Origin of the sequence: uncultured Barnesiella sp., from assembly GCF_946496565.1 — a bacterium.
Classification (GTDB): domain Bacteria; phylum Bacteroidota; class Bacteroidia; order Bacteroidales; family Barnesiellaceae; genus Barnesiella; species Barnesiella merdigallinarum.
In genome coordinates, this window is record NZ_CAMMHD010000021.1 from 1 (window position 1) to 42880 (window position 42880).

Here is a 42880-nt window from a genome sequence, read left to right on the forward strand (position 1 = left end):
AGGTGAGCGCAAAAAGACCAAACTTGTTTGAGTTTTTTTGCCGAACCGCATCCTGGCTTATCCAAAGATAGCGAAAGGTGAGCGCAAAAAAGCCAAACTTGTTTGAGTTTTTTTGCCAAACCGCATCCTGACTTATTCAAAGTCCAAGAGAGAAACGGGACTCCAGGACCTTCGGGCAACCCGCTATAAACCAAGCGACGGCCTCGCAAAGAGGCCGCCGCTTACCAATTACACTATCACGTTTCCACCGTCGGTCGGGGCTCTCAAGCGCCCGACACCCGGTCAGTTGTTCTTCAACAGATAGACTACCGACGAATAGGCCCCAAGCCTGAGGGTAGTCGTCTCGCCCTCTACCTTCGAGGCCACCGTACCCGATGTGGCCACAGCCTTCTCTATCGGGTCGAGAAGCGGCAGACTGATAATGGCACTCCCGAAATTGTGCACGACCAGTACCCGCTGGTCGCCCTCCGTCATATACCAGGCGGCAACCGTGGGATATTGCGTATTCTCCTCGTTATAGACCTCGTGCCGCGACATCGTACCCGAGGCCAAAGCCGGATAGGTCTGCCGCACGTGAGCAAAAGTGAGATAGGTGTTCAGGAGCGAAGTCGCATCGGTTTGCTGCTCGCTCACCGGCTTCACCTGCGAGGCTACCGAGGGGTCTACCTTGGAGGTGTAGCTCGTGGTGTAGCTGTCGCCCCAGAGCATGGGACTGCGCACATACTCGTCGCCATTCGCCTTGGTGCCATAGATACCCAGCTCTTCGCCATAATAGATATAGGGCGAACCCGGTGCCGTGAGCAATACGGCCGCCGCCAGGCGACACTTGTTGGCCGAGCGGTTCAGCTTCGAGGCCGCCCGGTCCTCGTCGTGGTTGCTCAGTTTGGTCGCCCGGATATAGTCGGGTCGATAAGCGGCATACTCCTCCTGATACGAAAGCAGGTCTTTGACCAGATAGCAGCCCTGGTTGTTGTTGATGGCCCACTCTACCCGATACCAGAACGAGAACTCGAACAAGGCGGGCAACCCCTGATAATAGGGTGCCACCTCGTTGTGCTCCGAGAGCACCTCGCCCACCATGTAGAAGTCGTCGGTGTGGCCCTGCTGCTTGTAATAGCTGTTCATGTCGTCGTAGAAGAGGCGTAGGAAACGGGGGTTCTCGTCGGAGGTGGCATTGTGGTAGATGTGCTTCACGGCATCGAGGCGGAAGCCCCCTACCCCACGGTCTATCCAACCCTTGGCCGCACGGCTGATGGCCTGATAGGCGGGCGACTCGGCCGCCTGGTCTACGGGACCGTAGTTCAAATCGGCAAACCAGTCGGTACCGAAAGCCGAGTGGAAATACCACATCTCCATCCCCTCGAGCAAAATATTCTGGGCATTCTCGCCCTGCTTCAGGGCAAAGGGCTCTCCCAACCGGGCCTGGTCGCCCTGCCGGGCCGCACCATATTTGTAGTTGCCCCACTGGGTGTTGCTGGTGCGAATGAGGAATCCCCACGACGAGGCAAAGTCGACCGTCAGCTCGTAAATGCCGTTTCCCTTGTCGTAGAACTTTTTGCAGACGGCATCGCCGTAGTACAGATACTTGTCGCTACTGGTCGAAGGGCTCGTGTTGTCGGCGTCGACATCGGCCCGGGTGGCCTGGGTCACCGTGACCGTGGGTTGCGACGGCGAGCTCCAGTCGAGGGTAAAGGTGTAGTAGCCGCCGGCCTCGGTAGGCACGGCAAACCATTCGCCCGACTTATAGCCGGCTGCCCCCTCGCTGGCAATCATGGGCACCCGACCGGCCTGAATATCGGCTGCCGGGTCTTGCGAAAAGGTGTAATAATCGCGATAGGGATTGTCGAGCGACGAGGTGGCCTGGGTAAACCAGGGGTGATTGCAACCCGTGTGGTTCATCACGTAATCGAGATAGATGGTGATGCCCCGCGCCCGGGCCTCGCTCACCAGCCGGTCGAAGTCGTCGAGGGTGCCGTATTGCGGATTCACCGCTGTATAGTCGGTCACGTCGTAACCGTGGTACGACATGGCGGGGTGTATGGGCGACAACCAGATGGCCGTGATGCCCAACTGTTGCAAGTAATCGAGTTTGGCGGTGATGCCGTTGAAGTCGCCCGTACCGTCGCCATCGCTGTCGGCAAACGAGTAGACGAGCAACTGATAGGTGATGTCGGCCCGCGGAGTACCGTCCCACTCGTCGGGCGAGGGAACCACATCGGTCCATTGGCCCGAACCGCCGGCCCCGTTATCGTCGCCGACAAAGTGCTCTTCGGTGCACGCCGTACCGGCGAACAACAGGCTACACCCTACCAGAAATGAGAATAGAAACTTTTTCATACTGTCTTGTCCATAATCGTAAATTGCGATGCACATCTCCCGCAAGAGAGCTGCGGTCATCGGGAATAAAAAGAGAGAGACCGGTCTCTACCCGGATACCCGGGGTCCGGCCGGTCTCTCTGTGCTATCGGATTTCTGCTATTGAGCGGTAAGTGTGCAGTACATCTGTGCGCTGCTGGTGCGTTGCAGATACATCTCTACGAGATAGTTACCAGCCTCGGCCACAGCTATGTTACTCCCTTTGAATACGAGATCGTCCAAAGAGCCGCCCAGGTCGATGCCCGAGTCCCAGGTGCCGTTGGCCCGGAACTTCATCTCACCGGCCGTGAGGGCAACCGTACAGCTCCAGCAACCTTTCTCGGCGTCGTAGGTCATGGCCGTTTCGCTATCCCATCCGCCGGGAGTAGCGGCACCGATGAGGCCCCAGCTCTCGATGAGGGTAGCCTTGAGACTCTGCGTCATCACGTCGGCCTCGATGTAGTAGAAGCCCGGATTGGCCATGTTGATGTTGGTGCTGCCGCTGGCAGGAGCGAGACCCTCGCTATAATCGGTGAAGTGGGTGCTGTTGTACTCACCATCCTCCCAGTTGCGGGCCAGGGTGAACTTGAACTCACCGTCCAGACGGCTGAAACCGGTATAGATGCCGTTCATCTCGAGCGAACGCAGGGCCGGAGCCGTAGCGGGATCCCAAGCCGTGGGGGTCTGGTGGTTACCGAGCACGTAGATATACTCTTCGGTGGGGAAGGTCGTGCTCACAATCTTGGCCACATAGGGGTGCTTGCTCACGTCGAGAGTCACGTTGTACTCGCCGGTAGCCTTGTCGAATACGATATTGGGAGTTCCGTCGGAGAAGCTGCCCTCGCCGTCGATGGCATAGCCCCAGTTGTTGTTGGCGCGGTATTTATACTCGCCGCTCTCGGTCAAGGTGGTCTTCAGGGTGAAGGTGTTGGAGGCGGCATCGTAGGTCATGGGCGTCTCGGCATCCCACCCGCCGGGGGTAGCGTTGCCAATCATACCCATGCTCTCGATCTTCACCAGAATGAAGTTCTTGAACTTGATGTTGGCACATACGCGATACAAACCGGCCTCTACGCCGATGGCGCTTCCGCCCTCGGTCAGGGCACCGCTGGCCACCAGGTTACCGTTGGCATCGTTGGCAAACTGGGCATCAGCGCCATACTCTACCTGAGCATCACCATCTTCGAAGGTGAAGCTGGCTGCCTCGGTGAAGTTGACGAAGCACTCGAACAACCCCTTCTGAGCCGAGCTCTGAGGTATCTGCTTGTCGGTACCTTTCAACGTGACGAAGGCGGGGAAGTTGGCTTTGTAGGTAGTCACCGTCATGGTGGCAGGAGCCGAGGGCAACCCCTCTTCACACGAAGGCGAATAGGCCTTTACGGTGAAGGACACTTCGCTGGCAGCCCCCTCGACAGCCCCGGCACTCACAAAGAGTTCGTTCCACGCGTCGACCGTAAGGGTGCAGGAGGTTTCGGTCAGACCGGTAGCGGCGGTAACGGGCTCGCCTCCCCCGCAGCTAACCAGCACGTCGTAGGTGATGGCCTCGTTGTAGTTCAGCCGCGCCGGCTCCCAGGTGAGCAACGTGAGCTCCTCGGTGAGGTTGTTGATGTCGAGCGTGAACTCGCTCTCGGCCGGTGTGGCTACGGCCGAAATAAAGTTGCCGTAGGAATAGACGGTCATCATCAGCTCGGCCGACTTGTAGACCGCCTCGGCATCGGCAGCCTCGACATAGAAGTTGAGGTCGAAGGTCGAGTTTTCGGGAATGGAGGTAATGCCCTCCAGCAAGGTGCGGAATGCGGTCTTGCTCATCGTGAGGGTCAGAGCCGTGGTGCTCCCGCCAACCTGCACGGGCTCTTCCTGCCCGTAGCGAACGAAGAGCGAATAGGTGACATCACCCTTCAGAAAACGGGCGGCGGTCCAGGCCCACCGGATAGGTTCGTCCATGGTGTTCTGGGTCATCAGGATGCTCCCGTTGTTTTGCAACGAGGGAGCCACAGGCGCGGTCGAGAAGGTATCTTCCGGGTCGTCCTGACACCCCGTGGCGGCCATCAGGGTGATGGCTGCTATGGCTATGTATTTGAGATATTTTATCATGATTGTATCGATTAAAGGTTATCGGTTTTATTGTTTTTGAAATTCCAGTACATAGGGGGTGCGGTTGGCATGGAGCACGACCACGAAGGTTCCGCTCTCGGGTACCTTGAGGTTGTCGCCACCGGCTGCCAGCACGAAACCGCCGGGCACATCGGTACTGGTCGAGCCGTCGCCGCCCCAGTTGGTAGTCCAGGCACCATCGGCACGCACCTTCAACTCCTTGCCGCCCTCCAGTTCGAGGGGTGCGGTCTTCCAGGTATTGTCGGTCCAGTCATAAACCAGAGGTGCATCGGCACCGTCGGCCCAACCTGAGAAGTCGCCGGCCAGACCCAGGGTCTTACCTATGGGTGTCTGCGTGATAGACATGGCCACGGTATTGACCGACAAGGCATAGATGTTGGTCTCGGTAATGGGCAGGTTGAGGTTGTTGTCGTTGTTCTCCACGTTGGTCCAGTTCGACTGCAACGCACTGTAACCCCAGTTGGCATCGGACCACGACCGGGCCACCGTCACCTTGAAGTAGGAGTTTTCGCCATCGGTAGGCGTGCAATCCGAGGGGATGGAGAGGTCGACCATACACTCGTAGGTATTGGTTCCGCCACCGGTCTCCCAGAACTGGGATGCCTGGTCGATGGTCCACTTGTTGAACTCGCCGCACAGGAACAGCCACTTAAGCGGGGCGGCATAGGTCTGTACCGAGAAGGGATTGGAGAGGGGCGATTTCACCACCTCGGCATAGGCGGCACTGGCAATCTGGGCCGATACATAGGCGGTCACGCCCTCGGCCTTGTCGTTTTTGGTCACACCCAGGCTATTGATCACCACGCCATTCAGGTCGCCCTTCTTCACGGCCAGCGAGGTGCCGTTGGTCGTTCCCAACAAGCCCTCTTTCTCGCCCAGGGTGAGATAGACCGAATAGAGTATCTGCACCGGCTGCCCGAAGTCGGCCGGAGTCCACGAGAAGATGACATTCTCGTCGTCGGAGTTGTCGGCATTGACAACCACGTTGCCGCAATCGCTCATGACGGGAGCCACAAAGTCGGCAGGCGCATTGAGTTGCGGAGTATCTATCTCCGTTTCGCAGCCGGCCAGCAGGGCTACCGCTGCGAATAATGCTATATTTTTGAATAGTTTCATAATCGTTTCTTATTGAGGATTGATGATATTGTGGTGATGATTAGTAACCCGGATTCTGCGTGAGGTTGGAGTTCTCGGCCACGTCGTTGTCGAGCAGCGGGAATATGGTGCGATAGGCCGGAATCTCTACGGCTCCGGTGGGCACACCGCCCTTGTAGGGCCAGGGGAAGCTCATGGAGGTGAAGTAGCCGTAGCGAATGAGGTCGGTACGACGGTGACCCTCCATCATCAACTCGCAGGCACGCTCTTTCAGGATGAAATCGAGGTCGATCGATGCGGGAGTATCGAGCCCGGCACGGTCGCGCAACTGCTTGATATAACCGAGGGCCTTGGCGTCGGTGGTAATGCCGTTGTCCAGGCGGGCTTGTGCCTCGGCGTAGATGAGGTACATCTCGGCCAGACGAATCACGGGGAAGTCGGCCGACGAGAAGTTGTTGTCGAGGTGGAGCTGATTTTGAGAATCCATGCTGTTGAACTTCCAGCAGCGCCAGCCGGTCTCGGCCACCTTCAGGTCGAACTCTTTCTCGCAACCCGTGTTGCAGAAGAAGGCGCGCTTGTCGCTGCCCTCGCGGTCGTAACCGATGCCGGTACCGCCCCACGAGACATTCTTCATCTCGAAGTTGGCCTCTACGTATTCGTTGGGGATGTGGTATCCGTTCCAACGCTCGGGCGACATGAAGGTGTTGTCGCCGAAGCCCAGCTCCTTGGCAATGGCCTGACTGGCTGCATCGTGCACGTTACCGCTCACCAGGTGGGTGGTTCCACCCCAGCTCTGCATCAGGTTGCTGTCGTAACCGATGGCAAAAATCATCTCTTTTTGAGCGTCGGGATTCTCGCCGTTATCCTGCAGGAAGAGGTGGGCATAGTTCGAGCACAAGCCGTAACCCATGCCAATCACCTTCTCGGCTGCCGTGCGGGCATCTTCCCAACGGGGAGTGCCGGTATAGACCTCGGCATTGAGATAGAGGCGGGCCAGCAAAGCCTGTGCACTGCCTTTCGTGGCACGCGGATAGGGAACCTCGCCTACGTTGGGCATGGCGCTGTTGGGGTCGGCCAGTGCTTTCAACTCACTCTCGATCCAGGCAAACAGCGCCGGACGTCCTATCTGCGTCGGCAGCGAACCGCCACCGATGTTCTCTTCGGTAGCAAACGGCGGGTTGCCATACAGATCCATCAACACGAAATAGGCATAGGCGCGCAGGAAACGGGCCTCGGCAATCAGTCCGGGCAGACCGTCCATCTCGCGGCCTGTGGCACGGGTGAGGAACTCGTTGGCACGGGTAACCGTGATGAGACCACGGGTGTAGGTGGCCACCAGGGCGGCATTACCGCCGGCTGTCCACGAAGCCGTTTGGGTCTCGGTAATGTAGCTGTCGCCCCAGATACATTTCATGGCGTCGGTACTCATCTCGTTCAGCACCACAATCTGGCGGATAAACTCGCTCTGTCCGGCATCGTCGACATTGATGTCGGCCTTTCCCGGGTCATTCTGGCTCGACAGCGAGAAGGAGCCGTAGATGTAGGCCAGTCCCCGTTGAAAGTCCTGTATGTTCTGGTAGGCCGTTTCGCCGGTCTTGTCTGTCTCGTTCAGAGGTACGGTATCCAGGTCGCCGAGACAGGAGGTCATCGAGAGCGCCGTCGCTGCGATGGCCAGTGTATAATATATCAGTTTTTTCATAATGCTGTGTCTTAGGGTAGTTAGAAGTTAATGTTGAGTCGCAAGGTGTAGAGACGGGGACGGGGAATGAGGTTCTGGTCCACACCGTCGAGTTCGCCGCTGCTGTTGACCGTGAGTTCGGGGTCGAGGCCGCTGTACTTGGTGATGACAAATACATTCTGTACCGAAGCACCGATGCGGATTTTGCCCTTCCAGTTCTTGATTTTGTCGAAGGTGTAGCCTACGTTGATGTCGTCCATGCGGAAGAACGAGGCATCCTCGAGGAACATGTCGGAGAAGTGCTGGAACTCGGTGAGGCTCTCGGTCCAACCGGTCTTCTGGCAAATGGGCATGAGGTTGTCGATGTAGCCCTTGGTGTAGTCGTCCTTGTAACCGCTGGAGTTATCCTTGGCCACCTTGTTGAGGGCATAGCCGCCCAGTGAACCGTGGGCATTGAAACCGAAGTCCCAGTTCTTGTACACGATTTGCGTGCTGATACCGAAATAGAAATAGGGCATGATGCTCTTGCCGGTTACATAGCGGTCGTCCTGCGCGATTTGGCCGTCGCCGTTGCGGTCGACCAGCGCATTCTCTATGGGGTTGCCGTTGGAGTCGTATACCTGTTGGAAGAGGTGATAGGTGTAGGGAGCATAGCCTACCCGGTAGAGCGACGAGTATCCGCTGGTACCGCTCAGGTTGGAACCGACGCGTACGCCCAGATAGTCCTCGGTAGGCACATTGCTCAGCTTGGTGATTTTGGTGTCTTGCCAGGTACCGTTCAGGTTGATGTCCCAGTGCAGGTCTTTGGTCTCGATGGGTACGAAGCTCAAGTTCACCTCCACGCCCTTGTTTTCCATGTCGCCCACGTTGGTAATCACCGTGTTGGAGAAGTTGGAGCCGAGCGGCGTGGTGATGTCGTTGAGCAGGTCGTAGGTGTGACGCAGATAAGCATCCACGCTACCGCTGATGCGGCCGTTCAGGAAGCCGAAGTCGACACCCACGTTGTAGGTTTCGGTGGTCTCCCACTTGATATTCTTGTTGTAGGCCATGGGCGAGATGGTATAGGCATAGCCGTCAACGCCGTCGCCCAAACCGGGGAATCCGGGAATCATCATGTTGGGGCTGGTCGAGATGACATACCGCGGCTGATAGGCGTAGCAGTTGTCCATACCGATGTCCTGCTGACCGGTGCGACCCCAACCCAACCGAATTTTCAAGTTGGAGAGCGGTGTCTGGTGGTCCTTGATAAAGTCTTCTTCCACGATATTCCAGGCAAAGGCGGCCGAGGGGAAGAGACCCCAGCGGTTCTCCTTGGAGAAACGCGAAGAGGCATCGTCGCGCAACGAGAAGGTGAACAGGTATTTCGAGTCGATCGAGTAGTTTACACGGCCGAAGAACGAGAGCAGGTAATACTCACGACGGTCCGAGGGGCTGTCGAGGTAAACCTCGTCGCGGTTGGCGTTATAGAACGAGATGTTGTCGTACTTCACATAGTTGTGTTGCCAGGAGTAACCGGCCATCACATCGAGGTGGTGGATACCGAACTGCTTGTTGTAGTTGGCATACAGCTCGAGCAGCGTGTTGGAGTTGATGTTGGCATACTCTTCGTAGAGGTCGCGACCCGACATGTTGTTGCGAGCCGAGGTTACCGACCCGAGAGCGGCATATTTGTAGCCGTCGGTACGAGCCACGTCGTAACCCAGGTTCAGGTTCAGGCGCAGGTCTTCGAGGCCGTGAATCTTATAGTCCAACTGCACGTTACCCAACGAACGCCACGAGTCGTTGCGGTTGGTATAGTCGTAGAGTTGCGACAGGGGGTTGATGCCGTAGTTGGTACTTACCTGACCGCCCACGTTCCAGTTCCAGTAGCCGTTGAAGAGCTCTTTGTTGATGCTGCCGTCGGCATTGCGGAAGTAGGGTTCCTGCGTCGGGGTGAAGGAGATGGCGCTGCCCACGGCTCCCGAGTTGGGATAGTTGGCCTTGTTGTAGATACCCTTGGCGTTGATGTTCACGCTCAGGTGGTCATCGAAGAATTTGGGAGTCATGCTTATCGAGAGGTTGGCACGCTGGTTGTCGCCCACCTTCAACGTAGCCTCGTCGTAGGTGTAGCCCATGCTCACCCGGTAGGGGAACTTGCCTTTCACATTGCCATAGACACTCAGGTTCTGGTCGGTCGTGAAGGCCGTGCGGTAGATGAGGTCCTGCCAGTTGGTATTGGCCGTACCCATGAGCGACTCTACGGTCTCCAGACGGCTGGTGCCGGCATAAGTGCTGCGCATGTAGTCGCGATATTGGTCGCCCGTCATCACGTCGAGTGTCGAGCTGTTCTGTTTCAAACTGTAGCTGGAGTTGTAGCTCACCTGCACATTCTTGCCGGTGCCCTTCTTGGTGGTGATGATAATCACACCGTTCGAAGCACGCGAACCGTAGATGGCGGTGGCCGAAGCATCCTTCAATACCGTATAGGTGTCGATGTCGTTGGGGTTGACCGATGCCAGCGGGTTGGCCATGCCGGCACCACCCTCGGCCGTAACAGGTACCCCGTCGATTACGATCAAGGGGTCGTTCTTGGCCTTCAACGAAGCGGCGCCACGAATACGAATCGTTGCACTACCGGTGGGGTCGCCCGCTGCGGGAGTAACCAACAGGCCCGGTACCTTGCCCTGCAGCATCTGGTCGGGCGAGGTGACGGCACCACGGTTGATGTCCTCGGCCTTGATGGCGGTAATCGAACCGGTGAGGTCGGTCTTTTTCACCGTACCGTAACCAATCACAACCACCTCGTCAAGCAGCTCTTCGTTTTCGTGCAAAACAAATTTCATCAACTCGCTGGCAGGTTGTTCCTGAGGTTGATAGCCAATGTACGAAACGGCGATGATGTCGCCCTTGTTGGCCTTGATGGTAAAGTTTCCGTCGATATTGGTACTCGTTCCGTTGCCAGTTCCCTTCACCAGGACGTTGGCTCCGATAATAGCCATACCCGTGTTGTCCAATACAACACCCTTCACTGTCATGCTCTGTGCGAAAGCATGTGCAGGTAGCAAGAAACCTACTATACACCATAATAGGATTTTGCTCGCAATTTTCAGAATTTTTCTTTTCATGTTATTAGCTTAAAGTAAAAAGGTTTCTTAATATTATTGGAATCATCGAATGCAGGCCTCTCCAGACATAACGCCTTTGCGGCTACGAATCAATGACTTCTGTGAAAATACCGTGTGCCTCCGCGATAGAGAAAGAGGCCGGGCTCCCCGACGGGAGCCTCGACTTCTTTCACGAGGAGAGAAATTTACTTAATCTCTTTAATCGAGATGGCGTATCCGCCACCCACGGCTGCGGTAAGTTTGAGTTTGCTCTTGTTGGTTACTTTCTTGTGAGTAATGGTATAGGCCTGCGGATTGGTCTCCCAGTGGGCATCCTTGGCGTCGGCATAGATGGTGGCCTCGTACTTCTTGCCCGGGGTGAGGAAGTCGAGCACGAGCTCCGACTTATGTCCGTTATAACCGGCCGTACAGCCTATGTACCAGTCGTCGGTCCCCTTGGCCCGGCGGGCAATGGTGATGTATTCGCCCGGCTCGGCCTCCAGGTATTTGCTCTCGTCCCAGTCGATGGCCACATCCTTGATGAACTGGAAGGCATCGGGGAAGCGCTGGTAGTTCTCGGGAATGTCGGCAGCCATCTGCAGCGGGCTGTACATAGTCACATAGAGGGCCAGCTGACGGGCCAGCGTGGTGCGGGCACGCGAGGTGTTCGAGGGGGTCATCTTGCTGCAATCGGTCTCGAAGATACCCGGGGTGTAGTCCATCGGGCCGCCAATGAGGCGGGTAAAGGGCAGAATGGTGGTGTGGTTCACGTGGTTGCCGCCGAATGCCTCGTACTCGGTACCCCGGGCCGACTCGTTGGCAATGAGGTTGGGATAGGTGCGGCACAATCCGGTGGGGCGCACGGCCTCGTGGGCATTGACCATGATCTTATAGTCGGCAGCCTTGTCTACGGCATAGAGGTAGTGGTTGACCATCCATTGCCCGTAGTGGTGTTCGCCACGGGGAATGATGTCGCCCACATATCCGCTCTTGACGGCATGGTAACCGTTGTCGACCATGAAGCGGTAGGCATTGTCCATGTGACGCTCGTAGTTGCGTACCGACGAGGAGGTCTCGTGGTGCATGATCATCTCCACCCCTTTCTCGGCGGCATAGCGGTGAATCTCCTGCACGTCGAAGTCGGGATAGGGTGTTACGAAATCGAATACATAATCCTTGCTGTTCCCGAACCAGTCTTCCCAACCGATGTTCCAGCCTTCGACCAGCACGGCGTCGAAACCGTTGGCGGCCGCAAAGTCGATGTAGCGCTTCACGTTCTCGGTGTTGGCCGAGTGGGTGCCGTTGGGCTTGGTCTTGGAGTAGTCGGTCTCGCCCAGGTGCACGCTATACAGGTCGTTGGTGTAGGCCCAGGTGCCTTTGCCGGTAATCATATCCCACCAGATACCGATGTATTTCGTCGGTTTTATCCAGGAGGTATCGGTGAGTTTGCAAGGTTCGTTCAGGTTGAGGGTGATGCGCGAGGCGAGGATGTCGCGGGCATCGTCGCTCACGATAATCGTGCGCCAGGGCGAACGGCAGGGGGTCTGCATGTAGCCCTTGTCGCCTTTGGCATCGGGGGTGAGCCACGACTCGAACACCAGGTTCTTGTCGTCGAGGTTCAGGTGCATGCACGAGTAATCGACCAGAGCGGCTTCGTGCAGGTTGATGTAGAGGCCGTCGTCGGTCTTCATCATCAGGGCCGTCTGCACGCCGGTGGGCGAGAAGGGAGTTTGCGACGAGTTGGGCGTAATGGCTTGCTTCATCAGCCCCCGAATCTCGGAGAGGCGCGAAGTGGTGTAGTCGTACTCCTGGGTATCGTAGTCGCCCGGAATCCAGAAGGCGGTATGGTCGCCGGCCATGGCAAACTGAGAGTGTTCCTCCTTGATAACGAAATAGTTGAGCTCTTTCTGCTGCGGGAACTCGTAGCGGAAGCCCAGACCATCGTTGAACAGCCGGAAGCGAATGACAATCTGACGTTTGTTCTGAGGCTGGTCGAGGGTCACGGCCAACTCGTTGTAGTGGTTGCGTATCTGGCTCTCTTCGCCCCAAACCGGAGTCCAGGTCTCGTCGAAACTCGACGTCTGAGTCTGGGCCACCGTGAATCCGTTCATCAGATTGGCCTTGGCTTCCAGCCCTTCGATTTTTTTCGGACCGGAGAGTTGAAAGTCGGTTTGTGCGTTGGGGTCCTCCTGCTTGAGTTCCAGACCCAGGGTGCTGGTCTTGATGACCGGCTTTCCTTTATAAGATAAATCGTAGGCAGGTGCCCCGTTGGCAGTGAGGCTGAAGTTCATCACCAGATTGCCGTCTGGCGAAACCAACTGCTGGCCATTCGACAGGATGGGTATACATACCATGGCCCCGGCCAGGATGAGATGTTTGATGCTATTCATGGTGCGTTTTTTTGGTTAACTTGTTACGTGTTTGAGTTTGGTTTCAAAATTAGAGGATAAAGAGCCCTTTCTATTCGGATAGAATAAATTTATAAACGCTTTATCTTCTCAAACTTCTTATTTACAAACAATTGAATCTTTCGCTCCACCGAAATATTATAAACGGTTTAGAAGCAGAGCAGCAGCGATTCGCGAGGCTCGAGCGAGAGTTTCTCCCCCAGTTCGACCGTGCGGCCGCTCAAGAAGTCGGTAGCCGAAGCTGCGGGCAACACCTCGCGATAGGGAGTGAGGTTGATCTCTTGCGGCTCGTCCGACCCGTTCATAATCACAACGGCCGAATGCTCGCCATACTTCCGCTCATACACATATACGTTACTCATTATCGAGAAGTGGGTCAGACTTCCTTTCCCGATTACGTCGTTGCCCTTACGCCAGTTCAACAGCTTGCGGGTGTAGTCGAAGGCTTCGTTTTGCAGGTCGGAGCGCCCCTCGGCCGTGAAGCAGTCGCTCTTGTCGCCCGACCAGCCGCCGGGGAAGTCGCGACGCAGCATACCGTCGCCTTCGCTCTTGTCGGCCGCCATCACAATCTCGGTGCCGTAGTAGAGTTGCGGGATGCCGCGTGTGGTGAGCAGGAAGAGCAGCGCCTGTTTGTAGCGGGTGAGGTTGGCGGTATCCTCCGCTTTCTTGTAGAAACGCGAGGTGTCGTGGTTGTCGAGGAAGATGAGCAGACTCATGGGATTGGGATAGACCAGGTCTTGCGTGAGGTAGTCGTACAACCGGTAGAGGCCGCCGCCCCAGTCGGTCGTCTCCTCGTCAAAGGCTTTGTTCATCAGGTCGGTGAGGGGGAAGTCCATGACGGTGGGCAGGTTGGAGTTGCGGGGTGCAGCCAGCCGGCTGTCCTTCTGCCAGAACGACACCAGCACATTGCTGTTGAGCCACGTCTCGCCCACGATGTTGAAGCGGGGATACTCGTCGAGTACCTCGCGACACCACTGCGACATGAAGTCGAAATCGGCATAGGGGTGCGTATCCTGGCGGATGCCGTTGATGCCGGCATACTCGATCCACCAGATGCTGCTCTGAATCAGGTAGCGGGCCACATGACGGTTGCGGTGGTTCAAGTCGGGCATCACCTGGGTAAACCAGCCGTCGGTAGCCAGCCGACGCTCATACTCGCTGGCATGGATGTCCTGCACGCTGGCCGTCTTGAATGAGGTCTGGGTATAGTGCGACTTGAAGTTGAACCAGTCGGTCGAGGGCTTATCCTTGAACAGGTAGTTCTCGCTGCCGCAGTGGTTAAAAATCATATCCATCACCACCTTCAGCCCCTTCTGGTGAGCCTGCTCGGCCAACGCCTTGAACTCCTCGTTGCTGCCCAGGCGGCGGTCTACCTGATAGTAGTCGGTGATGGCATAGCCGTGATACGAACCGTCGGGCATGTCGTTTTCCTGGATGGGATTGAGCCAGATGGTAGTCACGCCCAAATCGGCCAGATAGTCGAGGTGGTCGGCCACCCCCTTCAGGTCGCCGCCGTGGCGGGCATACTGTCCGTTGCGGTCGACCTTATTCTCCAACATGCCGGGCACCACGTCGTTGTCGGGGTTACCGTTGGCAAATCGGTCGGGCATAATCAGATAGAGTACATCCGAGGCGGTAAAGCCCTCGATGTCGTTGCCGTTCCGGCTACGGGCTTTCAACTCATAGGGGACCGTAAAGCTCTTTTTCCCCTTCTTCAGCACGATGTCGAAGGTCTGCGGAGCCGCCTCGGAGAGGTCGACATACAGCAGCAGGTAGTTGGGATTGGTCTGTTTCACGACCTCTTTCAACTCTACGTCGCGACTCGAGAGGGTCACGTCGCAGGCGGCAATGCGGTCGCCATACAATAAAATCTGTAACTCCGTATTCTTCATGCCCGCCCACCAGAAGGTAGGGGCAACTTTCTTTACAATCGGTGCAGAGGCAAAGAGATGAGCCGGCCAAATCAAGAAGCTAAACATGATGATAAACAATGTGCAGGTCCTTTTCATACTATTAGAATATTGGTGTAATACAAATATATAAAAAATGTGAACGCAGCCGGAGAGCCAACATGTTTTTATAAATCGTGCAACGGTCTATTATATTGTAAAACAATCGATTGAATTTTTATACAGAAAAGAAAATATAAACCGTTTCAACGCCTGTTCCCGCTTTTTCAAACCATTTCGTCTCCCCATAAAGGGGGTGTATGGCCACAAAGCCCCCGGGGTACTCCCCCACTCGATTTCTACCCGCTCCCAGAACTTCGAGCAAGGCGAGAATAATCCCTCTCGTTTTCATTTTTTAATGGAAAATTTATTATATATTTGTATTAAGGATTAAAAACTGTTTATGCGTAAGGTTGTATTTGCTCTATGGATGCTGATTCTTTGCCCCGTGGCCGGTGCAGAGAATACAGAGACACAACAGGTACTGGAACGATTGGATGCCGTGATTGCACAGAAGGAGAGCTACCGGTCCCGCAAGGAGGCCAAAATCGGCGAACTGAAGCAAAAGTTGCGCCAAGCCTCATCTCCCTCGGAGAAATACAGGTTCTGCAACTCGCTTTTCTATGAATACCTTCACTATCAAGCCGATTCGGCTACCCGCTACCTCAATCTGAAGGAGGAGATAAACCCAGACCCCATATTCCCCGACAGCAAGGCCGAACACACGATATGCCGGGCCGAGGTGATGAGCGTCATGGGCATGTACAACGATGCCTTGCTCGAATTGGAGACCATAAATCCCGGTCGCCTGGGCGAGGAGACCCGCCTCAAATACTACTATGCCTGCCGCTCGTGCTATGGCTGGCTGGCCGACAACATCGTAGACCCGCAGGTGAAGCAGAAGTATCTGGAGAAGACCGACCTCTATCGCGACTCCATCGCCCAATTTCCCCTGAACGAGACCGACCGCACCATCCTGATGGCCGAGCGGCTGACTCTGAACGGCAACCCCGACGAGGCTATCCCGATGCTCGACAAGCAACTGGCCACCGTCCGCGACATGCAGTACCTGTCGTATCTCAACTACACCATGTACGAAGCCTATCGGGCCAAGGGCGACGTGGAGAAACAGATCTACTACCTGGCACATACGGCCATTTGCGACCTGGAGCGGGTGGTACGCGAGTATGCCTCGCTGCAGAAACTGGCCTGGCTGATGTATGAGCAGGGCGACATAGACCGGGCCTACTGCTACCTGAACTGCTCGATGGAGGATGCCGTGAGCTGCAACGCCCGCCTGCGGTTCCTGGAGGTGACCGAGTTCTACCCCATCATCGACCGGGCCTATCGCGAGAAAGACGAACACGAGCAGTCGGTCGTGCGCGGCATGTTGATGGGCATAAGCGTATTGTCGCTGCTGCTGATTGTGGCGGTCTTCTACTTGTACCACTGGATGAAGAAGCTCTCGGCCATGCGGAAGAGCCTGTACGAGGCCAACTGCGAACTGAAAAACTCGAACGCCACGCTGGCACAAATCGGCAAAATCAAAGAGGTGTACATAGCCCGCTATCTGGACCGCTGCGTGGGCTACCTCGAGAAGCTGGAGCAATACCGCCGTTCGCTGGAGAAGCTGGCCATGACCTCCAAAATCGACGAACTCTTCAAGACCATACGCTCCGACCAGTTCCTGCGCAGCGAGCGCGAGGCCTTCTACCGCGAGTTCGACAAGTCGTTTCTCGACCTCTTCCCCAACTTCATCGAAGACTTCAACAAGCTGCTGGTCGAGGAGGGGCGCATCTATCCCAAACCGGGCGAACTGCTCAACACCGAGTTGCGCATCTTTGCCCTCATCCGTCTGGGGGTAACCGATGCCAACCGCATCGCCCACTTCCTGAGCTACTCGCTGGCCACGGTATACAACTACCGCAGCAAGATACGCAACAAGGCAGCCGGCGACAAGGAGCGATTCGAACAGGAGGTGATGAATCTGTAACCGCATGGAGCGGTCGGGAGCGGTGTGGCCGGTGCCTGTTCCATAAGCTGTATATTACTATTCACGGCCGGTCAATCGGGCTGCGGCAAAACGCACGGCAAACCACAGATGACGCACGAAGGTGGGCAGCGTGCCGTAGTAACGGCACATAATCGCATATCGCTCACGCAGCGAGGCCTTGCGGTTGGCGGTGGTAACCCCCTCGTTGAGGTAGTCGACGAGGGTCTCGTGCGTGTTGGTAATCGTGCGGGCCGCCAGCATGCAGCGGATACACCAGTCGTAATCGGCCGAATAGCGATATTGCAAATCATACTCGGGAGCTATCGCCCGCCGCACCACGAAAGCCTGGTGGCACACCAGCATACCCATGCGGAAACTCTTCACCGTCAACACCTCGGGGGCCTGCAACCGACGCATGGCCACGAAACGGCGCCGGGCATCGACGAGAGCCGTCTCGCCATAGACGATGTCGGGGTCGGTTTTTTCGATGGAACGGGCTATTTTCTGCAACGTATCGGGGGCATGCAGGGCATCGCCGGCATTCAGAAAGATGAGGTATCGGCCCTTAGCCCGGCGCAGTCCCTTGTTCATGGCGTCGTAAAGTCCCCGGTCGGGTTCGCTCGTCACCGAGGTGACGGCCCACGAGGCCCGGGCCAGGGCTACCGTGCCGTCGGTCGAGGCACCGTCGACCACCAGATATTCATAATCGGTAAAGGTTTGGCACTCGACACTCTGCAACGTGGCAGGCAATGTAGCCTCCGCCTGGAAGGTAATCGTGATAATCGAGAAAAGCGGACTCTCCATCATAACTTGTTTTTCATAAATAACTCTATATCAGTAAAGCTGTCGGCCTGTTGGCGGAGCTGGTCGAAGGGGCGCTCCCACCAGCGCGAGGCGAGCAGATAGGCAATCTGCCGGTCGTCAAACCGCTTGCGTATCTCGCGGGCCGGTACCCCGCCTACAATCGTATAGGGCGGCACATCGTTCACCACCACGGCTCCCGTGGCAATGACAGCCCCCGTACCGATGCGTATGCCCGACATAAGCGTCACGTTGTTGCCCATCCACACATCGGCCCCCACCTCGATGCTGATGCCCCGCTCGGGGTCGCAGTAGCGGCTCTCCTCGAACCGTTGCTCCCGCACAAACGAGAATCCCGGCTGACCGTGGGGCGAGAAGAAGGCGGGGTGAGTAGAGACAAAGGTGTGGGTGGGGTGCTGTCCGTTGACAATGCGCACGTTGCGCCCGATGGAGCAGAAGGGCCCCACCTCGGCATCGGTGAAGTTGCTGCCGCGGCAAATGTAGGTACCCCGGCCTATGCGGGCCCCGGCCAGCAGCACGTTGTCCTGTATGGTGTTGTAGCCCTCGAGGCGGGTACGGCCGTTGATATAGGCCTTGTACGATACACGCGAATGGTGGGCCAAGCGGTAGTAAAACTGCATGAAAAACATGACGATGCGGCTGGCCAGGCGGGTTAAGTCTCTCATCGGTTCATCTCCTCTTTTTAAATAATCGAATCCACAGGTTGCCGATAAATACCAGCAGTTTGTGCCGGTAGGAATAGTTGTAACGATAGGTACGCGAATAGACCTTGCGGGCAAGCTGGCACTCCTTGATTGGTGAAATGGGCACCACCTCGATGGGATTGGGGTCGAGGGTCTGCGTGCAGAGCTGCATGGTGTTGCAGTGGGTGCCGCTGCCGTCGAAACCCACGTTGTCGACCAACGACCGCTCGGTGCCCAGCATGAGTTTGTCACGCAGGAAGAGCGAGGCATACCACCGCACGAACCACGAGTTGTTGCGCCCGGCAATCTGGTCGCGCAACATCTGGGTGAAGTGAAAGCCGCCGTCGAGGTCGAACTGCCAACAGAGCCCGCGCGACTCGATTTCGTGCAACAGCTTGGCCCCGTCGGGCTCGAAGTATTGCCAGGCCCGACGCCAGGTACCCCACCCCCAACTGTTGCACCACTTGATGAGGAAGGTCTCGGGCAAGCGGCCCTTGTGGTCGAGCATGTGGCAAGTCACATGGCACACCTGCTCCTCCTCTTTATAGGTCTCAAGGGCGTCGTTCATAAAGCGCAGGAACCAAGGCGATACCACCAGGTCGTCTTCCAGCACAATCACCCGGTCGTACTGCTTCAGCACAGTCGTGACTCCGTCGATGACATTGGCGGCCAACCCCCTATTTTCGGGACGCTCCACCACCGTCACCCGGCGGAATTTCCAGGGCCGGGACACCACCCGGCGCACGGCTGCCACGGCCTCCTCGCTGCCCGGTTTGGCCCCGTCGGCAAAGATATAGAGCTCGCTCTCGGCAGCCAGCTTGTTCTGCTCCAGATGCTCCAGGCAGATACGGGTGTGCTCGGGCCGGTTGTAGACAAACAATATGACAGGAGCTAATTCCATATCGGTCGTATTTTCGAATGAATAGATTCCAGGAATACCGGGAGACCTCGCTTGCAGCTCTCCCTCACGGCGGTAATGTAGCTGTACTGCCACAATAGTCGACCGCTTGCCGCAACATAGAAAAGGACCTCGCTCCAGCGCCCTCGCAAGAGAGCCCGCAAGGCCGGTTTCCACGGAGCCAGGATACCTCCCCACAGACGGCTGAAAAGAGAGCCGTTTACATCGGCAACCACTGTGAGGTAATAGATGCGGTCAAGGCGCATCTGCATGGCACGAGGTGTAGGCCGATCCTGCCGGTCGTGATACCCTTTTGTCTGCGGAGCATACCCCACCCGATAGCCGTAGTAACGGACTCGGTGGATATAGTCGACATCCTCGCCATAATGGAAGAAGAGGGGCGAGAAGCCACCCACTTTCCGCAATACCGTTACGGGCATAAACCAGAATGCCGCATTGATGAACGTCACCTCGACGAGAGCCGATTTTTTCGATGAAATGGACAATTTACCTCCTATATATCGGGCAAATGAACTGTCGAGACGACTGCCCTGTCCGTTGAAATGAACCGGCGAAATCACGCCATACTCGGGATTCTGCTGCGACAACTCCACCCATGGACCTATGGTGTCGGGCTCAATCCAGGCATCCTGATTGAGCAGAAATACATAGTCGTAATTTTCGTCAATAGCTATCTTCATGCCCAAGTTGTTGGCCTGTCCGAAGCCCAAGTTTCTTTGACTCCTCAACAGACGAACCCATCGATATTTCTCAGCGAGAATCTCTACCGTGCGGTCGGTCGAAGCATTGTCGACCACCACTACATCGGTCGGATAGTGCGACTGCTCGAGGCTACCCAGACAACGCTCTATCCACGGCTCGAAGTTGTACGAGACGATAATCGTGAGCACCCGGGGGCACTGAGCTCCATTCTGTAACGTCATGCCTCACCTCCTTTCTGCAAGCGGGCTTTCAACATCGACATGCTCTCTTGCCACATCTCCAGCTTCAGCAGATAGGCTCCGCCCAGGTAGGCGACAGCGTAGACCAACGGCACAATGCACAACCTCCACACGTCGCCCGGCAACAACAGGTAGACTCCAGCCGAAACGATGGCCGAACCTAATGCCAGCAGGAAATAAGGAGATATATCCTTGAGGTATCCGCCAAAGCCATAGCCGATGAACCTGCGGGCAAAAAATATGCCCGTGACCAGCGACAGCAACGAATACGAGACCCACCACACGATAAGGCTCATAATACCCGACGAATAGAACAGGGCGATACCCAGAAAGAGATAAGACTTCTTGCCAATCTCGATAAAGAGATTGAGTCGCGAATAGCCCAAGCTATTGAACAAATCGTAAAAGAGAATGATAAAGGGCGAGCAGATACCCGAGAGGCACAACAATCGGAAGTAGGGCACCGAAGGGAGCCACTGAGCCTTGAGCACCAGGAGGATAAACGGGTAGGATACCACAATCATGAGCAGCATGATGGGGAAAATGAAGAAGGCGATGGCCTTCACATTCTTCCGGCAGATGCGGTTGAGCCGCGGCAGGTCGTCCTGCACGGTCGAGAATACCGGAAAGGCTACCGAGCGGAATATGTTGCTGATGAGCGACGAGGCTATATCCTGATATTTGTCGGCCTGGGTATAATAGCCCGTCTGTGTCATGCCGTAGAACTTACCGATGATGATGGGATAGATTTTGTTGAACACGTTGTTGATGATGCCCGAGACCACCAGGTTGGAACTGTAGCCGAAAAACTCGCGCAACGACTCCATGCGGAAGACCCACTGCGGCCGCCAGTCGTTAAAGAGCCAGAAAAAGAGGGCCCGCAGTGCAGCCAACCCCAGCGTCTGGGTAACCAGTGCCCATACTCCCATGCCGCAGTAGGCCATCACTACCGCCGCAATCGAGGCCAGCCCCAGTGCCCACAGGTTGACCCGCGCATTCACCGAGAGCTTGAAGTGCTTGAAAAGCAGCGTCTGCTGAATGAGCGAGAGCGCATTCATGGGGATAACCAGAAAGAGCACCCGGCAGATGGCTGTAAGGTCGGGCTCGTTGAAGAAGTCGGCAATCCATGGAGCTGCCGCGTAGAGCAACCCGTAGAGCAGGCAACTGATGGCGATATTGAGATAGAACACCGTGCTGTAATCGGCCTGCGTCGCCTCCTTCTTGCGGATAAGTGCCGAAGAGAAACCGCTATCGATCAAGATGCCCGAGAGCGCGATAAAGATGGTAAGCACCCCCACCTTTCCGTAGTCGGTAGGCGAAAGCTGCCGCGCCAAGATGATACCGGCCACCAGATAGAACAGCTGTTGCCCCAACTTGTCGGCCGAACTCCACACGAGCGCCTTTGTCGTCTTTTTCTTCAAATTCTCTTCCATATACCCAATGGCAGTCGATAACCTTCTGCCCTACAAAGATAATGAAAGTCGAAAGTAGAAAAACAAGCTCGCTTGATTTTTATACTGAGACGCATCTTATCTTCGTGTAACAAAGATAATGAAAGGTGAGAGCAGAGGCAAAAAGAAAGCCAAGTTTTCATTTTTGGCTATGCCGAACCGCATCTTGTCTTCTGCAAAGATGAGAAAGTCGAAAGTAGAAAAACAAGCCGGCTCCAGATTTTTATCAGCCAAGTCCGTCACGAGCTCCACAGACAACCGACGACAACGCCCCGAGAGCGGCTGTAAGCACATTTTTCGAGACGAAAAAGCACGCATATACTTTCACTTTTCGTAATTTCGCGCCCGAAATCGGTTGTGTCAAACAATTTTAAAGGCTGTTTTCAGTTATTATAAATACCGGGATTTTGACGAACGCCACCGAAAAGCGTCCGGGAAAGAGAGTATGAAGATTGCGAAAATCGTTGTCGTTGCCTTGTGCTGTCTGGTCTTTGCCCCTGCAAAGGCCCAGATCGACACGCAGTTCAGCCAATACTGGGCGCTCCCCGGCTATTACAACCCGGCAGCCGCCGGCAGCACCGACAAACTGAACATACTCACTTCGACCCGGCAACAGTGGATAGGCATGCCGGGAGCACCGCAGACCTACTTCGTCACCGGCGACATGCCCTTCAAGTTTCTGAAACAGAACCACGGCGTGGGTCTGGTCGTCACCTCCGAGACCGAGGGTCTCTACTCCCACCTGATTGTAGGGGCACAATACGCCTTCAAACTGAAGTTGTGGACGGGCGTCCTCAGCCTGGGCGTGCAGTTGGGCATGCTCGACGAACGGTTCGACGGAACCCAGGTGAGCATCCCCACGAGCGACTATCACCAGGCGACCGACGACGGAATACCCACCACCGAGCTGCAAGGCATGACCTTCGACATGTCGTTCGGCGTGTGGTACTCGCACCCCTGGTTCTATGCCGGCTTGTCGGTGTCGCACCTCAACGAGCCCCATCTCACTTTTGAGGACAAATACGAAACCTATATCGGCCGATCCTATTATTTTATCGCCGGAAGCAATATTCCCATTAAAAACACGTTATATGAAGTGCAGCCTTCCATGATGGTGAAAAGCAACCTCAACGTGACACAATACGAATTATCGTGCCGCTTGAAATACAACAAGTTGTTTTGGGGTGGCCTCTCCTACCGATGGAAAGATGCCTACATATTCATGATAGGTGCCGAATATAAGAACTTCATCGCGGGATATGCCTACGACTACCCGGCATCGGCTATCGTCAAAGCCAGCAGCGGGAGCCACGAGGTCTTTCTCGGATACCGTTTGAAACTCGACCTGTCGGACAAGAACAAGAACAAACATAAAAGCATACGCATAATGTAGCTGTAGCCTATGAAAAAGATAATCGTGTATATCACACTCGCCATTCTCCTCGCATCGTGCTCCCCCTCGTCGCGCCACAGCGGTGAAGTGACAGGAGTCGGAGGTACGGCATGGAATGAGCCCACCCCCTACGGCATGGTACTCATCTCCCGCGGTTCGTATAAGATGGGACCCGCCGAGAAGGACACGGTTTGGGGCACCCAGCAGGAACCCCGATCGGTCTCGATCGACGCCTTCTGGATGGACGAGACCGAAATCACCAACTCGAAATACAAACAGTTTGTATTCTGGGTGCGCGACTCCATCATCCGCGAGCGTCTGGCCGACCCTGCCTACGGCGGTAACGAGGTCTTCAAAATCGAAGAGGACCGCGAAGGAAACCCCATCAAGCCCCGCCTCAACTGGGACAAGGCTATCCCCTGGCGCAACCCCACCGAAGACGAGGCCCGCGCCATCGAGAGCGTCTACCGCATCAACCCCATTACGGGTCAGAAACAGCTCGACGCCTCGCAAATGAACTATCGGTACGAGGTGTATGACTATACCGAGGCTTCGAAGCGGAAAAACCGCCTCGACCCCGCCTTGCGCGACCTCAACACCGACCACACCCCCAACTACGACGAAGTGGTGATGATTTCGAAAGACACCGCCTATATCGACGACGACGGCCGCATCATCCGCGAGACCATCACCCGTCCCCTGGGCAGCGAGTTCGATTTCCTCAACACCTATATCATCAACATCTACCCCGACACCACGGTATGGGTCAACGATTTCGAGAATGCCTACAACGAACCCTACGTGCGGCTCTACTTCTCGCACGCCGGCTACAACGACTATCCCGTGGTGGGTGTGTCGTGGGAACAGGCCAACGCCTTCTGCGCCTGGCGCACCGCCCTGCTCAAGGGCTCGCTCGGCCGCAACTCCGTCGTGATAGAGCCCTACCGCCTCCCCACCGAGGCCGAGTGGGAATATGCCGCCCGTGCCGGAAAGAACGAGAACAAATACCCCTGGGCCGGCAACCTGCCGATGGCCGAAAAGGGGTGCTTCTATGCCAACTTCAAACCCGACGACGGTAACTACGTGAAGGACGGCAACCTCATCACCTCGCCCGTAGGCTCCTACTCGCCCAACGAGTTCGGCCTCTACGACATGGCCGGTAACGTATCGGAATGGACCTCGACGGCCTACACCGAGGCCATCTCGCAAAACACCAGCGACCTCAACCCCGAATACAAGTACAACGCCGCCAAAGAGGACCCCTACCGCATGAAGCGCAAGGTGGTACGGGGCGGTTCGTGGAAAGATGTGTCGAACTTTATCCGTTCCGACATACGCATGTGGGAATACCAGAACGAGCAACGCTCCTACATCGGCTTCCGCTGCGTACGCTCCCAAATCGGGTTCGCCAAAGTACGTAGATAATTCAACCCCACCTATATAAAACAGTTCAGGAATCATGGGAAAATACAAAAGATATAAAAACCGCATTGAAAAGTTCCTTTCGAGCGACAAGGGACAACGCTTTTTCAATTTTGCATACAGTTTAGGCGCCGCCGTCGTTATCTGGGGTGCCCTGTTCAAGATTCTGCACCTCCCCGGCGGCAGCTTGCTGCTGTCGATCGGTATGGGTACCGAGGTGCTCATGTTCATCCTCTCGGCCTTCGATACCCCGCCCAAGACCTATCACTGGGAAGAGGTATTCCCCGTGCTGAACAGCAAGAACCCCGAAGACCGTCCCGATTTCTCGGGCGGTGGTGGCGGAACCGTCATCATCGGCGGTAACGGCAAAGGCGGCAATGGTGGTAACGGCGGTAACGGCGGTGGATATGCCGGAGGCGGCCAACTCGAAGTATCGGCCGCAGACGCCCGTCGGGCCGTAGGTATCCCCGAAGGTCTCAACCTGAGCGAAGCCGATACCCAAAGCCTCACCGACAGCATCCAGAAGATGTCGGCCGCAGCCGACCAGCTCTCGCGCATGGCCGAACTCACCGACGCTACCCAGCAATACCTTACCCAACTCTCGGGTATCGCCGAGCAGATGGACCGGTTGCGCCAGACCACCGAAAGCCTCACGGCCGTATCGAACACGCTGTTGCAGTCGTACCGCAACATCACCGAGAACTCCGAGGGCATCTCGGACACCTCGCAAGGCTACGTCACCGGCATGGAGACCCTCAACCGCAACATCAACGGCTTGAACACCATCTACGAGATACAGCTGAAGAGCATCAGTTCACAAATCGACAACATCGACCGCGTGAACACCGGCCTGCGCAACATACGCGACATGTACGAACGCTCGGCATCGGACAGTACCCGCTACTGCCAGGAGGCCGAAAAGATGACCCAATACATACAACAACTCAACTCGGTCTACGAGAAGATGATCACCGCCATGACCATCAACATGTACCGGCCCATGGGAGGCGCACCTGCACCCGCACCCACCCCCGACCCGACCGAGAAACCCAAAGACGACCCCGAACAAAAGTAACGACATGGCATCGAATAACAACAGACTTTCACCCCGGCAGAAGATGATAAACCTCATGTATATCGTCCTCACTGCCATGCTGGCCCTCAACGTGTCGTCCGATGTGCTCAACGGATTCAAGCAAGTTGAAGACGGATTGGAAAGATCTACCTCGAATGCTTCGCTCCAAAACGACGCCCTCTACCAGAAACTGGCGGCCTTCAACAGCCAGAACCCCGAAAAGGGCGGCCAGTGGTACAAGAAATCGCTGGATGTCAAACGACAAACCTCAGAGCTGTACAACTACATCGACTCGCTCAAGACCCTCATCGTCAAGAAAGCCGACGGTAAAGACGGCGACGTGAACAATATCGAACGCCAGGACGACCTCGAGGCCGCCTCATACATCATGCTCTCGCCCGCCCAACGACATGGTTCGAAACTGAGAAAAAAGATCGACGACTACCGCACCCTCATCAGCGGCTTCATGACCGACTCGGTGAAACGGGCCACCATCGAAAACTACCTCTCGACCTCGATTCACTCGGGCAACAGACGGGTGGTACACAACCCCTCCCTGTGGGAGACGACCATGTTTGAAAACATGCCCGTCATCGCCGCCGTCACCATCCTCACCAAGATACAGAGCGACGTGCGCTACGCCGAGAGCGAGGCCCTGCACACCCTCATCAACAACATCGACGAGGGCGATGTGCGCGTGAACCAGCTCAACGCCTTTGTCATCCCCAACTCCAAAAACATCATGCGGGGCGGCAAATACAGCGCCAACATCGTGCTGGCCGCCATCGATACCACCCAGCGGCCGGCCATCTACATCAACGGCAAGCGTCTGCCCGACGAGAACCGCGGCCTCTACGAGACCTATTGCGGCAGCACCGGCATATTCGACTTCAAGGGATACCTCGAGGTTCCGCGGGGCGACGGCTCCATGACGCGCCACGAGTTCTCCTCGTCCTACACCGTAGTAGAACCCAGCGCCACCATCTCGGCCACCTTGATGAACGTACTCTACGCCGGTATCGGAAACCCCATCAGCATATCGGTTCCCGGCATCCCCAACCACGCCATCCAGGCCACCATGACCAACGGAACCCTCACCCGGCAAGGTGACAACTGGATTGCCAAACCCTCCAAGGTAGGACAAAACGCTGTCATCACCGTAACGGCCACCATGGACGGCCGTTCGCAGACGGTAGCCAACACCCAGTTCCGCGTGCGGCAACTGCCCGACCCCATGCCCTACATCGCCTACAAGGACGAAAACGGCTATGAACAGAAATACAAAGGCGGGAAACCCTTCCCCAAGACCCGGCTGCTCGCAGCCCCCGGCATACAGGCGGCCATCGACGACGACCTGCTGAACGTGTCGTACCGCGTATTGCGATTCGAAACGGTCTTCTTCGACTCCATGGGTAATGCTATTCCCGAAGTCTCCGACGGAGCCAACTTCTCGCAACGGCAGAAAGACTCCTTCCGCCGGCTCTCGCGGGGCAAGCGGTTCTACATCTCGAGAGTTCGGGCCGTGGGTCCCGACGGCATAGAGCGCGACCTCTCGCCTATCGAAGTAATTGTAAACTAAGGCTAATAACATGACATACAATTCGATAAACATGAATATCCTGATAAAAAGCTGCCTCACCCTCGGCCTGCTGCTCTCGGTGGTGGGAGGTCAAGCGCAAGTAATCAAGAAAAGCGACTCCAACGACAGCAAAAAGCCCGACACCCAGTTGAGCGTGCGGGCCCAGTCGCTCTACGACACCCAGGATGCCTCGGACGCCGACATCCCCTGGATGCGGGTCATCTATCGGCAAATCGACCTCACCAAAGAGAAGAATCTGCCGCTCTACTACCCCGAAGAGTCGACCGCCGATCAGGAGAACCTCTTCCGAATCATCATGAAGCTGCTGGCCAACAACCAGATAGCCGCATACGAATACCTCGACGGACGCGAAATCTTCACCGACGAATACCGCATCAAGGTGCGCGAGATGTTCGACCGCTTCCACATACTCTATGCCGAAGCCAAAGGCTACTCCGAGAAGAACCCCCGGTTCACCCTCGAAGAGAGCGACATCCCCGCCAACGAGGTACTCTCGTACTACATTCTGGAGAAGTGGAAATTCGACCGCCGCACCTCGCAGCTGAAACCCTCAATCGAGGCCCTCTGCCCCGTACTGCACCGCACCGGCGACTTCGGCGGCGAGCCGGTGAAATACCCCATGTTTTGGGTCAAGTACAACGATATCCGCCCCTACATCGCCCGCCAGTATATCCTGGCCAGCAACGAGAACAACATCGCGCAGTATAACTACGACGACTACTTCCAGATGCGCATGTACGACGGCGAAATCTACAAGACCCAGAACCTCCGCAACCAGTCGCTCATGCAAATGTACCCCAACGACTCGACGCTCAAACAGGCTCAAGACAGCATCGAGACCCAGCTGAAGAACTTCAACAAAAACCTGTGGGTACCTACCCCCGAGGAGCTGGCCAAAGCCCGCGAGGCTCAGGAGGCCAAAGAGGCCAAAGCCAACGGCGAAGAGGTAACCGCCAAGGAGGAGAAAGAAGAGAAAAGTACCTCGCGCTCCTCCCGAGCCAAGAAACAGAAAGAGGCCAAAGCCAAAAAGCAAAAGCAACCCAAGCAGCAAAAGACCTCATCGGCTCCTGTCCGCTCGGTACGACGAACCCGATAAAAACAGACCTTCATACACCGCAAAAGTCGCCTCTCACCCGGGGCGACTTTTTTTTGTATATATCAGAGAATAGATATATTAACCATAAAAATTGGAATATAATTTTGGTAAACTTAAATATATTTGTAAATTTCCGCCGTATTTCGACAGGATTCATTCACACTGAGCTCTTTTGACCAAAATCTAATTTGCCATAATGTTAACCAAAGAAAAACATATTCAACAACTCTATCTACAATTCTTATGTGGAGATGACGACGCATTTTCTCCCTTATACAATGCTCTGTTTGATGATTTAATGCACTATGGTTGGCGCTTGAGTCGAAACCAAGAAGTCGTTGAAGATGCTATTCAAGACCTGTTTCTGAAACTTTACCAGAAGAGTTTTACCCTCAACGACACCTCCCGACTTAAACCTTTTCTATTTAGGGCTCTGAAAAACACAATTTACAATCAACTGAAACGTAACGCTAGAAGTACCGAACTCAATATCGAAAATCTGGAGTTTACACTTTCTTATACCATAGAAGAAAAACTATTTTCTCAAGATAAATATGCTCTAACCGATGAAGTAAAGAACATAATGGACTCTTTGACCGAAAGGCAAAAAGAGATTATTTACCTGCGATTCATCCATGATATGACAATCGATGAAATAGCTCAAATCATGGACATAAATACTCAATCGGCTCGGAATCTTATTTCTCGCAGTCTGCAAAAATTACGGGAAAGCTCTACTAAAGTATCCATTATTATCCTAATATAACTTGAATCCTCCACAAAAAATTAGCATCCCTGTGAGTATAAAATAGCCCCTTGCTTTGTCTTCTATATGAAAGGACCTCTCTAAAGCGAGAAAACATAAAAAGATGAACAAGGACCATACATTTACAGATATAGAGAAATTCATTCTCGACGATGAACTTTTTCTGTGGGCAAAGTATGGTCCTCAAAAATCCGATTTTGATTTAGAAGCTTACAAGAAAAAATATCCGGGAGAAGAGAGAAAAATAGATTTGGCTATTTCCATGATACGTAGTATCTCAATAACTCCCGATAAGAACATTTTCATAAATTCTTACAAAAACGATCTACTCAACAATATCTACAAACGAGCCGGGAAAAAGCGCAAAAGATCTCGTAGTTTCAAGAAATGGAGAATTGCAGCCAGTATAGCAATAGGGCTCATACTCTCTACAAGTGTTTGGTTCTTATCAAAAGAGTACTTTGTACAAACTCCCGATGCTTGCCTAGCCCTTCTCTCCGATTCGGTAGAAATGGGAAATAACATTCAAATTATCATTGACGACAATCAATCTATCAATGTCGACAAAACAATGGCAAGTATATCAATTGAAAAAGGTGGAGTAATCATGGTCGATGATGTACAAGTTGCCAACATAAATGCAAAATCCAAAACGACTAACAGCCAAATAATAGTACCCTACGGAAAACGCTCACACATGACGCTACCCGATGGCTCGGCCTTATGGATCAATTCGGGTTCTAGAGTTATATATAAATCCGATTTCGAAGAGAATCGGCACTTATATGTCGATGGTGAAATCTACCTCGATGTGCGAAGAGACGTAAATCACCCGTTCATCGTAAAAACCAATCGCATCGAAGTAAAAGTTTTAGGTACGAAGTTTAATGTTTCGGACTATCATATCGATACACAATCGTCAGTTACCCTTGTAAAAGGGAGTGTAGAAGTTACAACCGGCGAAAGCCGTACCAAACTCTCACCCAATCAGAGACTAGCTTATGAATGCGGACAAACAAATGTAAGGAATGTCGATGTAACACCTTACATCTGTTGGAAAGACGATATCATCAACTTCAATGATATGAAGTTACACGACATACTCAAATCACTCTCGCGCTATTACAATATACCTATCGAAGGTATTACCTCGCTAAATAACGATACCTGCTATGGAAATATGGATTTGAACCTTTCGATTGACGACGTATTGGAAGCAATTGCTTATACAGTGCCTCTCGCCTATCGACGAGAAGGAGAAAAAATAATAGTATATCCCAAGCCCTAATATCCGACACTAATATAAACACAACAATCTACTAATGCCTATGAACAACGAATAATACAGCAAAAACACATAAAAAGCCGGATAATATGGGCTAGATACTATCCGGTTAACAATTAGTAAAAAAACCGTTTTGTTATTCACTAATTTTAATTATCCAAAGATATGAAATTAAATTTGCGGTTAAAAACGACCGGCAATCAGTTAACACTTATTTTAAAGAAAACATTATTATTTTGCTTTTTTATAAGTTTACCTTTCCTCTCCGTTGCCAATGAATCTAAAAAGGGGGTAACATTAAACCTATCGAATGTCTCGTTAGTTACATTTTTTCATGCCCTTGAAAAAGAAAGTGGATATATCTTCTTTTTCAACAAAAGTATCATCGACCCCAATGTCCGCATCAATGTCAAAGTCACGAATGAACCTGTCGTAAAAGTTCTGGATAAGATATTACCCCAACAAAATCTCACCTATACTATAAAAGGGAGACAAATCATTGTAGCTAAAAAGAGCCGAACGACAGCTCAAAGTACCCCTATAGAAACAGAGCCGAACAGATACATTGTTTCAGGTCGTATTGTCGATGAAAACAGCGACCCTCTACCTGGGGTCAATATCTTTATAGCCAATGGGAAAGAGCGTACCATCTCCGATATCGATGGAAATTTCCATCTTGAAATAGATTCGGACAAAGAAGCCGAATTAACCATCTCTTATGTAGGGTTTGAAACTCAATCACAAAAGGTCTCCCCGTCAAACAACTCTATACACATTACTTTAAAAGAAATATCTTCGTCTCTAAATGAGGTTGTAGTAGTAGGATATGGCACACAAAAAAAGCTGAATCTAACAGGAGCTGTCGCTTCTGTATCTGGTGATATTCTAAATGATCGCCCTATTGCAAATGTAGCCCAAGGTCTGCAAGGTGTAATTCCTAATCTCAATATTACATTCAATAGTGGACAACCCAACCAAGCTGCCAGTTACAACATCCGAGGAAATACCTCTCTGAATGGTGGTAGTGCTCTCATTTTAGTCGATGGGGTCGAAATATCCGATTTGTCCCTTATCAATCCTCAGGACATCGATAACATTTCGGTACTCAAAGATGCCTCTACGGCCGCCGTATATGGGCCAAGAGGTGCTTTTGGTGTAATACTTATTACAACCAAAAGAGGTGACAACAATAAGAAAATACGAATCAACTACAACAACAATTTCTCTTGGAATACCCCGGCCCGACTACCCGATATGCCTCGCGCCGATATTTGGTGCCGAGCCGTCAATCAAATGATGGACTATGAGACTCCGGGAGACTATTACTTCAGCGACCGTTTCTTAGAATTACTCGATGCCCATATCGCCGATCCTGCTAACAATCCCGGCGTAATGGTTGATACCGAAGGGATTCAAGACCCTCGTAATACACCCTCCAACCCAGGTTGGCTATATGTGTCGAATACCGACTGGATGAAAGAATTTTACCGTCAAGCCGCCTTTATGCAACAACACAATGTAAGTTTGTCGGGTGGGAACGAACGGAACAACTACTACGCATCTCTCGGATATAAAGATCAAACCGGAATCTTCCGCTATGGAAACGACTCGTACTCTCGTTTAAATGCGACATTCAACTACAATACAGCCATAACCAAATGGCTCGATTTTGGCGTAAATTTCAAATACAACGACATGAGAAGTGACGAACCCTATAAAGAAGGGAGTTCATCCGAAACTTGGTATTACGAAGTTTATCGCATGTTTCCTACTGTTCCTATATTCCTCCCGAATGGTGATTATGCCGGCATAACTATTAGAAAAGGTGTCAACAGTGTTATTGGCACTATGGCCGAATCGGGAAGGAAAACCAATAAGACTCAAGACTTTTGGTATGGCGCCCAATTTACTTTAAAGCCTATTAAAGGACTCTCTATAAAGGGAGATTTCACTCAAAACCAATACTACAATACTCAAAAGGCTCACAAAAAAACCATTTACCAAACCATGCCCGACCGTGAAGGAGGTGCCATACAAGAAGAAAATATCACCCCTAATGGCGTTACCAATAACCAAGAACACGAAATATATTCCGTATTCAATATCTGGGCTGAGTATCAAAAATCGTTTGCCCAAAATCATAACTTTCAAATAATGGTAGGATACAATCAAGAGAAAAAAAGCTATGAGACCAATCAAGTTATAGTCTCCGATCTCTTCGACAACGAACTACCTATTGCCGGTATGGCCGAAACATTCAAATCGACAACCGAAACCAAAAAAAGTTGGGCTGTACAAGGTCTCTTTTTTCGGGCAAACTACGATTATCAATCGCGTTATCTGCTCGAACTGAATGGCCGCTATGATGGCTCTTCCAAATATGCTGTTGGTCATAAATGGGGATTCTTTCCTTCGGCCTCAATTGGATGGAGAATCTCTGAAGAAAAATTCATGGAAGCAGCAGATTGGTTGGACAACCTTAAAATAAGGGCTTCAATCGGGTCTTTAGGCAACCAGGTAACCGATGGCTACTACCAACACTACAGCTACTTAAGTTCCTCATTACAAAATTACGTAATAAACGGATCTATCATTACAGGGCTCAATCAACCCACACTAGCAAGCACCAACATCACATGGGAAAAAGTAATTTCTAAAAATATAGGTCTCGATTGGAATTTGCTGAATAATCGATTGAGTGGTTCTTTCGACTTCTATATACGCGATGTCAACGGTATGGTACGATCCAAAACATACCCTGCCGTATTAGGCGCCAGTGGTGGAAAAGAGAATATCGCCGATATGCGTACAACGGGTTGGGAACTAGAGATAAGTTGGAGAGACCATATCAATGACCTGCTTGGAAGCCCATTCGGATATTATGTATCGGTAGGCCTTTCCGACTATCAAGCAGAGATTACCAAATATGATAATCCTACGGGATCTATCGCAGGCGGCATGTACTACAAAGGTCAAAAGTTAGGCGAAATATGGGGCTATGTCACCGAAGGATTCATCACAAACGAAGTAGAAGCATCTGAAATGGACTATGTCCAGAAATTCATCTACTCAAATTGGAAGCCTGGAGATATTCGCTACAAAGACCTTAACGGCGACGGGGTAATAGACAGAGGGAGTGTAACTCTCTCTGACCCCGGCGACGTAAAAATTATCGGGAATACCACCCCTCGATACCACTTCAATCTACAGGGAGGATTCAGTTGGTACAATTTCGACGTAAGAGTCATGTTCGAGGGAATAGGGAAACGAGACTTATGGACCAACAGTGACCTGTTTTGGGGATTTTCACGGGGTATATACAATTCAAACATCACCCAATACCATATCGATAATACGTGGAGTTACGAAAATACCAGTGCCTACTATCCACGTCCGTCCTCTCTCAATCATAGCAAACAGGTACAGACCAAATATCTTCAGAATGCTGCATACATCCGGTTAAAAGATGTAACAATAAGCTATACTCTTCCAAAGAAATGGTTCTCCAAATTACGCTTAGAGCAGGTCAAGATATATGCCAGCGGACTCAATTTATGGGAAAAAACGAGTCTTCCTCCATTCATGACGCCCGATATTGTAGATAATATGGTCAACAATACCGGTGTCAACTCTGGAAAAGAATATGCTTTTATGAGAAGCTATTCCTGTGGTATTAACATCACTTTCTAATGTATCAAGTCTTATGAAAAAAATATTTTTTTATTGTTCTGTTTTATTGAGTCCCCTGTTTTCAGGATGTAACGACTACCTTGATCTCAAGCCCGAGGATGTAATCGAAAGTAATCACTATTGGGAGACTGCAAATGCCTCTGCCTTGGAGCAATATTGTAATACATTCTATCCAAAACTTATTATCGGACAAGGAAATCCCAATACCGACGGAGCCATGGAATTCATCTCAATCGACTGCCAATCGGATAATATCTATTCGACCGGCGCCAATAACATCGCTTGGGGACAAAATCTCGTCACCACCTCCGATAGTCAATGGTCATGGTCTATTATCAGAGGGTGCAACGAATTCTTGAACAACTATCAGCGATCTCCAGCAGGGGAATCGGCTAAAAACCAATATGCCGGAGAAATATACTTCTTTAAAGCTTTGGATTATTTCAACAAGGTTGTTCGTTTCGGCGATGTACCTTGGTATACAAAACCTCTGACGACTAATAGTCCCGAACTGTATCAAGGTCGAAACTCTCGATACGAAGTCATGGACTCTATTCTCATGTGCCTAGATAGAGCCGTAGAACTAATGGCCAAAAAGACCAATGTAGCCCGTGTTAGCAAAGATGCCGCACTTGCTCTTAAAGCAAGAGTCTGCCTATTTGAAGGAACATGGCGGCTGTATCGGAATCTTGAGGGATCTGAAAAATTCCTCCGAGAGGCTTACAATGCCGCCGGAGAACTTATGAAACCCGAATATGGATATAGCCTATACAACACTGGGAATAAACCCTATTACAATCTTTTCATTCAAGACAATTACACCGGGAACAGTGAAATTATTCTTTCCAAAGAATATGACGCATCTATCAATATGGGCCATGACATAAGCCGTACTTTACCCTTATCCAATTATGGCATGAGCCGCGACTGCTTCGAAGAATACCTCTGTGCAAAAACAGGATTGCCCATCTCGCAATGTAGCTGTCACAAAAACAAGAGTTCTTCGATAGAGATGAGACTTCGTGACCCTCGCTTATTGCAAACAATCTGCAACCCAGCCGATGGCGAAGACTGCTACTACCTTTGGAAAACTGTCAATGGGAAAAGAGTAGGCGGTGCGCCCAATATCTTCTCTTACATGGAAGGAACCGATGACAGACCCTATTACGGAACCTCCACGACGGGATACTGCATTGCCAAATACTATAATCCCGCCGAATATGTAGATTTACGCTTCAAAGGTAGTGTCGACTCCCCCATCTTCCGCTACGCCGAAATTTTATTGATCCGAGCTGAAGCTGGAGCCGAACTGGGTGAAGATCCCGAACTGGATAAAACAATAAACCTACTCCGAAAGCGAGCCGGGCTGACATTCATGCTATCACCTACTCCCCCGGCAGAGGGTGAAGATCCCGACATGATTGAAAAATATCCCGACATCAAGGGCCCTAACGCCTACCTCATTCGTGAAATCAGACGCGAACGACGTGTCGAACTTTTTGCCGAAGGACTTCGATACATGGATATCTTGCGTTGGCACTGTGGACACTTGTTAAATCGTCCAAGGAGAGGAGCAAAATCCAACATGTATACAGCTAAAGAATTGGCTTATCTCACCGACAAAGTTCCTATCAAAGATGGGTTTATCATGCCTTATGATCTTCGAATAGACTATCAGCCAAATTTCACCGAGAAGAATTATCTATTCAACATTCCTCTAAACGAAATTTCATTGAACCCCAATCTTTTACCTCAAAACCCAGGTTGGGAATAATATATTTCAACCCGAAAATATTCGATTATGAAACAACTAGCAAAACATAGTACCCGTATACTAACAACGCTCCTGATAATTACAACGATAACCGGTTGTGGAGAAAACGACAACGCTCTCGACACCAAAGGAGCCCAATCACCTATGGTGCAAAATATTGCAACTCATGTAGAATATATCCAAAGTATCCAATCGGAAACCTCCTATAATTTATGTGATGGAATAGAAATCACCGACCTCTCTTTTACGTACATGAAAAAACCTACTCGCATGATCATTGCGGTCATCGATTTAAGTAAAAATGTCATAGTAGCAGCATCGTCTCCTAACAATAAAACGACCGGAATCAACGAATTACAAACAATACCCGAACAGGCCATGAGTGCCGAACAGGCCGGATTGAAAGTTTGGTTAGCCATTAACGGGGGAGAATTTAATTCAACCGAAGCCAAAGGTCTCTTCTATAAAGACGGCGTTGCTATCAAAGAGACCGCAGAGAAAAAGTATGACAACTGTGTCGTAGTCACTCGCGACGGTAAAGTACGGGTTTGTTCCGTTTCAGAATTTCTGGTTCTACGTCAGCAGGCAGTACATACCATAGGAGGCAAACAACGTCTTATGGAAGATGGAAATCTTGGTGCATTTCTGGCTGATGACAACACCATGTCCCTCCAAGCTCGCACTTTCGTAGGTACCAATATAGATGCATCCAAGTTCTATATTTTCGTAGTCGAAGGTAGCACTCCCGAATATTCTACCGGAATCAGACTCCGAGACGCCATGCTCATCTGCCAAGGGGCGGGTTGCTATCAAGCGACCAATCTCAGCGATGGTGTATACTCAACTTTTTCAGTACGGGAAGAAAACCCTTCGGGTGTTGTATTCAAGACGATTAACAGGCTTTCTCAAAATACACCTCAAAAGGTTTTGAATGGGTTAATAATTACTCAAGAACAGTAACATATTAAAGCGACAAACGATGAAAAACAAAATATTCTCTTATCTCCTTTTAGGGCTATTCCTCTCCTTTTTTATGAGAGCTATGATTTCGTGCGACGATGACGGAATCGTTCGCCGAGTAACGCCTGAACTCACTATTCAAGACGAAATTTCGGTCGGCCCCATGGCCGAACGGCTAGTGATCAACCTGAAATCGTCGTACCCCTGGTTTGCCGAGACCGAAGCCGACTGGATAAACATTCGTCGAGTGAGAGGCCATGCCCTTAAACCCGACTCCATCATTCTCGAAATTGCCGAGAATACCGAAATGGCCAACCGTACAGGATATATCGAAATACGACTGATGGACCAACTCTCCAAGAGAATACCTGTCACCCAACTGAGCCGGGGCAGCCTCATCACACTCCCCAAGAAGGTTATCTATTTTAACCGTCAGGGCGGCGACGAAATCGTCGACATCATCACCGAACAAGATTGGCAGTTCGAAACCATCTCTGGTGAGGGTTTCTCTATCTCGAAATCGGAAAACGGGAAGATGGTTATCCATGCCGGCATGAATACAACCGGTAATATCCGCCAACAATCCATCAGACTCTTTGACGAAAACCGTACGGTCGAAAATCAGTTAACAATTATCCAAAGTACCCGAGACGAACTGGTGGCATGGGCTCTTCTCCCCGAAGAAAAAGACTGCATCGTACAACGAGCCGGCGAAAGTCACGAATTTCTGGTTACACTCAATCGGGAAGCCGAGACCCGAAGCTCGGCCAACTGGATTAAGGTGAGTGCAATCCCGGCAACAAACAGTACCGAGAAGACAGATGTAAAAGTAACGGTATCAATCGACGAGAACCTCGACTATGATGAGCGTTACGGCTATATCCTTGTCGGAGAGAAAGGGAATATCGACAACTCTTGCGATACTATTTATATTGCTCAACGTGCAGCCAATGAGATAGTATATGTAAGAGCCGATGCCCCGGCAGGTGGTGACGGAAGTTCCTGGGAAAGAGCATTTAATACCATTTCTGCAGGTATGACAGCTGCCGACTATGCCAAATTGAAAGAACTGTGGGTGGCCAAAGGAGATTATCAAATCACCACTACCCTCAACTGGAAAGAGGTTAATGTTTTCGGTGGCTTCGAAGGGAATGAAGTAAAACGCAAAGACCGGGATTTTTCCCAAAAATCACGAATCATCGGAGGTCCGTTCCAGACGATGAATGCCTGGAACAATGAGAATGGAATTCGAGTATTCATCGATGGATTCATTTTTGAAGGAGCCAATAGCCAATCAGATTACATGGGTCCGCTTGAGATATACAAAGGGCGTGGACTTAGAAACTGTATTATCAGGAACAATACATACGGGAAAAACTCCGGTGGATATTATGATAATTGCGAACTTATAAACTGCCTCTTCTATGGAAACACCTCATTAGGCTCTACCGGAGCCGTGGTTCATGTTGCCAACGGCACAAAACTCTATAATGTAACTATCGTCAACAACCAAGGTGGAGGTGGAGCCGGAGGTGGTATCCGAATGGATAAAGGAACCGAAGCTTACAACACCATTCTGTGGGGCAACAAAGACACTCGACCCAAAGGAGGATACCACCAATTATACTCCGACTCAAATGTAAAACTATATAATTGTGCTATACAGACTGGAGATGCCATTTACCAAGAGCCAACCAAGAGTAATGTGATTTCTTTATCTTCCGACAACGATGCATCCGACGGGCCTCAATTTACTAACATCAATTCAGGAACCGAAGATTTTAGTCTTCGGAGTTCTTCAAGCTGCATAGACAAAGGGCTGAGCAGTGCCATTGAAACATTAAATATCTTCTACGACATCACAGGGAATCATCGTATTGCAGGATCATCAGTCGATATAGGAGCCTATGAATACCCTCAATGATAAATTTCTAAATACTAAAAAACATCGATTATGAAATTATATAAACTGACTTCCATATTGTTGTTCTTATCTCTCATCACCATATCTATGTCTTGTACTTCATCTGATGAAGAGGAAAAAAACTTTTCCAATTTACTCAATACCCTAAAAACAGAAACCGGGATTATTGGTGATATATATAATGAGTCTATCAATTCTTTGCGCAATGGGGTTACCGTACATGACATCGACTTTGAAAGCGAAGGAGAACGAACTCATATGTTCATTGCCCAAATAGACTTGAATCAAGTAACTATTATAGCTTCTACGCCCAACGACAAACCCGAATTGGCTAATCCCGATGCCATACTGCCTGTACATGCCGGATCGGCTGAAGGCAACGGAAAAACCGTATGGGTAGGAGTCAATGGAGATTATTGGGCCGAAAACTCTTCGGTTCCCGGAGGATTGGTTCCTATGGGTATATTTTACAAAGATGGCGTCGCTATTCGAACGACTTATTACAATCAGCATACCGAAGTTATCTACAAGACAAAAAGTGGAGATATAGGTATCGGCACCGTCAACGATATTTTCCCCCAATTAGATAACATGCAAGAGGTAATAGGCGGACGAGGCCTACTCATAAAAGACGACGTTCAACAAACCGTATTCGATGATATTTCACAATCGACCATACGCTATCCCCGGACGGCTGTAGGCATTAACAAAAAAAACAATACTCTCTACTTTCTTGTTGTCGATGGTCGTCAACAAGGATATTCTTCAGGTCTCGACCTAAATGCTATTGCTTCGTTACTTCATTCACTAAACTGTACCAATGCCATCGCATTAGACGGAGGTGGATCATCTACGATGATTGTACGAAAGGTAAAACCCGACGGATTAGTTACATTTCCCATCATAAACAGGCCTTCAGACAATGATGGAGCTCGTACTATATCCAATGGAATTCTGGTTATCGAAAAACAACAATAATACCATGTGTGTACATTACAAAATAGTTCTCTTATCGGGACTTCTTATTTCGTTTATCCTCCCGTCTTTTGCAATTGCTTGTAGTTGCACACCGCAAAACTCCAAGACAATCGCCATTGCCGAACAATCAAATCGGGCTTTTGTCATCGCACAAGAAAATGGTACAATTCTGTGGAAATGGGAGGCCGCCTCATCGTCAATTCCCGCCTCCAAACAAATATGGTTTCATAACCCCAGTGAGGTAAAACCGGTCTACAACGGCAAATATCTGCTTGTAACTGCTTCGGGAGGTGCGGTGGCTCTAATCAGAATTGCCGACAAGAAGGTCATGTTCTATGCTTACGCTGGCGAAAACCCGCACTCGGCCGAGCTGCTCCCCGACGGAAACATTGTCACGGCGTCGTCGACCGACCAACAAATAAGCATATTCCGCACCGACACGGTACTCGGAACCGGCCAAGCTATCAATAGCTACAAGGTCTCGGCAGCCCACAATGTCGTGTGGGACCGTATGAAAAACCTGTTGTATACAACCGACAATAACTGCCTGGTATCCTATGAATACAATTTCAATCAAGATACCCCGGCCCTCTTCAACCGGAAAGAAATATACCGCCTCACCGGAAACGGGTCGGAAGGCTCGCACGATCTGTTCCCAGTCTATGGCGAGAGCGCTCTCTTCTGGACAACCAACAGCAAGGTATACAAATACGACCTCATTACCGGGCAATGTAACGTCTGCTACTGCCTGAAAGAAATTAAAAGCATCTCGTCGGGACCGGACAACACGTCCACAATGATGCTTCAACCCACGGAGTCGTGGTGGTCCGACCGCCTGATCGATTCCTCTGGAAAGGTAATTTTTCAAAAACCGAATTATAAGATGTATAAAGCTCGCTGGATGGTCGATAATACCTTCAGTTATCCCCCTGTACATCAAATATCGAATAAATCGAAGCGTTCTTACTCCAACTTATCAAATACGCTAAACAAAAAAAGTGGTATTATTGAAAAGATAAATGGCGAATCTGTCCATTTACTACGAGATGGAGTAACAATATTTGACATCGACTGCCAAAGTAACGGTGATAGGACCCATATGTTTGTCGCACAAGTCGATCTCAACCAGGTTACCTGGGTTGCCTCTACCCCCAACGACAAACCCGAATTGGCTAATCCCGATGCCATACTCTCTGTTCACGCTCAAGCTGCCGAAAACAATGGTAAGACCGTGTGGTTGGGTGTCAACGGCGACTATTGGGCCAGAACCACTTCGGTTCCCGGCGGCTTAGTTCCCATGAGTATTTTTTACAAAGAAGGTTTCGCTATTCAAACATCTTATTACAACCAACACACCGAATTGATTTACAAGACGAAAGACGGGAATGTAGGTATCGGCATCGTCGACGATATACTTCCTCGTCTCTTCGAAATGCAAGATGTAATTGGCGGACGAGGCCTTTTAATCAGAGATGGGATAAAACAAATAGTAAACGATCAGGTTAGTCTGGCAGAAGAACGTCATCCCCGTACGGGTGTTGGAATCGCCAACCATGGTAAAACGCTTTACCTAATAGTTGTCGATGGCCGTCAACCGGGCTACTCTGCCGGTGCCAGTCTAAACGATCTCGCTACAATATTCCAGGCTCTAAACTGCTCAGATGCCATTGCATTAGATGGAGGTGGTTCTTCTACAATGATCATAAGAGAAGATACACCCGATGAATCGGCCTCCTTTCCTCTACTAAACAAACCGTCGGATAGTACAGGAGCCCGGAAAATTTCTAATGGGATTCTCATCATCGAAAACAAACCATAATACTTCTACGATTAAACCATATATAATTGACTTCGATCTATCATAAAAATCATTCACTAAAATTTAACAGCTATGAAAGCAAAACGATTACTTTCTTCTCTTTTAACGGCAGCCATCGCAGCATGGGGTCTCCAAGCTGCTGCCGAAGTGATTTACATCGTTCCTAATGGAACAGGTAGTGGAACCTCCTGGGAAGATGGAGCCAACATCAGTTCATTAGCCAAAAAAGTAGATGTAGAGGCCTGGATTAAAGAAGGCAACTACACTATCGATGCCGGATTCTACTTGGGACAAGGAGCCCAATTATACGGCGGATTCAAAGGTAACGAAACCTCCTTCGACCAACGCGACAAAACCATCAGACCTGTTTTAACGTCAAATTGCACCATGATGTCAGTCGGAGGCAACAGCACCTCCCGCACAGTCTATTTCGACGGATTGGAGATTGCTAACTGCGATTTGCTTAGTGCCGGGAACCGCATAATCATCGAAGTCTACGGTTCGGCTCAATTCAACAACTGTATCTTCCGCAACAACAAAGCCACCGAAACGGCCGGTATCCTGGCCTATGCGGGTTGCGACCTTACCATCTCGAACTGTCTGTTTGCCAACAATACCGTCTCGTCCAAGTTTGGTATCATGCGCAGCCAAGGTGACGTAACATTCTGTAATACCACCATCGTCAATAATGTGGGCTCTGGCAACTTCGACTGGAACCGAGTTGGCGGTATCTTCATCGAAAAAGGCAACGTGCGATTCTACAACACGATACTCTGGGGAAATACACCGGGCAACATCCGTTGCGACGCCACCTCGGGCGCCTCGGTAGAATTTTCAAATACAGCAATCGGACTTACCGAAAATGCCGACGGACGCAATACTTGGGGTTACGACTATCTCATCACCGAATCTCAAAAAGAAGGTTCACAAATTGTCATCAATGATAACTGCATCAAATTGGCAATGGACAATAATCAAGATAATGGCGATGCTAAAGCTCCGCTCTTTGTCGATCCCGAAAATGGAGATTTCCACCTTTCTTCCACTTCTCCGTTAATAGCCGCAGGCGATGACCCTGCTGGCCTTTTAGGCACAGCTTACGATTTGGACGGTAATCCCTGCATCGACGATGACCTCAACATCGACTTGGGAGCCTACCAATATTCCGGCACATCTAGTGCAATCAGCCATATCAATGCCGAAAAATCAGCAGTTGTATGCTACCCCAATCCGGTCAGCGATGTACTCTACATCAGAGCAATCAATGCTTATCAGGCCGATGTTTACTCCATTACCGGTACACTGGTACTCTCGTCAAACATCTTAGCCTCAGGACAGTTGCAAGTAAAAGACCTTGCACCCGGCTTCTACCAAATTGTTATTAAAACGACAAATGGAACCGTATCAAGCTCGATTATAAAACAATAAGTTTCCCTAAAACATAATGGGATTCCCCCCATTCTTTATGAACCCTAAAAGTTGGAATAGCTTTTAGGGTTCTGCTTTTACCGCCCATCTGTTAACTTATCCTTCCATAAAAATCACATCTAATTAGGGACTGTCGTAAAAAGAATAAAACTTTATAACGAATTGATTGCCAATGTAA

Annotated in this window: 27 protein-coding genes; 15 read left to right on the forward strand and 12 right to left on the reverse strand. The window is 51.4% G+C overall.

Features of this window, described 5'->3' with window-relative positions; genetic code table 11:
* Window positions 1–282: 282 nt before the first annotated feature.
* From Q1K76_RS10645 to Q1K76_RS10675, 7 genes are all read right to left on the reverse strand, one after another.
* Window positions 283–2337 carry an alpha-amylase family glycosyl hydrolase gene (locus Q1K76_RS10645; RefSeq protein ID WP_300133222.1) on the reverse strand — a complete coding sequence of 685 codons (2055 nt, stop codon included), beginning with the start codon at window positions 2335–2337 and terminating at the stop codon, window positions 283–285.
* A 138-nt stretch (window positions 2338–2475) separates the two neighbouring features.
* A complete protein-coding gene (locus Q1K76_RS10650; protein ID WP_300133225.1) occupies window positions 2476–4449 on the reverse strand; it encodes a SusF/SusE family outer membrane protein in 1974 nt (657 codons plus the stop codon).
* Between the two features lie 27 nt (window positions 4450–4476).
* Window positions 4477–5586, reverse strand: a complete 1110-nt coding sequence (locus Q1K76_RS10655) for a SusE domain-containing protein (protein WP_087407777.1) — start codon at window positions 5584–5586, stop codon at window positions 4477–4479.
* A gap of 40 nt (window positions 5587–5626) precedes the next feature.
* A complete protein-coding gene (locus Q1K76_RS10660; RefSeq protein ID WP_273306539.1) occupies window positions 5627–7264 on the reverse strand; it encodes a RagB/SusD family nutrient uptake outer membrane protein in 1638 nt (545 codons plus the stop codon).
* A gap of 20 nt (window positions 7265–7284) precedes the next feature.
* Window positions 7285–10347, reverse strand: a complete 3063-nt coding sequence (locus tag Q1K76_RS10665; protein ID WP_300133232.1) for a TonB-dependent receptor — start codon at window positions 10345–10347, stop codon at window positions 7285–7287.
* A gap of 185 nt (window positions 10348–10532) precedes the next feature.
* Window positions 10533–12716 carry a glycoside hydrolase family 97 protein gene (locus Q1K76_RS10670; protein ID WP_300133234.1) on the reverse strand — a complete coding sequence of 728 codons (2184 nt, stop codon included), beginning with the start codon at window positions 12714–12716 and terminating at the stop codon, window positions 10533–10535.
* Between the two features lie 167 nt (window positions 12717–12883).
* Window positions 12884–14713 (reverse strand): glycoside hydrolase family 13 protein, encoded by a 1830-nt coding sequence (locus tag Q1K76_RS10675; protein WP_300133263.1) that lies wholly within the window; start codon window positions 14711–14713, stop codon window positions 12884–12886.
* Window positions 14714–15086: 373 nt separating this feature from the next.
* On the opposite strand from Q1K76_RS10675, the gene Q1K76_RS10680 reads away from it, so the two are divergent.
* On the forward strand, window positions 15087–16676 hold the full coding sequence (locus tag Q1K76_RS10680) for a DUF6377 domain-containing protein (protein ID WP_300133236.1): 1590 nt from the start codon (window positions 15087–15089) through the stop codon (window positions 16674–16676).
* A gap of 57 nt (window positions 16677–16733) precedes the next feature.
* Here Q1K76_RS10680 and Q1K76_RS10685 read toward each other — a convergent pair whose 3' ends face one another.
* From Q1K76_RS10685 to Q1K76_RS10705, 5 genes are read right to left on the reverse strand one after another with little or no spacing between them, the layout of a single operon-like run.
* Window positions 16734–17483, reverse strand: a complete 750-nt coding sequence (locus Q1K76_RS10685) for a glycosyltransferase family 2 protein (RefSeq protein ID WP_300133238.1) — start codon at window positions 17481–17483, stop codon at window positions 16734–16736.
* The gene (locus Q1K76_RS10690; protein ID WP_289542076.1) at window positions 17480–18163 is read right to left on the reverse strand and encodes a CatB-related O-acetyltransferase; all 684 of its coding nucleotides are present in this window, start codon (window positions 18161–18163) and stop codon (window positions 17480–17482) included. The genes Q1K76_RS10685 and Q1K76_RS10690 overlap by 4 nt, the downstream gene beginning before the upstream one ends.
* 4 nt (window positions 18164–18167) lie before the next feature.
* Window positions 18168–19082, reverse strand: coding sequence for a glycosyltransferase (locus Q1K76_RS10695; RefSeq protein ID WP_258327826.1), 915 nt, complete (start codon window positions 19080–19082; stop codon window positions 18168–18170).
* A complete protein-coding gene (locus Q1K76_RS10700) occupies window positions 19073–20023 on the reverse strand; it encodes a glycosyltransferase family 2 protein (RefSeq protein WP_300133241.1) in 951 nt (316 codons plus the stop codon). Before Q1K76_RS10700 ends, Q1K76_RS10695 begins: the two co-directional genes overlap by 10 nt.
* On the reverse strand, window positions 20020–21474 hold the full coding sequence (locus tag Q1K76_RS10705; RefSeq protein ID WP_300133243.1) for a lipopolysaccharide biosynthesis protein: 1455 nt from the start codon (window positions 21472–21474) through the stop codon (window positions 20020–20022). Before Q1K76_RS10705 ends, Q1K76_RS10700 begins: the two co-directional genes overlap by 4 nt.
* A 463-nt stretch (window positions 21475–21937) precedes the next feature.
* Here Q1K76_RS10705 and Q1K76_RS10710 point away from each other — a divergent pair, with 463 nt between their 5' ends.
* From Q1K76_RS10710 to Q1K76_RS10775, 14 genes are all read left to right on the forward strand, one after another.
* Window positions 21938–22885 carry a type IX secretion system membrane protein PorP/SprF gene (locus Q1K76_RS10710; RefSeq protein ID WP_087407788.1) on the forward strand — a complete coding sequence of 316 codons (948 nt, stop codon included), beginning with the start codon at window positions 21938–21940 and terminating at the stop codon, window positions 22883–22885.
* Between the two features lie 9 nt (window positions 22886–22894).
* Window positions 22895–24310, forward strand: a complete 1416-nt coding sequence (locus tag Q1K76_RS10715) for an SUMF1/EgtB/PvdO family nonheme iron enzyme (RefSeq protein WP_087407789.1) — start codon at window positions 22895–22897, stop codon at window positions 24308–24310.
* A gap of 34 nt (window positions 24311–24344) precedes the next feature.
* Window positions 24345–25382: a gliding motility protein GldL gene (gene gldL / locus Q1K76_RS10720; protein WP_087407790.1), complete on the forward strand. Its 1038-nt coding sequence runs from the start codon at window positions 24345–24347 to the stop codon at window positions 25380–25382.
* 4 nt (window positions 25383–25386) lie between these two features.
* Complete coding sequence (gldM, locus tag Q1K76_RS10725) at window positions 25387–26961, forward strand: gliding motility protein GldM (RefSeq protein WP_289542086.1); 1575 nt, start codon at window positions 25387–25389, stop codon at window positions 26959–26961.
* Window positions 26962–26971: 10 nt separating this feature from the next.
* Complete coding sequence (gldN, locus tag Q1K76_RS10730) at window positions 26972–28078, forward strand: gliding motility protein GldN (protein ID WP_300133247.1); 1107 nt, start codon at window positions 26972–26974, stop codon at window positions 28076–28078.
* Between the two features lie 196 nt (window positions 28079–28274).
* Entirely contained in the window at window positions 28275–28844 is a 570-nt protein-coding gene (locus Q1K76_RS10735) for a sigma-70 family RNA polymerase sigma factor (RefSeq protein WP_300133250.1), read from the forward strand.
* Window positions 28845–28947: 103 nt separating this feature from the next.
* On the forward strand, window positions 28948–30132 hold the full coding sequence (locus Q1K76_RS10740; RefSeq protein ID WP_300133253.1) for a FecR family protein: 1185 nt from the start codon (window positions 28948–28950) through the stop codon (window positions 30130–30132).
* A 162-nt stretch (window positions 30133–30294) separates the two neighbouring features.
* Window positions 30295–33819: a TonB-dependent receptor gene (locus tag Q1K76_RS10745; RefSeq protein WP_258327831.1), complete on the forward strand. Its 3525-nt coding sequence runs from the start codon at window positions 30295–30297 to the stop codon at window positions 33817–33819.
* Window positions 33820–33832: 13 nt separating this feature from the next.
* Window positions 33833–35593 carry a RagB/SusD family nutrient uptake outer membrane protein gene (locus Q1K76_RS10750; RefSeq protein ID WP_300133256.1) on the forward strand — a complete coding sequence of 587 codons (1761 nt, stop codon included), beginning with the start codon at window positions 33833–33835 and terminating at the stop codon, window positions 35591–35593.
* A gap of 27 nt (window positions 35594–35620) precedes the next feature.
* Window positions 35621–36553 (forward strand): phosphodiester glycosidase family protein, encoded by a 933-nt coding sequence (locus Q1K76_RS10755; RefSeq protein ID WP_300133258.1) that lies wholly within the window; start codon window positions 35621–35623, stop codon window positions 36551–36553.
* A 19-nt stretch (window positions 36554–36572) separates the two neighbouring features.
* On the forward strand, window positions 36573–38477 hold the full coding sequence (locus Q1K76_RS10760) for a BACON domain-containing carbohydrate-binding protein (protein WP_298662338.1): 1905 nt from the start codon (window positions 36573–36575) through the stop codon (window positions 38475–38477).
* A gap of 30 nt (window positions 38478–38507) precedes the next feature.
* On the forward strand, window positions 38508–39455 hold the full coding sequence (locus tag Q1K76_RS10765) for a phosphodiester glycosidase family protein (protein ID WP_258327835.1): 948 nt from the start codon (window positions 38508–38510) through the stop codon (window positions 39453–39455).
* Entirely contained in the window at window positions 39400–41274 is a 1875-nt protein-coding gene (locus Q1K76_RS10770) for a DUF6528 family protein (RefSeq protein WP_300133260.1), read from the forward strand. Before Q1K76_RS10765 ends, Q1K76_RS10770 begins: the two co-directional genes overlap by 56 nt.
* A 72-nt stretch (window positions 41275–41346) precedes the next feature.
* A complete protein-coding gene (locus tag Q1K76_RS10775) occupies window positions 41347–42702 on the forward strand; it encodes a T9SS type A sorting domain-containing protein (protein ID WP_258327837.1) in 1356 nt (451 codons plus the stop codon).
* The last annotated feature ends 178 nt before the right edge of the window (window positions 42703–42880 follow it).

Bases quoted from the DNA above. Each gene is read 5' to 3' on its own strand.
- Q1K76_RS10705 (WP_300133243.1), bottom strand. From the start codon at position 21,474: ATGGAAGAGAATTTGAAGAAAAAGACGACAAAGGCGCTCGTGTGGAGT.
- Q1K76_RS10680 (WP_300133236.1), top strand. From the start codon at position 15,087: ATGCGTAAGGTTGTATTTGCTCTATGGATGCTGATTCTTTGCCCCGTG.
- Q1K76_RS10645 (WP_300133222.1), bottom strand. From the start codon at position 2,337: ATGAAAAAGTTTCTATTCTCATTTCTGGTAGGGTGTAGCCTGTTGTTC.
- Q1K76_RS10715 (WP_087407789.1), top strand. From the start codon at position 22,895: ATGAAAAAGATAATCGTGTATATCACACTCGCCATTCTCCTCGCATCG.
- Q1K76_RS10655 (WP_087407777.1), bottom strand. From the start codon at position 5,586: ATGAAACTATTCAAAAATATAGCATTATTCGCAGCGGTAGCCCTGCTG.
- gldN (WP_300133247.1), top strand. From the start codon at position 26,972: ATGACATACAATTCGATAAACATGAATATCCTGATAAAAAGCTGCCTC.
- Q1K76_RS10770 (WP_300133260.1), top strand. From the start codon at position 39,400: ATGATGGAGCTCGTACTATATCCAATGGAATTCTGGTTATCGAAAAAC.
- Q1K76_RS10735 (WP_300133250.1), top strand. From the start codon at position 28,275: ATGTTAACCAAAGAAAAACATATTCAACAACTCTATCTACAATTCTTA.
- Q1K76_RS10665 (WP_300133232.1), bottom strand. From the start codon at position 10,347: ATGAAAAGAAAAATTCTGAAAATTGCGAGCAAAATCCTATTATGGTGT.
- Q1K76_RS10745 (WP_258327831.1), top strand. From the start codon at position 30,295: ATGAAATTAAATTTGCGGTTAAAAACGACCGGCAATCAGTTAACACTT.
- Q1K76_RS10765 (WP_258327835.1), top strand. From the start codon at position 38,508: ATGAAATTATATAAACTGACTTCCATATTGTTGTTCTTATCTCTCATC.
- Q1K76_RS10660 (WP_273306539.1), bottom strand. From the start codon at position 7,264: ATGAAAAAACTGATATATTATACACTGGCCATCGCAGCGACGGCGCTC.
- Q1K76_RS10670 (WP_300133234.1), bottom strand. From the start codon at position 12,716: ATGAATAGCATCAAACATCTCATCCTGGCCGGGGCCATGGTATGTATA.
- Q1K76_RS10650 (WP_300133225.1), bottom strand. From the start codon at position 4,449: ATGATAAAATATCTCAAATACATAGCCATAGCAGCCATCACCCTGATG.
- Q1K76_RS10740 (WP_300133253.1), top strand. From the start codon at position 28,948: ATGAACAAGGACCATACATTTACAGATATAGAGAAATTCATTCTCGAC.
- Q1K76_RS10690 (WP_289542076.1), bottom strand. From the start codon at position 18,163: ATGAGAGACTTAACCCGCCTGGCCAGCCGCATCGTCATGTTTTTCATG.
- Q1K76_RS10675 (WP_300133263.1), bottom strand. From the start codon at position 14,713: ATGTTTAGCTTCTTGATTTGGCCGGCTCATCTCTTTGCCTCTGCACCG.
- gldL (WP_087407790.1), top strand. From the start codon at position 24,345: ATGGGAAAATACAAAAGATATAAAAACCGCATTGAAAAGTTCCTTTCG.
- Q1K76_RS10685 (WP_300133238.1), bottom strand. From the start codon at position 17,483: ATGATGGAGAGTCCGCTTTTCTCGATTATCACGATTACCTTCCAGGCG.
- Q1K76_RS10695 (WP_258327826.1), bottom strand. From the start codon at position 19,082: ATGGAATTAGCTCCTGTCATATTGTTTGTCTACAACCGGCCCGAGCAC.
- Q1K76_RS10760 (WP_298662338.1), top strand. From the start codon at position 36,573: ATGAAAAACAAAATATTCTCTTATCTCCTTTTAGGGCTATTCCTCTCC.
- Q1K76_RS10755 (WP_300133258.1), top strand. From the start codon at position 35,621: ATGAAACAACTAGCAAAACATAGTACCCGTATACTAACAACGCTCCTG.
- Q1K76_RS10710 (WP_087407788.1), top strand. From the start codon at position 21,938: ATGAAGATTGCGAAAATCGTTGTCGTTGCCTTGTGCTGTCTGGTCTTT.
- Q1K76_RS10750 (WP_300133256.1), top strand. From the start codon at position 33,833: ATGAAAAAAATATTTTTTTATTGTTCTGTTTTATTGAGTCCCCTGTTT.
- gldM (WP_289542086.1), top strand. From the start codon at position 25,387: ATGGCATCGAATAACAACAGACTTTCACCCCGGCAGAAGATGATAAAC.
- Q1K76_RS10775 (WP_258327837.1), top strand. From the start codon at position 41,347: ATGAAAGCAAAACGATTACTTTCTTCTCTTTTAACGGCAGCCATCGCA.
- Q1K76_RS10700 (WP_300133241.1), bottom strand. From the start codon at position 20,023: ATGACGTTACAGAATGGAGCTCAGTGCCCCCGGGTGCTCACGATTATC.